The sequence below is a fragment of the Tessaracoccus sp. OS52 genome, assembly GCF_020687685.1.
GTDB lineage: Bacteria > Actinomycetota > Actinomycetes > Propionibacteriales > Propionibacteriaceae > Arachnia.
In genome coordinates this window covers 1-57,671 of the sequence record NZ_JAJEWM010000001.1, presented here as the reverse complement: position 1 = coordinate 57,671, position 57,671 = coordinate 1, and the positions used below count along the sequence as shown (strand labels likewise).

General features: G+C 66.4%; 50 protein-coding genes (1 of these 50 running past the window's edge). 25 read left to right on the top strand and 25 right to left on the bottom strand.

Translation table 11 applies throughout. The features are described 5' to 3' along the window. From LKO27_RS00250 to LKO27_RS00230, 5 genes are all read right to left on the bottom strand, one after another. Positions 1-126 carry the beginning of an alpha/beta hydrolase gene (locus LKO27_RS00250; RefSeq protein WP_227734904.1) on the bottom strand. The gene continues 747 nt to the left of window position 1, outside the view, so the window shows 126 of its 873 coding nt (coding positions 1-126); the start codon lies at positions 124-126; its stop codon lies off the left edge, out of view. 53 nt (positions 127-179) lie between these two features. After that, the gene (locus LKO27_RS00245) at positions 180-1,178 is read right to left on the bottom strand and encodes an ABC transporter permease (protein WP_227734903.1); all 999 of its coding nucleotides are present in this window, start codon (positions 1,176-1,178) and stop codon (positions 180-182) included. Beyond that, the gene (locus tag LKO27_RS00240) at positions 1,168-2,667 is read right to left on the bottom strand and encodes a sugar ABC transporter ATP-binding protein (RefSeq protein ID WP_227734902.1); all 1,500 of its coding nucleotides are present in this window, start codon (positions 2,665-2,667) and stop codon (positions 1,168-1,170) included. The genes LKO27_RS00245 and LKO27_RS00240 overlap by 11 nt, the downstream gene beginning before the upstream one ends. After that, complete coding sequence (locus LKO27_RS00235; protein WP_227734901.1) at positions 2,664-3,776, bottom strand: sugar ABC transporter substrate-binding protein; 1,113 nt, start codon at positions 3,774-3,776, stop codon at positions 2,664-2,666. Before LKO27_RS00235 ends, LKO27_RS00240 begins: the two co-directional genes overlap by 4 nt. A gap of 111 nt (positions 3,777-3,887) precedes the next feature. Further along, on the bottom strand, positions 3,888-4,910 hold the full coding sequence (locus LKO27_RS00230; RefSeq protein WP_227734900.1) for a LacI family DNA-binding transcriptional regulator: 1,023 nt from the start codon (positions 4,908-4,910) through the stop codon (positions 3,888-3,890). Between the two features lie 84 nt (positions 4,911-4,994). Between LKO27_RS00230 and LKO27_RS00225 the strand changes: the two genes are divergently transcribed. After that, positions 4,995-6,203, top strand: coding sequence for a serine hydrolase domain-containing protein (locus tag LKO27_RS00225; RefSeq protein ID WP_227734899.1), 1,209 nt, complete (start codon positions 4,995-4,997; stop codon positions 6,201-6,203). 109 nt (positions 6,204-6,312) lie between these two features. Here LKO27_RS00225 and LKO27_RS00220 read toward each other — a convergent pair whose 3' ends face one another. Both LKO27_RS00220 and LKO27_RS00215 read right to left on the bottom strand, forming a co-directional pair. After that, positions 6,313-7,167, bottom strand: a complete 855-nt coding sequence (locus LKO27_RS00220) for a serine protein kinase RIO (RefSeq protein ID WP_227734898.1) — start codon at positions 7,165-7,167, stop codon at positions 6,313-6,315. Positions 7,168-7,531: 364 nt separating this feature from the next. After that, positions 7,532-8,212 (bottom strand): helix-turn-helix domain-containing protein, encoded by a 681-nt coding sequence (locus tag LKO27_RS00215; protein ID WP_227734897.1) that lies wholly within the window; start codon positions 8,210-8,212, stop codon positions 7,532-7,534. A gap of 61 nt (positions 8,213-8,273) precedes the next feature. Here LKO27_RS00215 and LKO27_RS00210 point away from each other — a divergent pair, with 61 nt between their 5' ends. After that, positions 8,274-9,596: a maleylpyruvate isomerase family mycothiol-dependent enzyme gene (locus tag LKO27_RS00210; RefSeq protein ID WP_227734896.1), complete on the top strand. Its 1,323-nt coding sequence runs from the start codon at positions 8,274-8,276 to the stop codon at positions 9,594-9,596. Between the two features lie 59 nt (positions 9,597-9,655). On the opposite strand, the gene manA is transcribed toward LKO27_RS00210, so the two are convergent. The 6 genes from manA to LKO27_RS00180 all read right to left on the bottom strand — a co-directional run bounded on the left by manA (position 9,656) and on the right by LKO27_RS00180 (position 17,274). After that, positions 9,656-10,774 (bottom strand): mannose-6-phosphate isomerase, class I, encoded by a 1,119-nt coding sequence (gene manA, locus LKO27_RS00205; protein ID WP_227734895.1) that lies wholly within the window; start codon positions 10,772-10,774, stop codon positions 9,656-9,658. Then, positions 10,774-12,909, bottom strand: a complete 2,136-nt coding sequence (locus LKO27_RS00200) for a hypothetical protein (protein WP_227734894.1) — start codon at positions 12,907-12,909, stop codon at positions 10,774-10,776. The genes manA and LKO27_RS00200 overlap by 1 nt, the downstream gene beginning before the upstream one ends. Before the next feature lie 7 nt (positions 12,910-12,916). Continuing rightward, the gene (locus LKO27_RS00195) at positions 12,917-13,729 is read right to left on the bottom strand and encodes a carbohydrate ABC transporter permease (protein WP_227734893.1); all 813 of its coding nucleotides are present in this window, start codon (positions 13,727-13,729) and stop codon (positions 12,917-12,919) included. A gap of 1 nt (position 13,730) precedes the next feature. After that, the gene (locus LKO27_RS00190; protein WP_227734892.1) at positions 13,731-14,642 is read right to left on the bottom strand and encodes a carbohydrate ABC transporter permease; all 912 of its coding nucleotides are present in this window, start codon (positions 14,640-14,642) and stop codon (positions 13,731-13,733) included. A 110-nt stretch (positions 14,643-14,752) separates the two neighbouring features. Next, entirely contained in the window at positions 14,753-16,075 is a 1,323-nt protein-coding gene (locus LKO27_RS00185) for an ABC transporter substrate-binding protein (RefSeq protein ID WP_227734891.1), read from the bottom strand. Between the two features lie 20 nt (positions 16,076-16,095). Then, complete coding sequence (locus tag LKO27_RS00180; protein ID WP_227734890.1) at positions 16,096-17,274, bottom strand: DUF4185 domain-containing protein; 1,179 nt, start codon at positions 17,272-17,274, stop codon at positions 16,096-16,098. Between the two features lie 120 nt (positions 17,275-17,394). Between LKO27_RS00180 and LKO27_RS00175 the strand changes: the two genes are divergently transcribed. The 3 genes from LKO27_RS00175 (at position 17,395) to LKO27_RS00165 (ending at position 21,178) form a co-directional block, all read left to right on the top strand. Next, a complete protein-coding gene (locus tag LKO27_RS00175; RefSeq protein WP_227734889.1) occupies positions 17,395-18,420 on the top strand; it encodes a LacI family DNA-binding transcriptional regulator in 1,026 nt (341 codons plus the stop codon). A 68-nt stretch (positions 18,421-18,488) separates the two neighbouring features. Beyond that, a complete protein-coding gene (locus tag LKO27_RS00170) occupies positions 18,489-20,288 on the top strand; it encodes a class I mannose-6-phosphate isomerase (RefSeq protein WP_227734888.1) in 1,800 nt (599 codons plus the stop codon). Further along, positions 20,288-21,178 carry an ROK family protein gene (locus LKO27_RS00165; RefSeq protein ID WP_227734887.1) on the top strand — a complete coding sequence of 297 codons (891 nt, stop codon included), beginning with the start codon at positions 20,288-20,290 and terminating at the stop codon, positions 21,176-21,178. The genes LKO27_RS00170 and LKO27_RS00165 overlap by 1 nt, the downstream gene beginning before the upstream one ends. 29 nt (positions 21,179-21,207) lie before the next feature. Here the strand turns inward: LKO27_RS00165 and LKO27_RS00160 are convergent, their stop codons facing one another. Continuing rightward, positions 21,208-22,257: a mannonate dehydratase gene (locus LKO27_RS00160; protein WP_227734886.1), complete on the bottom strand. Its 1,050-nt coding sequence runs from the start codon at positions 22,255-22,257 to the stop codon at positions 21,208-21,210. A 45-nt stretch (positions 22,258-22,302) separates the two neighbouring features. Then, a complete protein-coding gene (locus LKO27_RS00155; RefSeq protein WP_227734885.1) occupies positions 22,303-23,112 on the bottom strand; it encodes an SDR family oxidoreductase in 810 nt (269 codons plus the stop codon). A 117-nt stretch (positions 23,113-23,229) separates the two neighbouring features. Between LKO27_RS00155 and LKO27_RS00150 the strand changes: the two genes are divergently transcribed. From LKO27_RS00150 to LKO27_RS00130, 5 genes are read left to right on the top strand one after another with little or no spacing between them, the layout of a single operon-like run. Further along, on the top strand, positions 23,230-24,105 hold the full coding sequence (locus LKO27_RS00150) for an SMP-30/gluconolactonase/LRE family protein (protein ID WP_227734884.1): 876 nt from the start codon (positions 23,230-23,232) through the stop codon (positions 24,103-24,105). Positions 24,106-24,110: 5 nt separating this feature from the next. Continuing rightward, on the top strand, positions 24,111-25,073 hold the full coding sequence (locus LKO27_RS00145) for a DUF4432 family protein (RefSeq protein ID WP_227734883.1): 963 nt from the start codon (positions 24,111-24,113) through the stop codon (positions 25,071-25,073). Between the two features lie 46 nt (positions 25,074-25,119). Further along, positions 25,120-25,968: a fumarylacetoacetate hydrolase family protein gene (locus tag LKO27_RS00140; RefSeq protein ID WP_227734882.1), complete on the top strand. Its 849-nt coding sequence runs from the start codon at positions 25,120-25,122 to the stop codon at positions 25,966-25,968. 3 nt (positions 25,969-25,971) lie between these two features. Continuing rightward, complete coding sequence (locus tag LKO27_RS00135) at positions 25,972-26,721, top strand: SDR family NAD(P)-dependent oxidoreductase (protein WP_227734881.1); 750 nt, start codon at positions 25,972-25,974, stop codon at positions 26,719-26,721. A gap of 4 nt (positions 26,722-26,725) precedes the next feature. Beyond that, positions 26,726-27,904 carry a GDSL-type esterase/lipase family protein gene (locus LKO27_RS00130; RefSeq protein WP_227734880.1) on the top strand — a complete coding sequence of 393 codons (1,179 nt, stop codon included), beginning with the start codon at positions 26,726-26,728 and terminating at the stop codon, positions 27,902-27,904. On the opposite strand, the gene LKO27_RS00125 is transcribed toward LKO27_RS00130, so the two are convergent. After that, on the bottom strand, positions 27,891-28,940 hold the full coding sequence (locus LKO27_RS00125; protein WP_227734879.1) for a DUF4185 domain-containing protein: 1,050 nt from the start codon (positions 28,938-28,940) through the stop codon (positions 27,891-27,893). The genes LKO27_RS00130 and LKO27_RS00125 overlap by 14 nt on opposite strands. Before the next feature lie 175 nt (positions 28,941-29,115). Between LKO27_RS00125 and LKO27_RS00120 the strand changes: the two genes are divergently transcribed. Both LKO27_RS00120 and LKO27_RS00115 read left to right on the top strand, forming a co-directional pair. After that, positions 29,116-30,426 carry a Fic family protein gene (locus LKO27_RS00120; RefSeq protein ID WP_227734878.1) on the top strand — a complete coding sequence of 437 codons (1,311 nt, stop codon included), beginning with the start codon at positions 29,116-29,118 and terminating at the stop codon, positions 30,424-30,426. Positions 30,427-30,716: 290 nt separating this feature from the next. After that, positions 30,717-31,604: a metallophosphoesterase family protein gene (locus tag LKO27_RS00115; protein ID WP_227734877.1), complete on the top strand. Its 888-nt coding sequence runs from the start codon at positions 30,717-30,719 to the stop codon at positions 31,602-31,604. Positions 31,605-31,689: 85 nt separating this feature from the next. Here LKO27_RS00115 and LKO27_RS00110 read toward each other — a convergent pair whose 3' ends face one another. Then, positions 31,690-32,025, bottom strand: coding sequence for a YnfA family protein (locus tag LKO27_RS00110; RefSeq protein WP_227734876.1), 336 nt, complete (start codon positions 32,023-32,025; stop codon positions 31,690-31,692). A 12-nt stretch (positions 32,026-32,037) separates the two neighbouring features. Continuing rightward, positions 32,038-32,460, bottom strand: coding sequence for a hypothetical protein (locus LKO27_RS15440; protein WP_370629971.1), 423 nt, complete (start codon positions 32,458-32,460; stop codon positions 32,038-32,040). Here LKO27_RS15440 and LKO27_RS15435 point away from each other — a divergent pair. The 6 genes from LKO27_RS15435 (at position 32,342) to LKO27_RS00075 (ending at position 40,287) form a co-directional block, all read left to right on the top strand. Beyond that, complete coding sequence (locus LKO27_RS15435) at positions 32,342-32,593, top strand: hypothetical protein (protein ID WP_370629996.1); 252 nt, start codon at positions 32,342-32,344, stop codon at positions 32,591-32,593. The genes LKO27_RS15440 and LKO27_RS15435 overlap by 119 nt on opposite strands. 624 nt (positions 32,594-33,217) lie before the next feature. Beyond that, complete coding sequence (locus tag LKO27_RS00095) at positions 33,218-35,434, top strand: sigma factor-like helix-turn-helix DNA-binding protein (protein ID WP_227734875.1); 2,217 nt, start codon at positions 33,218-33,220, stop codon at positions 35,432-35,434. Next, complete coding sequence (locus tag LKO27_RS00090; RefSeq protein WP_227734874.1) at positions 35,431-37,569, top strand: DEAD/DEAH box helicase family protein; 2,139 nt, start codon at positions 35,431-35,433, stop codon at positions 37,567-37,569. The genes LKO27_RS00095 and LKO27_RS00090 overlap by 4 nt, the downstream gene beginning before the upstream one ends. Positions 37,570-37,598: 29 nt before the next feature. Then, complete coding sequence (locus LKO27_RS00085) at positions 37,599-37,763, top strand: hypothetical protein (RefSeq protein ID WP_227734873.1); 165 nt, start codon at positions 37,599-37,601, stop codon at positions 37,761-37,763. Then, positions 37,760-39,817, top strand: coding sequence for an AAA family ATPase (locus tag LKO27_RS00080; RefSeq protein WP_227734872.1), 2,058 nt, complete (start codon positions 37,760-37,762; stop codon positions 39,815-39,817). The genes LKO27_RS00085 and LKO27_RS00080 overlap by 4 nt, the downstream gene beginning before the upstream one ends. Continuing rightward, the gene (locus LKO27_RS00075; protein ID WP_227734871.1) at positions 39,814-40,287 is read left to right on the top strand and encodes a hypothetical protein; all 474 of its coding nucleotides are present in this window, start codon (positions 39,814-39,816) and stop codon (positions 40,285-40,287) included. Before LKO27_RS00080 ends, LKO27_RS00075 begins: the two co-directional genes overlap by 4 nt. A gap of 90 nt (positions 40,288-40,377) precedes the next feature. Here LKO27_RS00075 and LKO27_RS00070 read toward each other — a convergent pair whose 3' ends face one another. The 5 genes from LKO27_RS00070 to dndB are packed head-to-tail and all read right to left on the bottom strand — an operon-like array spanning position 40,378 to position 46,876. Further along, positions 40,378-41,826 carry a DNA phosphorothioation-associated putative methyltransferase gene (locus tag LKO27_RS00070; protein ID WP_227734870.1) on the bottom strand — a complete coding sequence of 483 codons (1,449 nt, stop codon included), beginning with the start codon at positions 41,824-41,826 and terminating at the stop codon, positions 40,378-40,380. Continuing rightward, positions 41,823-42,215 carry a DNA sulfur modification protein DndE gene (dndE, locus tag LKO27_RS00065; RefSeq protein ID WP_227734869.1) on the bottom strand — a complete coding sequence of 131 codons (393 nt, stop codon included), beginning with the start codon at positions 42,213-42,215 and terminating at the stop codon, positions 41,823-41,825. The genes LKO27_RS00070 and dndE overlap by 4 nt, the downstream gene beginning before the upstream one ends. Then, complete coding sequence (dndD, locus tag LKO27_RS00060) at positions 42,205-44,190, bottom strand: DNA sulfur modification protein DndD (RefSeq protein ID WP_227734868.1); 1,986 nt, start codon at positions 44,188-44,190, stop codon at positions 42,205-42,207. The genes dndE and dndD overlap by 11 nt, the downstream gene beginning before the upstream one ends. Further along, positions 44,187-45,719 carry a DNA phosphorothioation system sulfurtransferase DndC gene (dndC, locus tag LKO27_RS00055; RefSeq protein ID WP_227734867.1) on the bottom strand — a complete coding sequence of 511 codons (1,533 nt, stop codon included), beginning with the start codon at positions 45,717-45,719 and terminating at the stop codon, positions 44,187-44,189. The genes dndD and dndC overlap by 4 nt, the downstream gene beginning before the upstream one ends. Continuing rightward, on the bottom strand, positions 45,716-46,876 hold the full coding sequence (dndB, locus tag LKO27_RS00050; RefSeq protein ID WP_227734866.1) for a DNA sulfur modification protein DndB: 1,161 nt from the start codon (positions 46,874-46,876) through the stop codon (positions 45,716-45,718). Before dndB ends, dndC begins: the two co-directional genes overlap by 4 nt. A 92-nt stretch (positions 46,877-46,968) precedes the next feature. Between dndB and dndA the strand changes: the two genes are divergently transcribed. The 5 genes from dndA to LKO27_RS00030 all read left to right on the top strand — a co-directional run bounded on the left by dndA (position 46,969) and on the right by LKO27_RS00030 (position 53,224). After that, a complete protein-coding gene (gene dndA / locus LKO27_RS00045) occupies positions 46,969-48,162 on the top strand; it encodes a cysteine desulfurase DndA (RefSeq protein WP_227734865.1) in 1,194 nt (397 codons plus the stop codon). Between the two features lie 24 nt (positions 48,163-48,186). After that, complete coding sequence (locus tag LKO27_RS00040) at positions 48,187-48,609, top strand: Lsr2 family protein (protein WP_227734864.1); 423 nt, start codon at positions 48,187-48,189, stop codon at positions 48,607-48,609. Positions 48,610-48,689: 80 nt separating this feature from the next. Continuing rightward, on the top strand, positions 48,690-48,821 hold the full coding sequence (locus LKO27_RS15065; protein ID WP_255621645.1) for a hypothetical protein: 132 nt from the start codon (positions 48,690-48,692) through the stop codon (positions 48,819-48,821). A gap of 952 nt (positions 48,822-49,773) precedes the next feature. Next, positions 49,774-50,700: a hypothetical protein gene (locus LKO27_RS00035; protein WP_227734863.1), complete on the top strand. Its 927-nt coding sequence runs from the start codon at positions 49,774-49,776 to the stop codon at positions 50,698-50,700. Next, positions 50,654-53,224 carry a phosphodiester glycosidase family protein gene (locus tag LKO27_RS00030; RefSeq protein ID WP_227734862.1) on the top strand — a complete coding sequence of 857 codons (2,571 nt, stop codon included), beginning with the start codon at positions 50,654-50,656 and terminating at the stop codon, positions 53,222-53,224. Before LKO27_RS00035 ends, LKO27_RS00030 begins: the two co-directional genes overlap by 47 nt. Before the next feature lie 73 nt (positions 53,225-53,297). Here the strand turns inward: LKO27_RS00030 and LKO27_RS00025 are convergent, their stop codons facing one another. Both LKO27_RS00025 and LKO27_RS00020 read right to left on the bottom strand, forming a co-directional pair. Then, on the bottom strand, positions 53,298-54,143 hold the full coding sequence (locus tag LKO27_RS00025; RefSeq protein ID WP_227734861.1) for an inositol monophosphatase family protein: 846 nt from the start codon (positions 54,141-54,143) through the stop codon (positions 53,298-53,300). A gap of 5 nt (positions 54,144-54,148) precedes the next feature. Then, entirely contained in the window at positions 54,149-55,165 is a 1,017-nt protein-coding gene (locus LKO27_RS00020) for a LacI family DNA-binding transcriptional regulator (protein WP_227734860.1), read from the bottom strand. 166 nt (positions 55,166-55,331) lie between these two features. On the opposite strand from LKO27_RS00020, the gene LKO27_RS00015 reads away from it, so the two are divergent. Beyond that, positions 55,332-56,612, top strand: coding sequence for an ABC transporter substrate-binding protein (locus LKO27_RS00015; RefSeq protein ID WP_304650881.1), 1,281 nt, complete (start codon positions 55,332-55,334; stop codon positions 56,610-56,612). After that, positions 56,609-57,553 carry a carbohydrate ABC transporter permease gene (locus LKO27_RS00005; RefSeq protein ID WP_227734859.1) on the top strand — a complete coding sequence of 315 codons (945 nt, stop codon included), beginning with the start codon at positions 56,609-56,611 and terminating at the stop codon, positions 57,551-57,553. The genes LKO27_RS00015 and LKO27_RS00005 overlap by 4 nt, the downstream gene beginning before the upstream one ends. The last annotated feature ends 118 nt before the right edge of the window (positions 57,554-57,671 follow it).

Here is a 57,671-nt window from a genome sequence, read left to right as displayed (position 1 = left end):
AGAGCGCCTGGTCTCTCGACGTTCCACTCCTGCGATGCCTCGACGCCGCGACCGGTGCATCGCAATCCGGCTCAGCCTCTCATCCTTGATCCAGTTCTCCCGCGGCACCTGATCGGTCTGCTTCATGAAGGCGGCCTGTCTCAGCTCCTCAGCGATGTTGACAGGCTCCAGGTGTCTGATCAACGCTTGGACATCCTCTGGCGAAGAACGTCCAGCGAGACGGCCAGTATCAGCAGAGCACCGGTGGCCACCTGCTGCCACGAGGAGTTGATGTTCATCAGCGTCATACCGTTGCCGAGCAGCGCGACGATCAAGAGCCCGAGCAGGGTGCCTCCCATGGAGCCGACGCCACCCCCGAGGCTGGCCCCCCCGAGGATGACAGCAGTGATGGCGGCCATCTCCAGCCCGGTTCCCGTGGTACCTGAGGTCGAACCCAGCTGTGAGGCGGTGGACAACCCAGCGATGGCCATGCAGGCCCCGGAGATCAGGAACGCAATGAAAAGGTTCCGACGGTTGTTGATCCCGACGAGGCGGGCGGCTGAGCTGTTGGAGCCCACCGCGTAGATCGAGCGGCCATAGACGGTGTTGTTCAACAGGAAGTGAACCCCGATTGCGACAACGGCGAACACCATCACCGGCAGCGGGATGCCCAGGAACGGCCGGATCAGGGCCCAGTCGAACCCGGGGATCCCGATGCTCTGCCCCTGTCCGACCGAGAGGGTGAGGCCGCGAAAGATCGCCATGGAGCCCAACGTGGTGATGAGGGCGTTCACACCGATCCCGGTGACGATGATCCCGTTCAGCGCTCCGACGAGAATGCCCGCGAGCACGCCCAGGATGATCGCCCACGGCAATCCCACGATAGGTGCGGTTACGGCCAGGACAACACCGACCCAAGCCACGCCGCTGCCCACTGAGAGGTCGAACTGTCCCCCGATGAGCAGGATCGTCGCACCTGCGGCCAGGATCCCGGTTACCGACAGCGTGGTGAGGATGTTCACGAAGTTCGTCCAGCTCAGAAAGTACGGGGAGGCGAAGGAGAAGAACATCAACTCAACGAGGAGGAACCCGATCAGCGCCGTCGCCTCGGGCAATCGGAGGCGACGCGACGGCCCGGGCCTGTTCCAGGTCGCCTCCTCCCCAGCGAGGCTCGGCTTCACCAAAGTCCTATTGGCCATTCTTGTTTCCTCCTGCAGCTTCAGTAAGTGACTGGACGTCGATGTCCGCATGCGGCAGTGTCGCCACCACCCTTCCCCGCACCATCACGTGGGCGATGTCGGCCACCGCGACGATGTCCTCGTAGTCCGAGGAAGCGACGACGACGGTGGTACCCGCGTCCGCCAACCCCCTCAACACGGCGTAGATCTCCTGCCGGGCACCGACGTCCACCCCGCGGGTGGGTTCGGTGAGGATGAGGACCCTTGAGTCCGCCTCCAGCCAGCGTCCGAGCAGGACTTTCTGCTGGTTGCCGACGGAGAGGGTGCTGAACCGCTGCGAGGGATGGCCGGTGGACCGGACCGCCAGTTCCGAGTGCCAGCGCCGGTATGCGGCGTCCTCCATTCGGCTCCTCAAGAACGACCCGACGTGAGCGAGCCTCCGCCAGCTTGGCGCCGCCAAGTTCCTGGACACTGACAGGGCGAGGAACGCCCCGTCGCGCGCCCTGTCCGGCGGCAGGAATCCGATGCCATGGGCGATCGCGTCCTGGGGACTGCGAAAGTGAACCGGGCGTCCACCCAAGAGCAGTCTTCCCCTGGTCAGGTCCCGCGTGCCGAAGAGAGCCTCGGACAGTTCCACCACTCCGGAACCGAGTTTCCCGTAGATGCCGGTGATGTGGCCCGGGTGCATGTCGATTGAGATGTCGCTGAATCCTCGTCCACTGGCTCCCTCCACCGAGATCGACGGGGCTCCCTCGGGGTGCTCCTTGTGGCGGCCGCGGGTCTGCTCGACCTTGCGACCGACCATCGCCTCCACCACCTGCGCAGGCGAGGTGTCAGCCACCTTCCCGCGGAGAGAGACCACACCGTCACGCAGGACACAAACCTCGTCGGCTATCGCGAAAACCTCGTCCATCCGGTGGGTGATGTAGAGCACCGCTATCCCGGAGGCGGTGAGTTGCGCGATCACCGCATAGAGATTCCTGGCCTCGGCGTCAGAAAGGGATGCGGTCGGTTCGTCGAATATGAGCAACCTGCTCTGGCCTCGGAGTGCCCGAGCGATCTCGACGAGCTGCCGTTCACCGAGCCGGAGGGTGCTCTGCCTGGCGTCGAGGTCCAGGTCGGCGCCCACCCTGGCAAGAGCGGCCCCGGCCTCGTGCCTGATGGCTCGCCGGTCCACGGAGACGCCCTTCCTGGGCCAGTCTCCGAGGACGACGTTCTCCGCAACGCTCAAGGTGGGCGCGTCGCTGATCTCCTGTGAGATCAGCCGGATGCCCTCCCGGCGGGCACCCTCGACGGTGTAGGCCCGCGGAGAGCCATCGATTGACACTGCCCCTGAGTCGGGACGGTGGTCGCCGGCGATGATGCGGACGAGGGTGGACTTGCCGGCCCCGTTCTCCCCCAGCAGCGCGGTGACGCTGCCGGGAGAGAGATCGAGGTCGATGCCGTGCAGCACCTTCACCGGCCCGAAGGACTTCGTGATGCCCCGGATCTGGATGCTCGTCTCTGTCATGAGCAGGCGTACTCCGGGTAGAAGTCCTTGATCTGCTCAGGGCCGATGAACTCGTGCGGCACGAGGATCTGCTCAGGGATCTGCTCCCCCTTGATCGCCTTCACCAGGTTCGGCAGGATCAGGAGCGGGTACTTCTCAGGGAAGTAGGCGACGCTGCCGATCCAGTTGGGGGCGGTCAGGATGCTGCAGTTTTCGGGGTCGAGGTTCTGGACGCCCAGGAACAGGTCGTTCACACGGTCCTGCTGACGCGCTGCGGCGAGTGCGCCAACGATCACGTCCTCGTTGATCCCGACTACGATGATCCTTTCAGCGCCGGGGAGCGCGGTCAGGGTGTCGGTCACCAGACGCTGCGCCTCGGTGGTCTGGCCACCCGCGCCAGTGTCCAGCGTCCGGTCATCGTGGATGGGTCCGCATACGCTCTCGAAACCCTTTCTGGTCCCGTCCATCCGCCAGGCGTTGACCTGGCCGACGGCGGTGGACTCGAGCGAGAGGTAGGCGTCGTACTCGCAGTCGAAGTTCGCGGCCATGTAGAGCCCGGTGTGATAGCCGACGAGTTCTCCCGCGTACTCGTTGGCCGCGCCGACGAACGCCGTCTGGCACGGGCCTTGGTCGATGTCGATCGCGATCACCGGGACATCCGGCCCGGCGTCGCAGATCGAAGGGGCCGCGGCCGCGTCTCCTTGGAACGTGATCTGGCCATCAACCTTTTGGGTGGCCATCTGCCGTGCGCAGTCCAGAGCCGTTGGAGTGTCAAACTTCGAATCGCACGTGATGAGCTCAATCCCTGCCTCCTCAGCGGCCTCTTGCATGCCGGACTGGAGGGCCGAGGGGAATGGCGAAGCAAGGTTGAGCTGGATGAAGCCGATCTTCAGGCCCTCGCCGATCCCCGGGGTGATCTCCTCGAACGGGAACACCTCACCGGGCGGGGTGGGCGGTTCAACATCTGTGCCCTTGGCGGCACCGTCCTGATCCTGCGACGGGCTCTCGGTGACCACCTCAACGGGCTCGGGAGTCACCGACTCCGCCTCCCCTGCGCATCCTGCGGCCAGAGCAGAGACGGTGATGAGTGCGGCAATGGTGAGCGTCCGGGTGTGAATGAATCTGGACATGAGGACCTCCTCGTCCTAGGTCTGAAAGGTTTCATTGTAACGTTGCAACGCCGATGCTACGGTCGTCGAGCATGCCTGTCAATAGGGCCGCAGGTGAGGTTCGCCGCCGGGTTAGGACCGAACGGTGCTCTCCCGGATCACCAGTTCAGGGGTGAAGACAGTGCGCTCGTGGACATGGCTGTCGTCGTCGTCCTCCAATTCGGCGACCATCAGCGCCGCGGCTCGGAGGCCAACCCCCGTTGCGGGCTGCCGCACCGTGGTTAGTGGGACCCTCCCCATAGTGGCCATGGCGACGTCGTCGTATCCCACCACGGCCATCTCGTCCGGGACGCTGATCCCTCGATCTACAACGGCAGACAGGGCGCCAAGCGCCATGGAGTCGTTGACCGCGAAGACCGCATCTGGACGGGCCCCCGCTTTCCGGCTGGCCAGAATGGTGCCGGCCTCCACTCCGCCCTCGACGAAATAGGACGAGGCCTGGAGCACCTCGAGCTCGATGCCGCACTCGGCAGCGGCCGCCTGGGCGCCTGCAACTCTCTCGGTGATCTGTGGCAGTTCCGCGCTTCCTCGGATCACCGCGACCCGCCGCTTGCCGATCCCATGAAGGTGCCTGATGACCAAGGATGCGCCCACAATGTTGTCCACTGAGACCGAACAGCCCTGGGAGTCCTCGACGGCGTGATCCAGATACACCAACGGCAGCCCGCGGTCGGCCACCATACTCCGGACCGAACTGCTGGCTGCTGCCGGGGCGCAGATCAAACCCTGTACTCGCTGGGACTCGAAGAGCCGGATCAGCCTGTCCTCGATCTCCTGATCCTGGAGACTGTCGCCGAGCAGCATGGCGTAACCATCCGCGGCCAGTGCGCGGCCGATCGCCTGCGACATCTGCGAGAAGAACGGGCTGGAGACCTCGCTGACCACGAGTCCGACCACCCGGCTGAGCCCGAGCCGCAGCACCCGGGCCGCTTCGTTCCGGATGTACCCAAGTTCTTTGATGGCCTGCGTGACCCGGAGCCGGGTCTGGGGGGCGACGCTCTCAGGCCTGTTCAGGACGTTGGAGACCGTGCTGACCGCCACGCCCGCACGCTGCGCCACATCGCGGAGCGTCACTCCCGGGTTTCTCGGCTGCATGCCCCCATCCTGCCACCTATCCATTGACTATTCGACAGCCCCTGATCTAGGCTCCGTTGTAACGTTGCAACTGTAGAGGCAGGCATGGAACTACTGGAAGCGCACGTCATCGACTCAGCCGTGCACGGCTGGGCACGTCCCGATCTGGAGCCGTTGGTCCAACTCTTCCTGGACGGAGTTCCCCCAGGGACCGGAGCAGCCCTGTCTGTCTGGCACCGGGGCCAAGAAGCCCTGTCTCTGTGGACCGGAATGGCCAACCCTGCCATCGGCGAGCCATGGAACGAGAACACCACGAGCGTCTACTTCTCCAGCTCGAAGGGCCTTGCGGTAGTTGGCTTGATGCAGCTGTTATCAGACGGGCTGCTGGACCTGGAGCAGCCCATCGGTTCGGTGTGGCCGGAGTTCTCCTCACACGGCAAGGGAGGCCTGAGCATCGGCGACGTCCTGGCCCATCGGGCTGGGGTATCGGCACCGATCGAGGACCTCGACAAGAAGACGGTCCTGGACAGCAAGAAGTGGGCAACACTCATCGCCGCTCAGGAGCCCCTGTGGGAACCCGGCACCACGCACGCCTACCACGCACTCACGTTCGGGCCCATCGTCGAAGAACTCGTACGCCGCATGGCTCACACTGACCTGCGGACCCTGCTCGCGGAACGCGTCTTCTCGCCTCTGAAGGCAGACGTCGTGCTTGGGCCTTCGCCAACTGACCTGCACCGAAGGGCCCACCTCAGTGCAACGTCGGCGTGGCGACGTCAGCGCACGTCGGGCTCGGAGCACGCAGACGCGTGGATCGCCCGATCCCTGAGTGCGGGCAACTGCCTGCCCCGGCAGCTGGTACTTGGGGACGACGACGGCCTCAACGATCCCGACGTCCTCACCGCTGGCCTTGGCGCGGTCGGCTGCGTCGGCACCGCCTCCGCACTTGCCCGGACCTGGTCGGCCACTGTCACAGAGACCCTTGGCGTACGTCTTCTCGACGAGGACCAGGTGGCGGCGATCTCCGCTCCGCGTAGCGCGGGCGCGTGGTTCTTCGACCCCGGGCCGCCCTACCAGCGCTTCGGAGCAGGGGTGCAGCTGGCATCCGACGTGACGCCCTGGCTCAGTCCCCGGTCGTTCGGCCACGACGGCGCCGGCGGCCAGTGCGGTTTCGCCGATCCCGAGTACCAGGTCGGCTTCGGGTTCATCCGCAACGAGATGGACATCTCTGACCCTGCGGGCGATCTGGTCGCTGCGCTCAAGGACCTTCTCGACCGAGAAGCTCGCGCTGGAACTTCACCGCAGGTGTCATAGCCCGACGCCGCGTACTGAGGCTGTGGGAGCCCGCTGCAGCGAGTACGCCTCCGACGCCGCCCAGCCCCGGCGCTGGGCGGCGGCGGGCTCATCCAAGGCTGGCGGACCCTCAGCAGGCGTGCGCCAGCACCTCCCCGAGGAGTTCCTCCGCGTCGACGGCGTGGCCCGCGGCGCTGAACCACGTCGCCATGTTGACGCAGTCCCGGTGCAGCAGGTCGAAGGCGTTCGGGTTGGATGCAAGGTCCACCAGCTGCGGCACGTCGATGATCACCAGCCGCGGCTCGCCTTCCTCGATTCCCGTGACCAACGTGTTGTACGGGCTGAGGTCGCCGTGGACGAGGCCCAGACGTGCCATCGTCTGCATCGCATCCAGCAGCTGGGAGAACAGGGACCCCAGCTGCCATCCCGACGGACTGGTCTGGTGGAGCCGCGGGGCCGCGGCGTCGCCGTCGGCGATGAACTCCATGAGGATCTCAGTCCCGTCGATCTGCACGGGATAAGGCACCGGAACCCCGGCCGCGTACAGGGTGGTGAGCGCGTTCCACTCCGCGCGCGCCCAGAGGCCGGATTCGACGGCCCGCCCGTAGGCCGACCGGCGCGCGACGGCCCTGTTGTCACGGCTGTTGCGGACGCGCCGGCCCTCGGTGTAGCTGGTGTCGCGGTGGAAGAGCTTGCGGTCGCTGGAGCGGTAGCGTTTGGCGGCCATGACGCAGCCTCGCGCCGGGTCGTCGGGCACGGCCCGCTCGACGAGGGAGACGTCGGCCTCCTTGCCGGACTTGAGGAGGCCGAGGTCGGTGTCGATGGCGGCGGCCGCCGTCACCACCCAGTCCGGCCAGGGTTCGGGTCCGCGGCAGAGCCGCTCGATGGTGTCCCAGGTGGACCAGCGTTGGTTGTCGGCGAGGTCGTCAACATAGGCGGTGTTCGGAGCGTCGCTCCAACTGAACGACGAAAGAAGGCTTGGCAAGGGTGTTCTCCTAAAGGAGGCACCCGGCGACGAATGTCAGGCGGCGGGAGCCTCAAATGACTGGGGGTTCGAGTTTGGGCACACGGCAATTGGTGACATCTCTCTCACTCCCTTCACGAGGCTCCTGGAGCGCGCGGTTCGCGCCCGATCAGGCTAACAAACTGCGCCCGCCGCCGCCAGACCCAAAATCCGCCCGCCGTCGCCGCCCGGCCGGGTCGGCACCGCGGCCAGATCCGGAGCACGGTCTGCCGGTAGGACTCGACCGCCGGGATCCTTGGGGATGGCGCAGCACGCCGTCGCGCGAGGCGTCGGAACTGGTGGGCGGGACAGGGATGCTGATCTGGTCAGCGTAGGGCTCGGGGCCTCAGCCCTCCTGGAGCCGCGTGGCCCGCCAGAGTTGCTCGACCACGTCGGCCTCTCCGGAAACCGCGACCGCTCCCTGCTCCCACGGTGGGATGCCCCCGATGATGCAGGACTTCCAGTCCCGCGTGGTGGCCGAGACCCCGGCGTCGGCCGCGTCCGGCTCAGCCGCCCTGACGACGGTGGTCTCGCGCGCGGACATCCGTGCCAGGTAGGTGACGGGGTCGGCGTCGTCCCGCCTGGAGTCAGTGAGGCTCAGCAGAACCGATCGCTCCGCCCGGTAGGCCGCGACGGGCCGGGCGTGGGCGCGCATGGCCAGGACGATGGTGTCTGGGCTCATGTCAGCTTCAAGGGGAAGCGCCGGCGACGAGACCGCCCACATCGACAGCGCCGTGTTCACCGCTTCCAGCCGCTGCCCCCAGTCGGTCAGCTCGTAGACGTCGGGGCGTCCGGGGACGGGCAGCTGCCGACGGCGCAGGACGCCGTTGGCCTCGAGGTCGTGCAACCGCTGCGTCAGGACCGCGGGCCCGATGCCAAGCACGTCGCGCTGGATGTCGGAGAACCGCTTGGGACCGAGCAGCAGTTCCCGCACGACGATCATCGTCCACCGGTCCCCCACCAGGTCCAGCGCGTGGGCCGCGGCGCAGCCGTCGTTGTAGGAGCCGTAAGTCCTTCTCGAAACCATTGACCCAGACTACATCTACAGTAGTGCCAACTTCTGTATCAGTCGCACCAAGGAGATTCTCATGAAGATGTCAGCTGCCGAGGTCTGGCGCGTGGTCCACGAGGAGCGACGGCGGCTCGCCTCGGACCTGGCCGAAGTGGCTCCAGAGCGGTGGCGGACGCCGTCGTTGTGTCCGGGCTGGGACGTGCACGACGTCGTGGCGCACCTGGTCGACACCGCGAAGACGGGAAGGGTCGGGTTCCTGCGCTCCATGGTCGCCGCACGGGGGGACTTCGACCGCGCGAACGAGCACGGGATCGCACGGGAGAAGGCGCCGGATGCCTACTCCACGTTGCAGGCACTCGATGAGGTCACGGATCTAAGGCTGACGCCTCCGGCGAACCTCGCGACCCGCCTCGTCGAGGCAATCGTGCACGGCGAGGACATCCGCCGGCCGCTGGGAATCGAGAGCAGCTATCCCGACGACGCCGTCGCCGAGGCGCTCGACTACCAGTTGCGGACGCCGGTCGGGTTCGGTGGCCCCCGGGAGCGCGCATCGGGCCTCCGCCTGGTGGATACGGAATCGGGACGATCCTGGGGAGCGGGAACCGAGGTGCAGGGCAGGGCCATCGATCTCCTGTTGGCCGTCTCGGGCCGCCCGGTCGAAGCCTCCCGCTTGGCTGGCCCAGGATCTATCCACCCATCCGCGTCCCTGCACCACAGCGCGCGGCGAAGGATCCGTCCGCGAGTCGAAGGACCCACCCCGACCCCGAGCCCAGACAAGTTCTGGGCCCTCGTCCACGCCGAACGTGCCGCACTGGCCGACGACCTCGAGCAACTCACCGAAACCCAGTGGCACCACCCGACCCTGTGCGGCGAATGGGACGTCGAGGACGTCGTCGCACACCTGATCGCGGCCGCGAGCCTGGGCCGCTGGCAGTGGCTGCGCAGCATGCTCGCCGTAGGCTTCCGGCCCGACGTCCATAACCAGCGCCGGCTGGCCGAGCACCGCGGGAGCACGCCAGCCGAAACCCTGGGCCGGTTCCGGGCCGTCGTCGGAAACACCGTGGCACCCACTGCGGACATCGCCGCGTTCCTGGGCGAGGTGGTCGTCCACGCCCAGGACATCCGGCGGCCGCTGGGGCTGGATCGCACCCCCAGCCTCGCGGCGACGACCGCCGTCGCCGACTTCTTCGTCCGCCGCGACTTCGCCGTCAACAGCCGCACCCTCGCCCGCGGCCTCCTGCTGCGCGCCGACGACGGACCGTTCGAGTCGGGCGCGGGCCCTGTCGTCGCCGGCTCGACTCTGGCCCTGGTCATGGCGATGGCCGGCAGACCGACGTACATCGACGACCTGGACGGGCCTGGGCGCGAGATCCTCCAGGAGCGCATCTCCGGGCCCTAGTGGAACTCCCCCGCCATCACCCAGCCCAAGGACGCGGCCCGCGCAAGGAAGTCGGCCGCCTACCCCTGCGGCACGTGGACGACCAGCGCGCGCCCCAACTCCAGGTCCAGTTCCTCCCCGTCCGCGACGAAGGCCGCCTCGCCCCGCTTGAGTGGCATCCCGTTCAAGACGGTGGGGTCCTCGAGCGCCAGCAGGATGCTCGGCCCCCAGAGGTGCAGGGAATCGCCAGGGAGGTACTCCGCAACGGAGAACTCCCCGACTCCCGGGTCAAGCCCGTCGCGGGTCAACTGCCGGAGCTGGGGCGTCTGTGGCCGCGCCGTCATCGTTTCGAACAGCGCCTCCTTGTCCACCTTCTTGGGTGTCAGACCAGCACGAATCACGTTGTCGGAAGCAGCCATGACCTCCACGCCGAACCCTTGGACGTGGGCGTGGAGCTGGCCGGTCGGCACGAACAGGGCCTCCCCCGTCCCGTACCCGACGACGTTGAGCATCAGCGAGGCGGCCACTCCAGGGTCGCCGGGGTAGTGCTGGTGTAGCTGGCCCACCATCCGGTACGCGGAGTCGCGTTCCGCTAGTTCGGCACTGCGAGCCAGGACCTCGCCACCGAACGTGGCCCACTCGCCGGGATCGAGGAGCGCACGGAAGGCCGGGCCCAGGTCACCGTTCACCAGCAGGGTCGAGATCCTGTCCGCCCAAGGCAGGTCCAGGTCCGACAGCAGCCGCCGCACCTCCGCCACCGGGCGGAAACCGGCGAGGGTCTGCGTCGGCGCCAGGGCGAGCATCACCTCAGGTTTGTGGAAGGGGTCGCGGAACGAGCGCTCGGCGGCCGGCACGCCGTCGGCCTCCTCGCGCCGGAAGCCGGCCGACGCCCCTTCCTCGTCGGGGTGCACCTGTAGCGACAGGGGTCGGGCCGCGGCGAGCAGCTTCACCAGGAACGGAAGCCGTGGCCCGTGCTGGGCCAGCACCCGGTCCCCCACCAGGTAGGGCCTGGACCTGATCGCCTGGTCCAGCGGGACGTCGGAGCCGCCGAGCCCGAGCACTTTGGAGGGCGCCTTCGGGTGCGCCCCGAACCAGACCTCGGCGATCGGCGCTTCCCCGGCCGGCTTCCCGAGGAACTCGGGGATCGCGGTGGGCGACCCCCAGGCGTAGTGCATTGGCTCGCCTGACAGCTTCCACATCAGGAGGCGTCTCCGTTCCCGCTGGGGTGCACTCCATTCGCATCGACGTCGTAGGTCACGCCCGCGATCCGCAAGCCCTTGAGCCTGGCGTCCGGATCGAAGTGCTCCAGCGCCGAGCGCACGGAGACGGAGCCATTGGCTTCCGCACGCACCCCGAAGATGGACTCGACGACCAACTCACACCACGCGCCGGCCGACGAACAGGACCAGTCGATCAGGTACGGGAACTGGGGCGGCGCCTTGCGGGCGCCACCGTCGATGTGAGGAACTGCCTCCTCCACCATGTGGGCCTGCCCGGGCGGGCCCTGGTTGGTGGAGCGCGCAAGGCCCGGCAACCAGTCCGCGACGATCCCCGCGCCACCCAACTGGATGGCAGCCCGGGCCGAGTCCGCCGGCCAAGCCGGGTAGGCACCGTTCCACTGGTGGTCAGGCCTCACGGAGAAGCCTGCGTTGGGGTCCGACGCGGAAAGGGCCCGCATCCAGGTGGGGGTACGGAGGTGGTCCGCGAAGAACCGGACCATCTCGCTGCGCACCTCCGCCGGCAGGTCCTCGGGGATGGTGGTCCCCACCGTCGAGAAGTCATAGCAGTGCTGCACCGGCACCAGCGACCCGTCGGGGTGGCGGGCGTTGAAGTAGCCCTGCCCGCTCCGGTAGAGCGCCATGATCTCGGGGACCAGGTCGGACGCCTGCCGCTCCAGGTCGGCGCCCTCCTCCTCCAGACCCTGCAACCTGGACAGGGCGGCGGCGGTCCGCATGCACCAGACGTTGGCCGCGTTCAGGGAAGCCACCTCGTGCACGTAGGTGGAGACGCACTCCAGCAGGTTGTCGATCTCGCCGTAGTCCGCGAGGGCGGAGCCGACGCGCTTGTCGCGCCACTCCAGCGCCCACTGCCTGACGTGGTCCCCGACGCTGCTGGTGTCGCCCGCGATCTCCACCTGCTCGTCCAGGAAGGCCGTGTCGCCAGTCAGGGTCACGTAGTCGTTCACCAGCCGGACCATGGCGTACTGGTTGACCGAGTACCAGTTGCCGGCCGGGCCGCCGGTGAGCCATTCGGTGCCGAAGTGCTCGTTGATGTCCAGACCGATCCAGTGCAGGATCTGCTCGCGCATCTCCTCGGGGTCGGACAGCGCGTGCACCATCGAGGACAGCGAATAGTCCCAGATGAAGGTGGTGGTCTGCCAGTACCTGGGCATCAGCGTGTCGTAGTGGCGGGCCCTGACGCCGGCGGGGTTCTCGCGGCGGAACCAGAGCACCCCCATCGCGCCCCACCAGTAGAGCTGGCGCAGGGCGTCGTTGCTGGTCTCCAGCAGCGGCAGCGACCCGCTCGTGATCTCACCGCCGGGCTCGAAGAGGTCGGCGAGTTCGCGGTTCCAGCTCTCCTCGGAGGCGCTGATGGCACCGTCGACGTCTGCCGCGAGGGCCTGGAAGGCGCCGTCGACGTCGGCCCCCTCGTCCCCGAGGACGAGGATGAAGGCACCCTCCCACGTGGCCCCGGGGCCGAGCGTGGTCCTGGTCCGGATGACATTGGCGTCCTCTGAGACGTCCGTCACGTCGGAGCCGTCGAGGTTCACCAACCCCTGCAGGGTGGTCACGTCCGCCGACGGCTCGAGGGCACCGAAGTAGGCCATGCCCTTGGGCGGCGACGCCGGGTGACCCCGCCGTCGCGCCCCTTCCGGCACCTGCCGGTTGTGACCGCGGGGCGGCACCGCCCGGCGCCACGGGATGGCTTTGACCAGTTGCGAGTCCACCCACACCCCGAGGTCGAGTTCACGCTCCTCCTGCGCCGAGTTGGTGACGCTGATCCGCACGACGACGCCCGGGGAGCCGGGCGGCACCACGGTGACGGTCTCAAGGCGCCAGGCGTCGATCAGCGTGGTCCGCGTAACCCGGTCCGGTCGCCAGACGTGCTCGACCGGCTGCCCGAGGCTCTGCGCCAGCACGCCGTCGAGCAGGAGCCTGCCGGTGACGCAGTCCCCTTGCGACAGGGGAGGCAGGTTCACCGACCGCACGGCCAGGACGTCGTGATCCACCTGGGCGACCACCACATGGTTGGTGAGGCCAGGAGGGTTGATCATGTCGTCGTAACGGTCGACGACGGTGGCGCTGGTGAAGTTGTGGACGGTGGGGATGGACATGCAACTCCTAGTACTGCCCCAGGGCCAGTCCCTGGGTGAAGTAACGCTGGGTGAACAGGAACAACACGATGGTCGGCAGCGAGACCAGCAGGCCTCCTGCCAGCACCACGGGCATGGTGGAGCCGCCGTAGGTGGTCTGCATCGCGGCCAGGGTGGTCATCACCGGGCGCACGTCCTGGTCCTGCGACAGCGACAGGCCCAGCAGCAGGTCGTTCCAGATGAACGTGGCCTGCAGGATGAACACCGCGAACAGCGCCGATTTGGACATGGGCAGGTAGATCCGGAAGAAGGTCTGGAACGCGCTGGCGCCGTCGATGGCCGCCGCCTCGTACACCTGGTGCGCGATGCCCGAGAAGAAATTGCGCATCACGAACGCAGAGAACGGCACCGAGATCACCGTGTAGATGAGGATCATGCCCACGCGGGTGTCGAAGATGCCCGCCTCGACGTAGCCGATGAACAGCGGCATCAGCACCATCTGGATCGGGAACACGGTGGCGCTGAAGATGATGACGAACCACATGAACGCCCGCTTCACCTTGAGCGCGACGATGGCGAAGCCAGCCATGGCGCCGATGATCACGGCCACCATCGGCGACACGATGGAGTAGATGAACGTCGACGTCAGGCCGCGTGCGATGCGGCCGCGGTCGAGGGCGTCGGCGAAGTTCTGGAAGAGGCCGCTGAGGTCGCTCGGGATCCAGACCGTGGCGTTGCCGTAGTTCGACGACAGCTTGGCGGCGTTGATCACCATCAGGTAGATCGGGATCAGCCAGATCAGGCCCAGGACCACCAGGATCAGTTTGCGTGCGAGCTGCATGTCAGAACTCCTTCGCCGGCGCGAGCTGGCGCCGCAGGTAGAGCAGCGACGCGGTGACGGTGACGATGGTGAGGAGCAGGGCAACAGCGGCTCCCAGCCCGTAGTCATTCATCATGAAGCTGGCCTTGTACATGGTGATCGCGAGGGTCTCCGAGGCTCGGCCGGGGCCGCCCTTGGTCATGCCCCACACGATGTCGAAGGTCTTCAGTGAGCCGACGATGCTGAGGCCGACGACCACCGTTGTCATCGGGGCCAGCATCGGCCAGGTCACGTTCTTGAACAACCGCCAGCCGGTGGCTCCGTCCACCTTTGCGGCCTCGAGCGGCTCCTTGGGGATGGACTGCAGGCCGACGCCGAACAGCAGCGCGTTGACGCCGGCGCCCTGCCACGTGGCGGCCATGATCATCACGAAGGTGTTGAGGGGCCAGTCGAGCAGCCAGCGGGAGTCTGCGAAGGGCAGGCCGAACAGTTCGAGCGCCTGCGTGAGCGCGCCGTCGGTCTGCAGGATGAAGGAGAAGATGACGCCGACGGCGATGCCGGAGATCGCGTAGGGCAGGAGGAAGGGCAGCCGGAACCAGAACGACCCCTTCAGCCCGTGCGCCAGAACGGCGATCATCAGTCCCAGCCCGACGGGGAGCACCAGCGTGCCGACCACCCACATCAGGGTGTTGAGCATCGAGCTCAGGATGTTCGGGTCCTGGAACAGCTGGGCGAACTTGTCGAGCCCCACGAACTCGGGATCCCCCAGTCCGTTGTACTCGGTCAGGGACAGGTAGGAGGTGTAGAGGAAGGGTGCGTAGAGCAGGAGCCCGCACAGGAGCAACGCGGGCGCCAGGAAGGCGGTGGCGGTGACACGCTCCTGTTGTGCCCTGGAGAGCCGGTTGCCGGCTCGCGTCTCTGTGGTGGTGCTCATGGCATCCCTCCTCGGGGAAGCGGAAGGTCGGTTCTCATGGCGGCGGGCGCCTCAGCGAGTCGGGTGGTAGCCCGTGGACTCGCTGAGGCGTCCGACCATTTGGGGGTGGATCAGTTCTCGGCCCAGTACTCTTCGGCTGCCGCCTGCAGACGCTCCTGCATACCGCGAGGATCGCTCGGGCTGGTGACGAACGCGCCGAACAGTTCCGTGGAGAGCTGGTAGACGGGCTGCGGGCTGCCCTCGAGGTAACGGGGCAGGATGCGGGCACCGTCGTTGACGGACTCGACCAGGGCGCTCAGTTCGGGATCCTCGATCTCGACGTCCGGGTTGAAGCTCACGTCGCCGCGGCTCGCCGACCATGCCGTCTGGGCATCGGTGGTGAGCCACCACTTGGAGTACGCCAGCGCGACGTCCTCGTTCTCGGACCCGGCACCGACGCACAGCGGGCCGGTCTCGAGGATCATCGGCTGCTCCTCGGTGTCAGGGTTGAGGTTCGGGAACATGAAGATGCCGTAGTCCTCGCCGGAGACCGCGTCGATCGCCGTCAGCTGACCGGTGAAGAACGTGCCGAAGTAGGCCATTGCGACGTCGCCGTTCATGAGCAGGGCCTGCGGGTCGCCCGTGACGCCGGGATCGATGAAGTCGCCGCGCTTGATCATCTCTTCCCACTTGTCGACGGCGACGTTGACGTCCTCGTCGGTGTAGCTCGCGCTACCGTCCAGGATCCCGAGGTAGGTGTCAGGGTTCTGACCGGCCAGCAGGGCCTGGAAGTAGACGAACTCGAAGATGATGTTCATCTGGTGGAAGGGCGTGACCCCCGCGTCGCGGAGGGTCTGCATGACCGTCTCCATCTCCTCCCAGGTGGTGGGAGGCTCAAGGCCGTTGTCCTCGAAGATCTGCTTGTTGTAGTAGACGGCCCAATAGGCGACGTTCAGCGGCACGCAGTACTGCTTGCCGTCGTAGGTGTACTGGTCCTTCAGCCCTTCCGGCACCAGGCCTTCACTCTCGGCCTCGGTCCAGATGTCGCTGGTCTCCGCCACCAGTCCCTGCTCGACGAGCTCACCCAGCTGCCCGCCGGTGTGCCACGTGAACAGGTCCGGCTTCTCGTCGGTGCGGAAGGCCTGCCTGATGTAGGTGTCGTAGGCCACCGGATCCGAGTAGCCGGTGAACTCGAGCTGGATGTCGCCGCTGGCGGCGTTCATCTCCTCGAACGACGGCTCCCAGGCGGCCTTGTCAGTGAAGAAGTTGATCGTGCCCGAGACGGGCGCCTCCTCACCTTCGCTGGTTTGCTCGCCGCTGGGGTCGGCGCTCGTGGTGGCCGCCGGATCGGAGCCATCGGGGGTGGTGGGATCCTCGGCGTCGCCCCCGCATGCCGTGAGGAGCAGGGCGCTCGCCAAGGCGGTGGCTGCGAAAGCCTTTGTGAATCGGATCATGGTTTTCCCTCCTACGGGGGTTAGTTGTTGTTCTCGGAGTCGGCCACGGTGACGGTCCAGAACCGCGGGCGGTAGATGGTGACGTCGTCCCAGACGTGCTCGTTGTCGAAGGTGTTGACGTTGTAGCTGATCAGGAGCTCAGAGTCGGTGCTGAACTCGGGGTGGACGTGGGAGTTGTAGGTGAAGATGTTGGGATCGCCGTAGGAGCCCCAGAGCCCCGTTTCGGGGGTCTGGAACAGGTCGGTCTTGTTTACGAAGGGGCCAGTGGGATCGCACGAGGTGTAGGCCACCACCTTGTTGGAGAAGATCTCCGAGGTGTCGTGGGTGACCAGCAGGTAGCCGTCGCGGAACTTCGTCACGGAGTACTCGTTGGCGACGTGGTCCAGGATCGGCGCGGAGTCGGCGGCGTCGCGGCTCCAGCCGCTGCCGGTCCAGAACTCCCACTTGTCGATCCGCGAGAGGTCGTGTCCGGCGACGCGCGCCACGTGGGCCTGCTTGAGCGCTCCCTGGTCGTCGACGCCGTAGATGTAGGTCTTGCCCTCGGTGCGCTCGTACCAGGAGGTCCACTGGACGTTGGAGTCCAGCTCGACGGGCGCGATCTCGGTCACCTCCCAGGTGCTCGGGTCCACCGTCGCGATGGAGGACTGGTCCCACGTCCAGTCCCAGATGCCCGGGCCGAACTTGTCGTACTTGTTCAGGCCCACCTGCAGCTGGCCGTTGGGAGACACGTAGCCGGCCCCGAGCCAGTACCAAGAGTTCTCGGCCGGCGGCCCGAAGACGGCTTCCGGCGCCTCCTCGGTGCCACCGGTGACGGTCCTGACGAGTTCGCCGTCGCGCTCGAGGATGAAGGAGTTGTTGATGAAACCCCTTGTGTCCACGTCGACGACGCCGTCGGTGACCGTCCCCAGCAGCGTGTCGGAGAACAGCCACGCGATGGTGCCGTCCTTCAGCACTGCCGAGTAGGTCGAGTCCGCCCCCACCCAGTTGCCCGAGGTGTTGCCGTACTCGGCGAAGAGTTCGGTGCGCGCATCCGGCTGCGCGGACGTCACCTGGAGCTGCTCGGAGACCAACGAGCACTCGTTGACATTCTCCGGTGGAGCCGCGGACGCAAGCATGGGGCTGGCGATGGTTGCGCCGCCCATTGCCAGTGCGGCCGTGGACAGCACCGCCGTGGCCTTGATGGATCGATTCCGCTTCATATCCTCGTCACCTCGCTGTGATCTCGTTGGACTGTAGCCCTTGGACTTTGGTAACGATACCACGGGTGTCGCTCCTCGCAAAGGGGCGACGCAACAAGTGCGACGGCCTACTATGAGCGCATGAACCGGGGCACCAGCAGTACCGCGAGGAAGCCCACCCTCAAGGACGTCGCAGAACTTGCGGGCGTCTCCACCATGACAGCGTCGCGAGTGGTCGCCGGGGGCCGGGTCTCCCCCGACCTGGCCAAGCGCGTCCGAAGCGCGGTCAAGAAGCTCGGCTACTCACGCAACGAGGCGGCGCGGCTGATGCGCCCCGGCCAGCAGTCCGGGCTGCTCGGCGTGATCATCACCAACATCGACAACCCCTACTACGCCCAGGTCCTGCTCGGGATCGAGTCGGCCGCCCAGAAGGCCGGGCGGCTCATCATCACGGGCATCTCCCACAACGACCCGGCCCTCGAGGCCCAACTGGTCCAGGACCTTGTGGCGCGGCACATCGACGGTCTCATCGTCGTCCCGGCAATCGCAGACGCCCCCCACCTCGCGGCCGTGGCGGCCAGCGGGGTGCCGCTGGTGCTCGCCTCACGTTCCATCCGGCAGGGCGGGGCGGACACGATCCTCGTCGACGACATCGGCGGCGCGAACCGCGCCGTCGCGGAGTTGCTGCAGGAGGGCCGACACCCGGTGGCGTTCATCGGCGGTCCGGACGCCATCGCGACGGCGGCACGCCGGTACCAGGGGTTCACGCTTGCGCACATCCAGGCCGGCGTCCCGGTGCGGCAGGACCTGGTACTGCGCTTCCCTCCGGACCGGGACCAGGTGGAAGCCGCTACCCGAGCGCTCCTGGAGCTTCCTGAGCCGCCGAAGTCGTTCTTCACCACCAACAACCGATACACCATCGCCGTGCTGCGTGTCCTTCTCAAAGCGCATCGGGCGGCCGGCGACAGGCCGCCACTGGTGGGCTTCGACACCTTCGAGCTCGCGGACATCGTCGACTACCCCCTCCGTCTGATCGAACACGACGCGATGGCGCTGGGCCGGCTTGCCGCGGAGCTGGCCATCCGCCGCATCGAGGGCGCGGACCAGACACCGCCCGTGACCACGACACTCCCCTCGACCGAGGTCGTCACCGGGTCGCCGTCGTAGTGTCCCCCGTGGCCTTTTCGGCCGGTGCTTGGTATCGTTACCATGCAAACGCTCACAAGGGAGTCCGCATGCACCGTCATCAGCCGAACTACGACGTCGACCCTCGCCTCGCCCAGCCCGATGGCACGCGAGTGTTCGTGGGGCCCGACGCCTGGGCGGAACTGGCCGCCGCCGTCGAGGGCAAGAGCCGGCCGCTGGTGGTGGTCGACTGCTACCCGGGAGTCGATGAGGGAGCCGTGCGGGAAGCCCTGTCGGGCCGGTTCGACGAGGTACTGAGCGTCCCCGACGAGGCAGCCAAGCCGATCGATGAGATCGACCGTCTCATCGCCGACAACATCGGCGAAGACCGCGTGTTCGGCTACATCACCCAGTACGAACTGTCCGACTTCTACGACGAGGAGCGGCTGGCCGCGCTGCGCGAACGGGTTGCGGCCCGGACCGGGGCGGTCGTCCTGGTCGGCTGGGGCGCTGCGCTGGCCGCCGACGACGCCGACCTCGTCGTCCTCGCGGACCTGCCCCGCTGGGAGATCCAGTTGCGGATGCGGGCCGGGATGCCCAACTGGCGGTGCAGCAACTTCGACGAGGACATCCTGCGCAAGTACAAGCGCGGGTTCTTCGTGGAGTGGCGAGTCGCGGACCGCCACAAGAAGCGCATGTACGAAACCTTGGACTACTTCCTGGACACCACCACGTCGGTCGACGACGCCAGGCTGATCACCGGCGACGCCTTCCGCGCCGCTCTCGACGGGGCGGTCCGCCGGCCCTTCCGCGTGGTGCCCTACTTCGACCCCGGAGTGTGGGGCGGCCACTGGATCCAGGAGACGCTGGGCGTGAACGGGGACGTCCCCAACTACGCCTGGGCGTTCGACTGCGTCCCCGAGGAGAACTCCCTCGCGCTGGACATCGACGGTGTCCGCGTCGAGATGCCGTCGATGAACCTGGTGCTCCGCAAGCCGATCGAGCTGCTCGGGCCCAGCAACTTCGCCCGCTTCGGGGCCGACTTCCCCATCCGCTTCGACTTCCTGGACACAATGGGCGGCGGGAACCTGTCCCTGCAGGTTCACCCCCTGACCAGCTACATCCAGGAGCAGTTCGGGATGAAGTACACACAGGACGAGAGCTACTACCTGCTCGACGTCGGCGAGGACGGCGGCGTCTACCTCGGGCTCAAGCCCGACGCAGATCCCGACGAGATGTTCGACGAGCTGGAGAAGGCGAACCGGGGCGAGGGCTCGTTCCCCGCGGAGCGGTTCGTCAACCGCTTCCCCTCGAAGAAGCACGACCACGTGCTGATCCCCGCCGGCACCGTCCACTGCTCCACCGCCAACACCATGGTGCTGGAGATCTCCGCCACCTCCTACATCTTCACCTTCAAGATGTGGGACTGGGACCGCGTGGGGCTCGACGGCAAGCCGCGCCCCGTGCACCTGCACCACGCGCGGCCGAACGTGCAGTGGGACCGCGACACCGAGTGGGTGAAGCGCAACCTGATCAACCGCGTCGAGGTCCTGGAGGAGGGCGACGGCTACCGGGTGGAACGCACCGGGCTGCACGAGCTGGAGTTCATCAACACCGTCAGGCACTGGTTCTCGGTGCCAACCCCCCGGGACACCCAGTCGACGGTGCACGTGCTCAACCTGGTCGAGGGCGAGGCGGCCATCGTCGAGAGCCCCGACGGCGCCTTCGAGCCGTTCGAGGTCCACTACGCCGAGACGTTCATCGTCCCCGCGGCCGTGGGTCCGTACGTCGTGAGGCCGGCCGACGGCGTGGCCGAGTGCGTGACCGTCACAGCATTCGTCCGCGGGACGGACCTGCCCCGCGCGATCACCGGCCCCGACCTGCGCTTCACGAACCGGACGCCGGTCTGATGCATGCGGTCCTGGAGGTGGGCGGCACCCACGTCGTCGCGGCGATCGTGGATGCCGATCGTCGTCGGGTGGTGACGTCCCAGCGGGTTGACCTGGACAGCGCCGGCAGCGCCGACGCCATCCTCGAGACGTTCGTGACCGCGGTCGAGGGGCTCGGCTCCGCCCACCGCGGACTCCCGCTGGTGGTGGCGATCCCGGGGCCGTTCGACTACGCCCGCGGCATCGGCGACTTCGACGGCGTCGCGAAGTTCGGCGCGCTGCGGGGCGTGGACCTGCGCGCATTCCTCTCTGATCGCCTGGGCACGGCTGTGTTCTTCGTCAACGACGTGACGGCGTTCGGGATCGGCCAGTACGAGTTGCTGGGCCGACCTTCGAGAGTGATCGCCCTGACGCTTGGGACGGGGGTGGGTTCCTGCTTCCTCGACGAGGGCAGACCCGTCGAGGACGGCCCCTGCGTGCCTCCCCACGGCTGGGTCTACCTGCTGGAGCATGACGGCCGCCCGATCGAGGAGACCTTCTCCCGCCGAGCCATCGTCTCGGCCTACGAGACGCCCAGTGGGCAGCGTCTCGACGTCCGCGAGATCGCGGGCCTCGCCCGGCGCGGGGATGAGCCCGCCTGTCGGGTGCTGGAGCGCAGCTTCACCGCGCTTGCGGACACCCTTGCCCCATGGGTCGTCTCGTTCCGGGCCGACCTCGTGGTGATCGGGGGCTCGATCGTCGGGTCCTGGGACCTGCTGGAGCGCTGGTTCACCCCGCGTCTGGCTGCACGGCTACCTGCCGGGCACCCACCTGTCCCCGTCGAGCGGGAATCCGGCAACCAGGACGCCGCACTCATCGGCGCCGCGCACCGCTTCCGGGATCCCCAAGCCCTCCAGGATGAGCCGGTGTGACCAGCTCACCGGCCCCGGGCGCGCGCAGGTCACCTGGTCGAGGGGTGACCGTAGGTCGCGTGCTCCAGGCCTCGGATGTAACCGATCGCGAAGAGCCGACCGAGCATCGCGTAGCCCGGACGGTCGTTGAGTTCCCCCTCCAGGGTGGGCACGTGGTCGGGACGGATGGGACCGTCGAACCCGACGTCGCGGTAGGCCCGCAGGCACTCCGCCATGTCGGTCTGGCCGTCATCGTGGAAGGTCTCGTTGAACTGTTCGACCGTCCCCCGCACGTCCCGGAAGTGGACGAAGGGGATCTTCGCGCGGCCGAACTCGCGGATGAGATCGGGGAGGGTCACCTCACCGTCGATGACCTCAGGCATCAGGGCGAAGTTGCCCTGGCAGAAAGTCATGCCGTTGTGGTCGGAGGGGTAGAGCTCGACGAGGCGACGGTAGGCCGCGACGGAACTCATGATGCGGGGCACGCCGCGGTCGACAGGCTGGGGCGGATCGTCGGGGTGCAGGGCCAGCCGCACGCCCGCCTGCTCCGCCTCGGGGACCACTGCCCTGAGGAAGTACTCGAGCGCATCCCACATCTGGTCGGCCGTGTACAGGCCCTCCTCCGCAAGCGGCGGACCCGCCTGCGCCACCGACCGGGTGTACCCGGTGACCAGCGCACCGCCACGGGTCTCGACCTGGAGGTCGGTCCGCCCCCAGCTGCTCACCGCCATCCAGTTGTAAGCCATGGTCGGGATGCCGAGCTCACCGAGGGCGCGGATCTGTTCGATGAACTGCTCGATCTCCTCGTCGCGGCCGTCCAGTCCGAGCCGGATCCTGTCCATCGGAGCGGTGTCCTCGGTGGCGATGAGCTTGAAACCCCACTGCTCGTAGATCTCCATGTTTCGCCTGATGGCGGCGAGGCTCCAAGGCACGTCGCCCCGCACCTCGGCCCTCCAACCGGTGCTCCCGACCGAGGAGAACATGCGCTGGTCCTGTTCGCCACCGTTGAGCACACCGACGACGTTGTCCACCCCAGCCTGGCGCAGCAGCCGCCACGACCGCTCAGGCCGTGGCGGCAGGAACTCGCTGAGTTGCAGCATGATCTCTCCCCTCTGGACCGCCTGGTCTCGGCGGTCGAACCGTGGTCAGTCCTTCTCGGGCAATTGCGCCGAGATGCGGGCGAGCAGTCCACCGTCGACGCGGATCTCGGCTCCGGTGATGAAGGAGGCGTCGTCGCTGGCGAGGAACGCGCACACGTTGCCGATCTCCCTCGGCTTCGCGACGCGGCCCAGCGGGTGCATGAGTCCCCAGTCGGCGACGAGCCGTTCGGTTCCTTCAGGTGTTCCGTCGGACCACTGCCCGGCGGCGGTCCGCAGCATGGGGGTGTCGACCGAGCCCGGCAGCACCGCGTTGACGCGAACTCCGTGGGCCGCCTCGTCGTTCGCCAGTGCGCGGCACATCGCGTTCAGGGCGCCCTTGGTCATGGCGTACCCGAGGACGTTGTTCTGGGCGGCGACCCCCTGAACCGAGGAGATCAGGGTGATGGTCCCGGTGGCCTTCCGGATTTCGGTGATGGCGGCGTGGATGGCGAGGAACACGCCGCGGACGTTCACGTCGAAGACCCGGTCGAAGTCCTCCGGGGTGGTGGTCACGGCGTCGCCGTAGGTCTGGATCCCGGCCGAGGTGACCAGATGGTCGATCCGGCCGTACTCCCGCAGCGCCACCTCGACCACCCGTCGGTGGGTCTCCTCCACGGAGACCTCACCCGCCACGCCGACGGCGGTGCCGCCCGCGGCGGTGACCGCCGCAACTGCCTCGGAGACCCCCGCGTCGTCCAGGCCGTGGACCACGACCGAGGCACCCTGCTCCGCGAACGCCTCCACCGCGCCCCGACCGATCCCGGCGGATCCCCCCGTGACGACCACGACACGACCGGCGTAGCGTCCAATACTCACTGCGATCTCCCGTTCATTGCTGGATCCGGTGGGCTGCGGATGCCCGCTGCTCCACGTCGTCGAGGCATGCCGGCTCTTGCTCCGTCGAGATTACCCGTCAACTGCAGGAGGGAAGCCATGCTCGATAACGTGACCATCGCCGTGTCCCGGCGCGCGCTGTGCGGGGAGGGTCCCGTCTGGCACGCCCCGTCCAACAGCGTTTACTGGGTGGACATCGTCGGCGGCGAGATCCTTCGCTCCGAACTCGACCGGGACCTCCGGCAGCTCGGCACCAAGGTGCTGCGTTACCCGGAGATGGTGGGCGCCGTCAGCCCACGCTCCGGCGGCGGCCTGGTGGCCGCCGTCGCCTCCGGCTTTGTCGGTCTGGCCGACGACGGCAGCCAGACCCACCGCGTGGACTGCCTGCCCGAGGGAGTCCGCATGAATGACGCCAAGGTGGACCCGGCGGGCCGGTACTGGTCCGGGAGTTGTGCGTACGACTTCACCGCCGGGGCCGGTGGCCTGTGGGTTCTCGACGAGAACTGGGAAGCCACCCTGGTGCTCGACGGCCTGACCCTGCCCAACGGGTTGGGCTGGAGCCCCGACGGCAGGACGTTCTACCTGGTCGAGACCCAGGCCAGGCAGCTCCTGGCCTTCCCCTTCGACCCGGCAACCTCGAAGCTCACCCCCACCCCCACCGTTCTGGTGGACGCGCAGGCCTTCGACGGCTTGCCCGACGGCCTCGCCGTCGACTCCCGCGGGCATCTGTGGGTGGCCGAGTACTCCGGCTCGGCGCTGCAGGAGTTCACGCCGGACGGCGACCAGGTCCGCAGGATCGCCATCCCCACCCCGCAGCCCACGAGCTGCGCCTTCATCGGACCGGACCTGGACCACCTGTGGGTCACCTCGGCCGCAGCGGACCTCGACGAGGGCACGTGGCCCGAGGCCGGATCCATCTTCCAGGTCACGGGGCACGGCGCGGCTGGCCTTCCGATCCCCCCGTTCGGGGGTTGAGGCATATGGCCATCACGCTCCGTTCCGCGGACCTGGAACTACAGCTGACGCCCGAACGCGGTGCTGACATCGTGCGGCTGACAGACCTGGCCACCGGCGTGCAGACCCTTGCCGTCTCCCCCACCGGCGACGTCACCGCCGCCCCGTTCGCGGCAGGCGGCTCCATCGTGCAGTGGCTCAGTGGGTATCCGGGCGGGTGGCAGCTGCTGGCCCCCAACGCCGGCCCGGAGCGAACGCACGACGGCGTCACGCAGGGCTACCACGGCGAGGCCTCGCTGGCGCGCTGGGCCGTCGAGGCACACGACGAGAGTTCCGCAACGCTCAGCACCGCGCTGCTGACCGCGCCCCTGCGGATCTTGCGCACCGTCGAGGTCGAGGGGCGGCGGGTGATCGTGACGGACGTGGTGACGAACCTGTCCCCCGAGCCGTGCAGCTTCAGGCTTGCCCAGCATCCCGCCTTCGGCTCCCCGTTCCTGGACCACCACAGCTTCGTCGTGACCACTGCCCGGACCCTGGTCACCGACGCCGAGGCCCCCGGCACGCTCACCGCCGCCGACGCCGTCGGGCGCCCCAGCGAGCTGCTCCCCTCCGGCCCAATCCCGGACAGCATCGCCCTGCCGGGACCGGGATCCGGCTCGTCGCTGTTCGGGGCGCTGACCGACCTCACGCCGGAGCGCGGTGAGGAGGGCCTGACTAGCGCAACCTTCCACAGCCCGACGCACGGGTTCGGCCTCAGGCTGACCTGGGATCCGCTGGTGTACCCGCACGCCTGGTTCTGGATCGAGGCCAACTCCGGCTCCGGCTGGCCCTGGTTCAAGCGGCTGTACGCCGCTGCGGTGGAACCCTGCAACGTGCTCCCCGGTGAGGGGAGCACCTCCGACGGCCGCCCCCGCGGCGGGCCCGGCACCACCCTGGCCGCCGGGGCGAGGCTGACGTCCGTCGTCGTCATCGAACGCGTCACCACCTGATGCCCACCCCACCCGCTGACCCGAAACCCAATCCCAGGAGAACACCATGCGCTTTCGTCGGCTAGGCCCGATCGGTGCCGAGATCCCCGTCGTCGAGCTCGACGGCACCACCCGCGACCTGCGTCCCATCACCCCCGACATCGACGGCGCCTTCCTGGGCGGGGACCCCGTCGGCGCCGTGCGGGCGGCGCTGGAGTCCCTCCCCGTGCTGGAGGAGCCGGGAGCGATACGGGTGGGCTCACCGATCGCGCGCCCGGGCGCGGTCTACTGCATCGGCATGAACTACGCGGCGCACGCGCGGGAGAGTGGCTCGGCGCCGCCCGAGCGGATCGTGGTCTTCATGAAGCCACCGCACACCCTGGCCGGGCCCTACGACGACTTCGTCGCGCCCGCCGGGATGCCGAAGCTCGACTGGGAGGTGGAGCTGGCCGTCGTGATCGGAAAACGGGCCTGGCAGCTGAGCGATTCGGAGGACCCCATCGACCACGTCGCCGGGTACGCCGTCGCCAACGACCTGTCCGAGCGGTACTGGCAGCTGGAGGTCTCGGGTGGCCAGTGGTCAAAGGGCAAGAGCGGCCCCGGTTTCCTCCCCCTCGGACCGGACCTGGTGCCCGCCTCGGAGCTCGACCCGGGCGACCTCCGCCTGCAGAGCCGCGTCAACGGTGAGCACCGGCAGGATTCACGCACCTCGGACCTGATCTTCGGCGTGGCGACGATCGTGCGCGACCTGAGCCAGTTCACGGTCCTGGAACCCGGCGACGTCGTCCTGACCGGCACCCCCGAGGGGGTCGGCCTTTCCGGGAGGTTCCCGTACCTGTCGCCGGGCGACGTTATGGAGCTGGAGATCGAACATCTCGGGCTCCAGCGCCAGCGCGTGGTCAAGGCGGGTGAGTAGGCCATGAAGAGTTTCGAGGGCCGGGTCGCGGTGGTCACGGGTGGGGCGTCGGGGATCGGCCGCGCCACCGTCGAGCGGCTGCTGGCTGAGGGTGCCAACGTCACGGCGGTGGACCGGGAGGAACAACCGCCGGGCGACGACGGGGTGCTGGGTGCCGTGGCGGACATCACCGACCAGCAGGCAGTCGACGACGCGGTCGCCGCGACGATCGAGCGCTGGGGCCGGATCGACGTGCTGGTCAACGCTGCTGGCATCGGCGCGGTCGGCACGGTGCTGGACAACGAAGACACCGAGTGGCTCCGCGTCATGGACGTCAACGTCCTGGGCACCGTGAGGGTGATCCGCTCCGTCCTGCCGCACATGATCGCGGCCGGCTCAGGCGCCGTCGTCAACGTGGTCTCGGCGGTGGCCGTGACGGGATTCCCCAACCGGGCGCTCTACACCGCGTCGAAGGGCGCCGTCGCTTCCCTGACGCGCGCGATGGCGGCGGACCACCTGGCCGACGGCGTCCGGTTCAACGCGGTCTGTCCCGGCACGACGGCGACGCCGTGGGTTGAGCGGCTCCTCGCAGCCGCCGAGGATCCCGCCCAGGAGAGGCACAACCTGGAGGCGCGCCAGCCGCACGGCCGTCTGGTCACGGCTGAGGAGGTGGCCGACGCAATCGCCTACCTCGCGAGCCCGCTCGCCGGCTCAACCACTGGCGTCACCCTGTCCGTGGACGCCGGCATCCACTCCCTCTACACGGGGCGCTGAGACGTTGATCGAGGTTGATCTGGACCGGGACGTCGAGATCCGCGGCGCCGTTCGGGTGGAGCGCACGCCGCGCGGGCTGTTGCCCCGGCGACTCACAGAGGAGGGTTTCAGGCGGCTGCCGGACCGGTTCATGCGCGCCTCCGTCGGACAGTCCGCGGGGATCCGGCTCGCCCTGCGCACCGACGCCACCCGCCTGCGGCTGCGCGTCAACGCGATGAAGATGGTCGAGGACGAGACGGCGCCGCTGCCGCGAGCCTGGTACGACGTCACCGTCGACGGCGAGGTCGTCGCCTCGGCCGCCTCGGAGGTCGGGGCGCGGTTCCTGTTCTCCTTCGACCGGCCCGTCGAGGGCGTCGTGCCCGGCCCGGACGACGAGCTCGAGTTCCGCCTTCCCGACGCCGGCGAGCGCGAGCTGGAGCTCTGGTTGCCCTACAGCGACGAGGTCGAGCTCCTCGGCCTGTGGGCCGACCGCCCCGTGCGGGCACCGGCCCCCAGCACCAGGCTGCGCTGGCTGCACCACGGCAGCTCCATCAGCCACGGCTACGCGGCCTCCCGGACCACGACGACGTGGCCCGTTGTGGCCGCGAACCTTCTCGGACTGGACCTGACGTCGCTCGGGTTCTCGGGGAACGCGCTGCTTGACCAGCTCACCGCCCGCACCATCCGCGACACCCCGGCCGATCTCATCAGCGTGAAGCTCGGGATCAACGTCGTCAACGGCGACCACATGCGACGCCGGGTGTTCCACTCCGCTGTGCACGGCTTCCTCGACACAATTCGCGACGGCCACCCCACCACTGCCCTGCTCGTGATCTCCCCCGTGTGCTGCCCGCCTGTGGAGTCGCTGCCCGGGCCGACTGTCTTCGAGGAGGGCCGCGAGCCGCCGTGGGTCACCACCGCCGGCCGCCACGATGAGCTCGCCGCCGGCAAGCTCAGCCTTGGCGTCATCCGGGAGGAGCTGGCGGCCATCGTCGCCGCCCGCCAGGGGGAGGATCCGCACCTGGGCTACCTGGACGGCTCGAGCCTGTACGCGCCCGACGACGCCGCCCGGCTCCCCATGCCAGACAACCTGCATCCCGACGACGCCGTCTCCGCCTTGATCGCCTCACGGTTCGCGGAGCTGGTGCGCTGGCCCGACGGCGGCGGCGACTTGGCCGATCGTCGTCCAGCTACGCGAACGTGATCTCGATGAGGTGCGGGACGTAGACCTCGGAGTCGATGAAGGTCATGTAGGTGACCTTGCCGCCTTCCCGCGCGAACTCGGGGTGCTCCTTGCCTGCGTTGAACAGCGACTTCTCGTTGGTCTTCTCCGGCCGGTGGACCACCTCCGGCTCACTCCACGGCCCCCACATCTGGGGCGCGGTGCGGATGACCAGGATGTTGTCGCGCCGGTAGGTGGTCAGCGAGACGTAGCACCCGAGGTAGTCGTTCCAGGCCGCCGACATCTCGTTGGGCACGTCGTCGAACAGGCACGCCGTGGGCGCCCAGGTCTTCGACCACTCCGGCGCGACGTCGGGGCGCTCGGTGGTCGGGGCCGCGACGAGGTACTCGTAGGCCTCCAGTCGTTCGAGATCGGCGGGCCGCACGCGCGCCAGGTACATCTCACCGCTCGACTTCTCCTCCGGCTGCACGGAGCCCCACAGGTAGAGCCAGCCGTCGACCTCCTGGACGAAGACCCCGAAGCCGGGCTCGTCGCCCTTCCAGAACTCGTGTGTGCCGTCAGGTGCGACGAGGCGCTCGAAGTTGAAGTCCTCGTCGGCCTTGGCGATGCCCATGCCGTCGAGCTGGAAGGTCTCGAAGACGTCCAGCTTCTGGTCCATCGTGATGCGGTGGTAGTAGAGGTAGAGGTGCCCGCCCTTGTGGGTGCCGTGGATGGCCCACAGGCGCTGGGTCGACTTGTGCTCGGGCGGCTCGAATCCGATGAGCTGGCGGGCCCGCTTGCCGCCGGGTTCGGTGAGGTAGGTGAAGCGCTTGATTCCGTTGGAGATGTCCTGCTTGGGCACTATCGCGCCCGTGTTGGACAGGACCTCCGTCAGCGACAGGTAGCGAACGGTCTCGAACGGACCCTCGAGGGTGTCGCCGAAGATCCAGAAGGTCTGGTCGTCAGGCAGTTCGATGGACGAGACCGCGTCCTGCCCGGAGATGTTGACTTCGTTGTCAAGGAACTGGACGCCAAGGTCGCGCGCGTTCGCGACCAACGGGCTGTCTGAGAGAGCCATGCCTCAACGTATCAAGGAGCGGCAGACAATATCAGCGTCTTCAACGAGACTCATCACCTACCGACGCGCACCTGCACGTTGCTGCGCCGCCCCTTTCCTTGCATCCTTGGACGCGCGATTGAAGTTTAGACTACGATCCTTTGATAGAGTCATCGTTCGTGAAAGGAAACCGGTGATGGCAACTTGGGAGGAGGCACTGTGGGAGGCCACGGTCCATTCCGGCCTTCCCAGGAGTGACCAGCTGTCGGGCCGGTACCAGCGGTACATACCGGATTACCTCGATGGCGTTGCGCTGGCGGTCAACGGCGTTCTCTCCCGGCAGGTCACGCTCGCCGAGCGGGGCGTCCGAGCACTCGACGGACCCGAGGCTGACGGACTCGCGGGAATCGCTCGGTTCCTCCTGAGATCGGAGGCCATCGCGAGCTCGCGAATAGAAGGGATCGCCCCCTCCGCGCAGGAGGTTGCACTCGCAGAACTCGGACAGTCGGAGACGATCAGAGGCATTGGCGCCCAAGCCAGGATGGTCGCGAACAACATGACGATCGTGCGTGACGCCACGACCGAGTTGGTTGATGCCGATTCACTCACTGTCGAACACGTCGTCGGACTTCACCGGGCTCTGTTGCCCGAGGAACCTCGCCACCACGGACTCCGGAAAGTCCAGAACTGGATCGGAACCTCGGCCTGGACCCCTATCGGTGCGGTGTTCATTCCGCCGGCTCCTGAGCGGGTGCCAGAACTCATGGCCGACCTTGTCGACTACCTGAACGGGGCCGCGCATGCCCCCCTCATCCAGGCCGCCGTGATCCACGCGCAGTTCGAGACCATCCACCCCTTCACCGACGGCAATGGTCGGGTCGGTCGGGCACTGATCCATACGGTGCTCGCGCGCCGTGGGCTGACCAGCCGAGCGGTGGTCCCGATCAGCCTGGTTCTCGCCACTCTGCGAGACCGCTACATCGCGGGACTGACGACCTTCCGTCACACTGCGCCAGCCGGAAGCGCGCAGGCGAGCGCCGCCGTCAACGAATGGCTGGAGACATTCGTCGAGGCAGCCCACATCGCCGTGCAGCAATCCGAGAGGCTCGTCCAGCAGATCGCGGAGCTGCGCCAGAGCTGGCAGGAGCGGCTCACCGCCCATCGCGCCTCCGTCGGCCTACGTCCGACACCCCGGGCGGGCTCTGCGGTGGCGAGGTTGCTGCGCCAACTGCCTGAGGCGCCAGTGACCACAGCGACGACGCTCGCACGCATCCTCGGCACGTCATTCCCCGCGGCCAGTTCCGCTCTCGACGAGTTGCGCCAGGCCGGGATCCTGACCACGAGCTCCATCGAGCGCGGAGCCAAGGCCTACGTCGCCCGAGAGGTCCTCGACCTCGTCACGTTGTCCGAGTGTTCCCTGGCGAGCACGCAGTTCGATACTCGCGTCGCAGCGCCCAACCGTGGCGTGCCAGCACTCCCCCAGCAACCTTCATCTGGGAAGTACTGAGTCAATGGAGGGGCCAGATCTGCGAGCAGGTCGAGAATCTCCTCCTCGTACCGTTCGAACAGATCCTCCACCAACCGCCACGCCTCCGTGGCTTCGCCGGGGTGGAGCGAGCGGCGCCGGAGCGTCGCAAGGCCAAGGACTCGCACACGACGTGCGGCCGCCGGTAAGCCCATAGGACCCCCAACTGAAGGTCGGTGGTCGCTGAGTCGCCTGGCTCGCCGACGACCACGGCACCACAGACCTATGATCGAAGAACCCAACGAAGACTGGCGGTGATTCCTGTGAAGACGATGACACGCCTGACGGAGGCCTACAGAGACGCCCGCGTCGAGGTGATCGACGACACCTCACGGTTCGTGATCATGAGCGACTGCCATCGCGGTGACGGTTCCAAGTCCGACGAGTTCCTGAAGAACAAGAACACGTTCACGGCAGCGATGGACCACTACTGGAGAAACGGCTTCACCTACGTGGAGGCCGGCGACGGCGACGAACTCTGGGAACACGACTACAAGCACATCATCAGAGCCAACCGCGCCGTGTGGGAGCAACTGCTCCAGTTCCACCACGCGGGCCGGCTGATCCGGATGTGGGGCAACCACGACCTTGCGCTGAGGGCCCCAGGCTACGTCCGGGAGCGCCTGTGGACCGCGAAGAACGTGGCCACCGGAGAGGACGAGCCATTCTTCACCGGGCTGGAGCCGGTGGAGGCGGTCGTGTTCCGGCACCGCGAGACGGGTCAGGACATCCTGGTGGTGCACGGACACCAGGGCGACTTCCCCAACGACCAGGCGTGGCGGTTCAGCAGGTTCATGATGCGCGCGTTCTGGAGGTATGCCCACGCGTTCGGGTTCCACAGCCCCACCAGCCCCGTGGCCAACTCCGACAAACGTCACAAGGTGGAGCGCAACTACGTGAAGTGGATCCGCCAGAACCGAATGGCCCTGATCTGCGGCCACACCCACCGCGAGCGGTTCCCACGCGAGAACGCGATGCCCTACTTCAACTCGGGAAGCTGCGTCTACCCGTCGCACATCACCGCCCTCGAGATCGCCGACGGGACCATCGCTCTCGTCCGGTGGCGCGTCGACCCGAACGAGGACGCGATCCTGCAGGTGACCCGACGGGTGGTGGCCGGTCCCGAGCCGCTGTCGAAGTTCGATCTCCGCCGTCCATGAGTGGCGCGGTGGGCTTGGGCCGCGCGAACCTGAAGGCGGTCGCCCCTCGTCGTTGGCCATAAGACGGGACCTCGGGCGGGTGCTGTCAGGCGGCCCTCGGGGCGTACATGATGATTGCCACACCCACTAGACAGACCACCGCCCCGACGACGTCGTACCGGTCCGGCCGGAAGCCGTCGACCAGCATCCCCCAGGCCAGCGAGCCCGCGACGAAGACCCCGCCGTAGGCGGCGAGAATGCGGCCGAAGTGCGCCTCGGGCTGCAGCGTCGCGACGAACCCGTAGAGGCCCAGCGCGATCACGCCCGCACCAATCCAAGCCCACCCCTTGTGCTCCCGGACCCCCTGCCAGACCAGCCAGGCGCCACCGATCTCGGCGACGGCGGCGAGGACGAACAGCAACACGGACTTCAAGGTGGTCATGCACCGATGCTGTCATGCACCGCGCCACCACACCGCTTGGTCTTGGAGGACGGGGGAGGTGCCGCGCACGGACCCTCCGGTTCCGTCCTCCAGCAACAACTTGCGCGGCGGGAACCACAAGTCACACTGCGCCGCATCACCCGGAGCCCAGGACAACCGGTCAGCCGGGTCGACCCTGCCCTGGTCGCCGCGGATCCGGTCCACGGTGTCACGGAACCACCGGATCGAACCCGTCCACCCGACCCGGTCCGCCACTACCGTCGCCGGCATCTCGGGAGTCTCAGCCAATAAGCCCCGAACCTGAGCCTCGAACGGTGTGAACGAGGTCACCTCCGCCGGTCTTCGTTCATACTTCGGCGGCGAATCAGAGGCGATCGCCCGCAAAACCGTCGTCCTCGACGCGCCCAACCTCTTCGCGATCCGCGTCTTCGGCACACCCTCGGCCGCCAACCTGCGGATCAACGCCCAATCCTCCGTAGTGATCACTCCTCAATCGTTGATGAGTGTCCACTGCTCGAGCGCCGAAACTGTCTACTTTCCGAGCGCCGTCGACACGGTGCGCTCATGACAGGTGCGAGGGATGACGTGGACCAGCTCTACCGACTGCTCGGCATGCTCTCGATTCGGCTGGGGGGACCCGTCAGCTGAGCCAGAGCTACGGTCGGATGGGCTGGCCGCAGCGCGGGATGTACTTCTTCTTCGAACCCGGCGAGACGAGGCTCGATGGCTCACCGCGTGTGGTCCGGGTCGGCGCAAAGGCTGCACGCGAACAGCAGGACCACTCTTTGGCAGCGGCTGCGCCAGCACCGTGGCAACCTGGGCGGCAGGACCCCTGGCGGCGGCAACCACCGAGCATCAATCTTCCGCCAGCACGTCGACGCAGGCCTGCGTACGACCGCTGATACCGAGGCACCGCGAACGGGTAGCGTTCGCTGATCACCTCTGCGACGATCACGATATTTACGTCGATAGACGCAGCGCCGTACAGCATTGACACCCTTGGCTGGTCGAGGTCTCTGAGACTGGCGAAATCCACTGGAGGCGCGGGGAGATCTGGACCCTCGACCAGCGCGATCCACCGCCACTTGCAGTGGTTCGATCGAACCGCCGCGTATATCGTTTCACTCGTGCAGAATGCAGTGTCAGAGGTCTCGGATAGAAGTTGCTTTGGCCTCAACGGGAGAGAGATACGGTGACCGACGACTTCGACTTCGCATTCGACTACATGCAGCCCCGGACCTGGGGTGACGCGTTCCCCTGGCTATCTGGTGCCGCCGGGTTTGCGGGTGTCGCGTGGTGGCTGCAATCCATTGACAACACGAGCTTCACCAGCCGGCGAACCTACTTGGCTCAGATCTCCGAGCTCGCGATGGAGCGGTTGACGCGGTGGACAATCGGACAGATCTTTCCCGGAATCACCCCCGAGCTCGATCTGAGCCGCCTGCAACTGCCTGCCCGGGCGGCCAACGCGCTCGCGCACAACGAGTGCGCTGTCGCGGGCGACCTAATGTCGTTGACGCTCGACTCGGTACTTGAATGGCGTCAGGTCGGGGTCGGCACCGTAGACGCGATCTTGCAGGCGCTCGCGGATGCCTCCACCTCACTGGCAACTCCTACGATCACGACACCCGTGTACCGGCCTCCGAGCGACGCAGCGCTGAGCTTCGATGCCGTGCGGTTACCCGACTGGATGTCTTCGCTCGTGGATGATCTGAAGCTCATCGCCATCTGGTACGGCACGGTCGGCTTGCGAGGACAGCCCCTCCTCGGCGGCGATGTACCGCCGGGAATACCCGACGAGGTGATCAAAGCCCGGCAGAGGTTGGAGGCCTTGGCCCCAAGTGATGTCCTGACCGAGGACGAGCTGGAACTCGATGCCGCCGGATGGTTCGATGACGCCCTCGCCCTCCTGGACCCGCGCGCGGCGCAGATCCTTGGAGAGCGCCTATTCGCTGATGAGCCGATGACGCTCGACCAGCTCGGTCAGATGCACAACGTCACCCGGGAACGAATTCGACAGATCGAAGGCAAGGCGCGGGGCGCGATGCTTAGCTTCATCTCGGAGGAGGGTACCTTGGCGACCGTGGCAGCGAGTGCGCGAGAACTGATCGGCACGGTCCGACCGCTCGATGACCTCCTTGAACTCATCCCAGCGCTTGGGCGAACGGTTGAGCGCGTTGGTCAGCCAGCATGGCGCGTGCTCGACCGGCTGGACGACGCGTACGAGATTCAGGACGGCTGGTGCGTCGTACCGACCATGACCGAAGCTGAGCAAGTTACCCAGAAGCTCCTCGAGGAACGCGCCAACCAGTACGGGGTGATTCGACTGGACGAGGTCGTCCTCGTCCAGTCAAGCCAGCGTGAGCGAGTGTCCGCGCTGACGGCCTCCTGGCTGCGCCATTGCGGCTACATCGTCCAGGGCGACTTCGCACTGACTCGCACCTCGTCAATGGGCGACTACGCCGCTGCGATTCTCTCCATCGAAGGCTCTGCCCTCAGTTCACAAGAGATCGTCGATCGATTCGCGTTCGAGCGCAGCGCGGGCTCGTTGAAGAACGCAATGAGTCAGGATGACCGATTCGAACGGGTCGACCGGGATCGGTGGGCACTGGCCGAATGGGGTATGGATGCGTACGCCGGTATTCGGTCGGTGATCCGGGAGGCGGTTGCTCGTAGTGGTGGTGGGGCCAAGATGAACGAGCTCGTTGAGCACATCACGGGCCGCTACACGGTCACCGCCAGCAGTGTGGTGGCGTACGCGACCACACCTCCGTTCGAGGTCCGTGACGGGGTTGTGCGGCTGGCCTCCGGCGAGCGTGAGATCCGCAAGCGGCCAGAACGGACCCGTCGACTCTTCAGGCGGGCCGACTCTTGGGCGTATCGCGTGCGGATCACAACTGATCACCTACGCGGAAGCGGGTCCGTGGCGCCTGTCGCCATCGCCAGTATCCTGAACCTCCAGGTCGGCGAGTCGCGTCAGCTCGCGTCACCGCTCGAGCCACAGTTGATTGCCTGGACTGGGATTCAACCGTCCTTCGGCACGCTCCGTCGCTTCCTGATGGCAGAGGATGTTGCTGCCGGCACGGAGGCGTTTCTCGTGATCAATGACGACGAGTCCTTCCGGTTTGAGAGGGCGCGAGAGCTCGTGAACAACCCATCGCTGGACGCGCTCACCCTGGTCGGTGCAAAGCCGACCTTTGATCGGTCTGCCGCCCGTATCGCCCTGGCGCGCGCGATCAAGGTCCCTGACGAGTCACCGATCTCAAGCCTCATCGGCAGCTATCGCGAACGCGGAGACGACGACGTCGCGGACCTGATCCTGGCGGCACGAGACTACTTCGAGACAGGCGAGGTGCACGCCGAGCGGAGCACCAGTGCTGAGGTCGACGAGATCATGGATTTGCTGTGAGCAAAGGCAAAGCCATCTTGGGACTGCGCAGCCTCCCCCTCGATTCCCGATACAGAAGCAACCGAGGCGACGTCGTCCAAGGGTTCTACCTGCCAGCATTCCGCGTTGCTACCAGCTATAGCCGCGCGGTCGGATACTTCACCTCGACGAGCCTCGCGCTGTACGCGCGAGGGATCGAGACATTCGCTGAGCGGGGCGGGACAATGAGGCTCATCGCCTCACCTCATCTCAACGAAGACGACGTCCTGGACATCGAGCGCGGCTACGACGTACGCGCAGTGATCGCTCGGGCCACGGAGCGTGTACTGGAAGCAGAGGAACGACCCACCGTGCTGGACGGCCTCGGGCTCCTGGGGCGCCTCATCGCGGAGGGCAAGCTCGACATCAAACTGGCTTTCGTGCAGCTGGAAGGCCGGATCGGCATCTACCACGAGAAGCTGGGTGTGTTCCGGGACCCCTTGGGCGACTTGGTGGCCTTCACCGGAAGCAGCAATGAGACGCACGGCGGGCTGGCGGCGAACTTCGAGTCGATCGAGGTCTACCGCGGCTGGGTGGCCGGCGATGGCGTTCGCGCGCTCAATCTGGAGCAGGACTTCGAGGAGCTGTGGGCGAATAAAACGTCATCGTTGAGCGTGGAGCCATTCCCCGACGTCGCCCGAGAGCGCCTTGTCCAACTGGGTCAGGAGCGCGCAGCTGCCCTGCTAACTGGGGATGACGCCCCCGCGCCGCTGCTGACGGCAGTCAACGAGCCGGCGCGACTCGAGTTGCCCGGCTGGCTTGGTGTCAGGGACTACCAGCGCGAAGCTGTCGAGTCGTGGCTGCGCAATCGGGGCCGGGGAATCCTGAAAATGGCCACTGGCACGGGCAAGACGAAGACGTCGATGATCGCTGCCACCAAACTGGCTGGCGTGCTCCAGCAGCGCGAAGAGCCATTAGTCCTCTTGGTGCTAGCTCCCTTGCAACACTTGGTCGACCAGTGGATTGCCGAGGTCGAAGGGTTCGGCATCCGACCGATTGCGGTCTATGAGTCAAGTCAGAAGTGGCTGCCCTTGGTAGAGGAGCAGCTGGCCCAAGCCCGACTCGGACAACGTCCGATCGTGGCGATCGTCGCCACGAACGCGTCGTTCTCCGGCGCGAAGTTCCAGTCCGTCCTGACCCGCATCACACAGCCAATGCTGCTGATCGCGGACGAGGCCCACAACCTCGGCTCGTCCACGTACCGTTCATCCCTCCCCGCGAACGCTACCTACCGACTCGCCCTGTCGGCGACGCCGGAGCGGTGGTTCGACGACGAAGGTACGGATGCACTCATCGACTACTTCGGTCCCATCGTTTATGAGTTGGGGCTAGGTGATGCGATCGGCATGGGTGCGCTGTGTCGGTATATCTACCGACCACGCCTGGTCGATCTCAATGACGCCGAGACACAGCTATACGTCGATCTCTCTGCCCAGATTGCGGCGTGTATAGCCGCGGGTGACGAACTCAAGGACGCTGATCCCAACTCGCCCCTGGGGCAATTACTGAGGAAGCGTTCCGGTGTGCTAGGACACGCGGCGGGCAAGCTGGGAGTCCTGCGCGAGGACTTGACTGCTCGCTCTGACTCCTGGTTCCAACTCGTCTACTGCGCGGAAGGGTCGCGTCCGGCCCCGGTTGGGGAAGCAGCTGGACCGAACCAGATGCGCGACGTCATAAACCTGGTCGGCAACGACCTACGCCTCGCCGCGCATTCCTACATCTCGGAGACACCGCGTCCGGAACGCAAGGTGCTCCTGCGCCGTTTTGGTACGGGTGACGACCTGCGCGTACTCGTCGCTATGCGTTGTCTCGATGAGGGAGTTGACATTCCAGACGCTCGAACTGGCTACCTCTTGGCGAGCAGTAGCAACCCGCGGCAGTTCATCCAGCGTCGTGGCCGACTCCTGCGCCGCGCCGAGGGCAAGGATCGCGCTGAGATCCTCGACTACTTGGCCGTGCCTCCTGATGGTGCCCCGATCAACTTCGAAATCGAGCGCAGGTTGCTGACCCGAGAACTCGAAAGGGCAAACGAGTTCGCCAAGTTATCGGAGAATTATGAAGAGACCCTCGAAAAGCTGCGGCCCCTGAAGGACCGCTACCAGCTCATGCACCTCTAGGCGCTGAACCAATGGAAGGACGACATACAGTGAGTAACACCGATCGCACCGAGGAGCAGGCCGTGGAGGAGCTGACACCGGAAGAGCGCATGCTCCTGAAGCGGGTCCTCGAGATCGAGCGGGCAAAGCTTCACGTGAGCGCCTACGAGGCGACCGACGACCTGCTGGCGGCCGTGAAGGAGATAATGCCGTGAAGCTGCACTCCATCACCCTCACGAACTTCCGTCAGTTCAAAGGCGAGCAGCGCTTCGACCTCCGCTCGGACACGCTCAAGCCGGTGACGCTGCTCTTCGGGGCGAACGGCGCTGGTAAGACGACGTTCCTCAATGCATTTACGTGGGCGCTCTACGGGACCCTCTCAGTTGACGTGGAACAGCAGGTACGCCTGGTAACCGACAGTGTGTGGCGCAGAACCCCCACGGGCGGTTCTGCCGAGGTCAGCGTCGAGATCGACTTTGATCACGAGGGTGAAGACTATAGGGTTCTGCGACGCGCTTCTGTTCGAAAGGAAGGCGATCACCAAGGACTGGCCTCGCCCGAGGTACTGCTCTGGACGACCAAGCGCGATGGTTCATCGGAGACTGTTGGAGCCCCTCAGGAACGAATCCTCTCGATCCTTCCCAAGAGCATCAGCCGCTTCTTCTTCTTCAACGGCGAGCGCATCGAGAAGCTCGTGGAGAAGAGCTCCTACAGCGAGGTGCAGCAGGACATCAAGGTGTTGCTCGACCTGGAGCAGGTCGAGCGTGCGCTCGCGCATCTTCCGAAGGTCGACCGGAGGCTCAGCGCTGACATTCGCAGGCACGGCGGTGACAAGGCGAGCGAGATCCAAACTGCCATCGATGAGCTCCGTGAGCAAGAGGCGGCACTACAAGTCGACCAGAAGATTCTTGAGGGCGATCTCGCAACTCTGAGTGAGGAGCGAGACCATGTGACTGAGCTGCTCCGGCAGCATGATGCAGCTGCACCCATCCAGCATCAGCGCGACAACGTGACGAACCAGCTGTCGGAGACAAGGATGAGCCTCGACGCTGCGATCCGGGAAGGCGCCAACCTCATTGCGACCCGCGGCTTTCTGGCATTCACGGAGGACCTCGGAGAATCGACGAGTGCGATGGCAGAGTCCCTCTACCAGCGCGGTGCGCTGCCCGCACCCCTCAAGCGCGAGTTCGTCGACCAGCTTCTCGACGATGGCACCTGCATCTGCGGGACCGCCCTCGCTGAGCACAGCGAGCCCTGGAAGCACGTGACAGAGTGGCGTCAGCGCGCTGGACTCCAAGCTGTTGAGACGGCGTGGCAGAAGCTGAGCGCGCAGATCGAGTCCATGGCCGCTGCACGGACTGACCTGCACGATGGACTCGGGCAGATCATGAAGCGGATCGGCGACCTGCGCGACAGGATCGCCCAGCTTGAGGAGTCGAAGTCCGAACTGGACGGTAAGTTGCGTGACAGCCGGCTCGAAGACGTCCAGGCCCTGGAGTCCAAGCGAATCGACCTGGAACACCGACACGGCACTAAGCAGCGGCGCATCGGCGCCGTTGTGAGCGATCTTCAACGAGGTGCGAGAGACATCGAACAGAAGGTGAAGGAGCGCAAGAATGCGATAGTGACCGACGACTTGGCTGCGAAAGCGCGCGCTCGGTCCGACATGGTCCAGAACGTCAACGGGGCACTCGAGGAGATCCTCAAGATCCGCTCGGAACGCATGCGCCAGCGCCTCGACGCAGAGTTGAAGTCCGTCTACAAGAGCATCACCTACAAGAACTATGTCCCTGCCCTTAGCGAGTCCTTCGAACTCGCCCTGTACACCAATGTCGATGGCGTGCAATTGCCCGTAGGAAAGTCAACGGGTGAGAACCAGATCCTCAGTCTGAGCTTCGTCGCGGCGGTATCGAAGTTGGCACGCGAGATCCGCAAGGAGCGTCGTACAAAAGGAGAGGCCGCAGACGATGCAGGGACGTATCCGATCGTGATGGACGCCGCCTTCGGCTCGCTTGATGAGAACTATCAGGAGGCCGTCGCCCGGGCGCTCGCACAGATGGCACCCCAGCTGGTGGTCCTGGTCAGTAAGAGCCAAGGCTTGGGCAAGGTGGTCACGGAACTCAATCCGTATGTGAGTCACTTGGGCGTGGTCGAAGCCCACAGCAGCCTCGCGGGAGCTACCGACGAAGACATCGAGCTTCGCGGAAGTACTTACCCGTATATCCGCCACGCCGACACAGACTACGCACTCCTCAAGGAGATCAAGTGAACAATCCGCCTGCCGACGTCCGAGTGCGTCGCCCGCAGCAGCACGAGCGGCTGATGAAGGAACTACAAGATGAGGGCGGGTTCAGCACCTTCCGAGACATCCTGCTGCTGGCCGCCGCAGTCGGTTACCGGTTCAGTCGGCGGGTGACCTACACGGAGACCGCCGGCGATCCCATCCGCTACGAAACTCTCACTGGACCCGCGTTTAGCGAGGCTCTGATCAACATGATCGCCGCCAACGTCGTGAAGGACGACCCCGAGGTCATGGATAGCGTTCGAATCGAGGAGCGGGTGCGGATATTCGAGGAGTACGCGAATGGGGGCCTCGACTACATCCAGGAACAGGTCAATGTCCGCCACAAGCCGGCGGCATTAGTCGTGGGCGACCTCGTGTACGAGGCGCTCAGCGGCGGCGGCGGGGCAACTCCTGCATCAGTTGAGGAACTGCTCGGTGGCGTGACGTGGGGTTAAGTCAGCTGGGCACACCTCGGGAGCTGCCTCGTCGCAGGCAGTTAGAAGTCGGCTGCTGCAATCACGACCGCAGTTCGCCCCGCCGACGGATTACAGCTTTCTCAGTTGGTGTCCGCGCAGTGTGAAGCCGGCGTCAGCGAGCGTCGCCTGCCACCCGTTGAGCGTGCCGATTCGCTCTGGATGGGCGTACAGCCCCGCCCGCACTTCCGAGCGAGTCAGTCGCTCATTGAGGGCGCGGCTCGGATGATCTCTGCCGACGAACTCCTCCTTGCGATGCAGCAGGGGTGGGTTCTCCGAGCGGCTGTAGTCGCGCCATTCTATGGAGAGGGTGCGCAGGTTAACCGTGATGGCAGAGCGCAGCACCGGGTGGGGATCCCGGTCGAAGGTTGGGTACGTCAGGTACGACACCTGCGGATCCGTCACTGACAGCTTGATCATGTTGGCGCTCGGGATAGTGCCCACGAGTACTCGGGCGCACCCCTCGTAGACCTGGAGAACTGGCGCAAGGTCAGTCATCGCTGAGCGGTGCACATAGAGCGCGCTCGGCGTCTGCTTGCCGATCTTCGAAGTTCGGGCGCTCACGAAGAGCATCGCCTGATCGCCGCAAGCAAGCAGGAGCCGGTCTGCTTGGAGGCATGCCTGCCGGTACGTTCCGAACAGGGTACGAAGATCCGTCGCTAGCGTACGGTCGAGTTGCGATAACCGCGGGCGCCGACCGAACCGGGACAGTGCCACATAGGTCAAGAGCTCAGCCCGCCGCTCAATAGTGACTTGGTCCCAGTAGGCATCCTCCGTCACTCGACGGATGAGACGTTGTGCACGTCCGAGACTCCCGAGAGCTTCCTCGATCTGAGCCCTATGCCCTTCTGCAAGTTCACCTTCCTTCGGCGGGCGGGCATGGGCCTGCATGAATGCGAGAAGGGGCGCCAGCAGCTGCTCGTTCGACTCATACTGAACCTGCGGGTCGATGGTCACGCGCGGGCGGAAAGAGTAGACGCGCGAGGCGACGAAGCGCTGGGCCGCGGCCTCGTCCCGGAAGAGGTAGAACACGCCGGGGGCGGCTGCGTGTGGTTTGACTCCAAGGATCAGCTCGATCCAGCTCGAGAGCTCAGTGTGCTCGTAGAACTTCTGGAAGGTGCCTTTGCGCGTCAACAAGCCGTCGCCCATCGGACGTCCAGCGAGGTCTCTTGCGTCCCAAGTCATACGAGCGGAGACCACCAGCAGCTCCCGCGCCAGTGACCAGGCCGAGCGCAGAGTCTCGGCGCGCTCCTCCGGCTTCTCGATGACGTTCAGGACATAGCCGAGGTTGACGATCTCCGCGGGCTTGCGCTCGGTCTCAGGGCGGTGGGCGGGATCCCATCCCTCGCAGGCGTAGCCGAGCGATCGAAGATGGCGAAGGTCGTCTCCCCGGCCGCACCCGTAGTCGAAGATCGTTGCCCCGTTCGGCACCAGACCATCGGTTATGGCAACAGCAATCGGGCGGGAGAGTGCCGACCGGGTTAGTGCGGTCTTGTGACGAGCAACACCCTCTAGAGTCATGCCGCCGGTAGCTCGCTCAAGCCAACGCTTGCCAGACCGGCCACATCCTTCACCCTGGGGTCACCGACCAAGTACCCGATCCCCCGATGCAGGTGGAGACGGAACTGCTGTACCAGCGTCTCGTCGTCGAGTGGCAGGCCATCATTGTGGACACGGAGCCGCAAGAGTCCCCATAGGACATCCCCGAGATCCCCGCCGAACGTACGCCAGTTCATTTCGACGTTGCTGTCGAGCGTCAGCTTGATCGCGGTAGGTGGCGCGGGTTCGGCCAGTGAACGGCAGAACGCCCAACGGCATAGGACGTTCCAGTGCTGAACCCCGGTACGCCTCTTCAGAGTGATGAGCTGGTCGCGGGCCTGCTGGCTCAGTCGGATGTGTTCAATCGCCATGGTCACTCCAGAAATACCCATCTTTCACGTACGTTGCGTTGGACTCGGGGTCAAATACCAGGTGGTAGCTCCGACCGATCCGGGCCGAGATTCGCTTGAACGCATCCTCATCGATCTCGGTGTCTGTTGAGAGGAGCACAACCTGATGGCTGGCGTTCGGGAAGTACCGGTCGAGGAGGTGCTCGCGATGGGAACCATCGAGCCGTCCGAGTGGCGTGTCGATGACCACCGGCAGAGGCTGCCCCGCGGCGCGTGCGAGCCCCCATAGCATTGCCACCGCGAGGAGTTGCCTTTCCCCGGCGGACAGGTTGTTGGCGGGGAGCGCGTGACCATTGACTCCGGTGAGAGAAACAGTGTTCGTCTCTGGGTGGATCCTGACGTCGGTGATTAGGCGCTGCTTCCGCAACAGCATGCCCAGTGCTTCGAGGATGAGCTGCGATATCCGCTCCAATTGTCGTTTGGTCGCGGCCACGCGAAGACCCTCGAGGGTGGTGCGGACACGGTCCACGTGCTCTACGAGGCGACGGTCATCGTCAGCCGCCAAGTTTGCCAGTGCCGCCTTGTCCAATGCCGCATCATAGGCGGCTATCGCCTTCGCATGCTCGGCACGTGCGGATGAAAGTGTCTCTGTCGCCACCGCATTGATAGCTTGCGCCCGCAGTAGAGCATCTCGAGCATCCTCGCGAGCACGCTGCAGGGGCGCTAGCGCTTCTGGCTCCGGGATGGCAGCAAGCAGTCGCTCCGCCTGCTCGAGCTCACCCTTCAGAGCTGCCCGGCGTTCAACGGCTGCCTGAAGGCGCTTCCGCGTCTCAGCCAGTCCCAATCCGAGTATCCCCTCGAGTACCATGGGGTCAGAGAGGCCGATGATCTGCTCCGTCTGCGCGGACATGCGACGAGCTTGTCGGTCACCGTCGAGAAACGCTTGGATCGCCGCAATGGTGGGGGCCTTCACCTGGGCAGCGTGCAGCTTTTCCACCAAGACGTCGTCACGCGCTAAGAATGCTTCCACGAGCAGGGTGTCGCGCCTCGCCATACCCTCCAGGCGAATCTGCTCGCCAAGCTGCTCAAGCAGCGCACCCACCTGGAGGATCGGGGCCGATTCCGCGAGCTCGTTTCTAATGTTGTCTTCGCATCGTGCGAACTCCGAGCGCCACATGACCGCCTTGGCCTCGGCGCCCTCGCGCTGTTCGAGGAGGTCGCCGCCCGCTGCCCGGTAGGCCTCGGTCGCCTCATGGAAGAGTCTCTTGCATCGGTCAAGTTCGCTAGCGCGCGCGGCCGCCGCCGCGGTCGCCTCTTCCTCTGCTTGTCGGCGAGCCGTTACGACCTGCTTCTTTTCCTCGATGCTCTGTCGCAAGGTCAAGGGAACCTGCTCGCCGCGGTGGCGGCGCTTGAGCACCGTCAGATCCGTCGACAGGCGCTCCACAAGGTCCAGGCCAAGTAACGCCGCGAGGGCGGACCCGAGAACTTGACGAGAGCGCTCGAGATCCGCGAGTGCTTCGATCTGCTCACCATCGAAGAAGAAGAGCCCGGCTATGCCCCGCGGCAGGAACGTCTCGACGTGCTCATTCCAAGTCGACGTGAGCGACTGATTGTGCCGGCCATCAACTGACACGAGCAGCAGTTCCCGAATCGATGCCCCGGTGCCCTTCCAACTGCGGCGAATCCAGTACAGGTGCTCGCGGCCCTCCTGGTGAGCCGTGAACGTGAGTTCGATAGCCGCGCCCTCGCTTGCCGAGACTCCGCGGTGGATCAGACCACGCAGATAATCTTCATGCCTGCCGGTTCGGCGACCAGAATGGTGAGAGAGCGAGCCATAGAGAGCAAGCTGGATTGATTCGAGGATGGTCGTCTTGCCGGCGCCGTTGAGTCCCCCGATGAGGATGATCGGTCGCTGGCTCGACGGTGGGGTCAGGTCAATGGTGTGGCGCCCCGAGAAGGTGCCCACGTTGTGAAGGACGAGTTCGTTCAGGATCACGACGAGCGCTCCGTGACTGCGCGTACGTACCCGTCGGCCACATCGAGCGGGTCAGGTTCACCGTCAGGCCCTTGCGGGACCCGCTCGAGCGCCGCCTTGCGTTGCTGGGCTCGCTCGGTGGCATCCTCCACATCATCGTAGAAGCCACGACGCATGGCCTTCTCGAGGGAGTCGAACAGTCCAGCTCGTCGTACCTGAGCCCGATGGCGCTGCTCGATGTCTAGGAGCTCCCGCACCAACTCAAAGTGCAGTCGGTCATCGCCTGCCACCTCCTGCAATGACTTGATCATGTCGGCACCAAGCGGAAGGTGCTCGTCTAGGGGCCCACCCGGGTAAGACTCTCCCATGGCTGCCTCGTAGATGCGCGGGAGAGAGTCTTCAAACTCATGCTTGTCTACGACCCAGATTCGACGAATCTCTTCGAGCTCCGCGAGCGTTACGAGCTCCAGCGACGACACGTACTCGGGACCGTTCTCTCGGATCCACGTTTGCGCTGCCAACAATCGTTTGAGCCAGTCCTCACGTGCGGACTGCTTGTACGGTCCGTGGATAGGCCGGTCGTGAAACAGCTGTACCGAGCCATTCATGCGCCGGAAGTCACGGAGATGCCGGTCATCGGAAACGTCCAATGCGTTGCGCAGTTCCAGGAGAGGAAGCATCCACTCCTTCTCCTCGTCGTTCTGTATCATCGCCGACATCGACTTGTCCTTCTCGACGAGGGTGCACGTCCAGCACCCGAATCGACTGTCACCACAGCTCGGCGTGCTGGAATCCACGACTAGCGGGCATTCCCCGTCGGCTGATGCACCTTGGTACATGGTGAGCAGCTCTTTATTGGAGTAACCCCAAGGGTTTGGCGACTGCATGAGGAAGGTCCACACGTCATCGTTCGACCAGTTCTCCACCGGCGAGTAGACGAGCGCGTTGGGCAGCGAGTCGTTGGGACTGAGCAGGTCACGCACACGGCGGGACTCCAGCGCCGCCATGCGCGCGTGGCGACCAGAGCTCTCCGCCTTGCGCGTGCCAAGCACCAGGATGGCTTCGCCGTGCGAGCGAACCATCTCGCGGATGAATGAGTTTGAGGGCTTGATCTTCAAGCGCTCGGTGCACCACCGAAACTTCGGTCGTGGCGCAGGGTACCCCCGACCGATCAGGTTGACCCAGAATGTGTCGGTGACCGCTGGCGTCAACCGATGCGGCGTCAGCGGCAACCCTTGGGACTCCGCCGCTGCCCCCAGGACGTCCAGGGAGTGCGTCACCCAAGCCGCAACGACCGGGTTCTCAACAAGGGTGTCGGTGCTGATGACATGGACCGGCTTGGTGCGCTGGCCAAGCTCGAGTCCGGCCAGCGCCATCCACACCAACTGCAGCGTCGCGGTCGAGTCCTTGCCACCCGAGTAACCTACGACCCATGGCACTGGATCCGCGAGGTACAGGTCTTGGGTCTGTGCGACGAGCGCGTCGACAGTGCCGGCGAACCCTAGGTCGTCGAACGCTGAGCGGGGACGGATGGGCAGGTTGATCGTCACTTAATCTCTCCTCGGGCAAACGCATGGTCTGCCCTCTGTTCTTCGGGGGGTAGTGGTAAGCCGAGGACCCCTCGGATGTACGCGGTCGTAAGCAGTACGTTTGAGGCGCCCTTGCTCACCTTGCCGCCAATGGTGGCTCGGCCTTCCCAGACGGCGGAATTGCTGCGGTGCCAGTCGATGTCAGAAAGCTTCCTGAGGGCCCGCTCCCACCACGCCGGCGACCGACTCGATCGCAGTAGTGCGTTCCCGACCTTGCCGAGGGCGTGAAGGACGATTCCGTGGCTGTGGATGAAGTCCTTGCGAACCTCGCCAGCGCTGACCTTGCCCTCGTGGACCTGACCCCAGCTGGGGAACTGCTTGGCAACCCGCTCCCAGTAAGAGGTCGCTAGATCGATGCTCTCACCCAGGCCATCCACCTTGACGTCGTCGAGAAGTGCACGATCGGCCGTGTAGAACGCGGACAGCGTGAAGAGCTTCCGGGACCGAGCGGCAAGGTTGCTGGTCTCCATCTCTGTGAGGTCTCGGTAGAAGGCGGACCGCAACACAGCTTGCTTGGCGATCTCAGACATCGGGTCTCGGTGGTCGTAGAGCACGCCGATGGACCTTGATGGCCGGATGGCATGCCTGTTGAGGTCGGCGAACATCTGCTGCGACCGGCTTAGACCGACATCGATAAAGAGAACGATCGCGATGGTCTCGTCGCCCAGATCTGGATTGTCCTCTAGCGCGCGGGCGATCGCCGCGCGCCTGTGCTGGCCATCATTGATCACGAAGCGAGCATCCATCGGAACCGTCAGCTTGCCAACGCGGTCCGCCGCGCCGCCCTCGCTGACGAAGGGCTCGAACCGCACCTCCGCATTCGCGCTGGCAGTCAGGGCCGAGAAGATGTAGCTCTCCGGATTCTCGACGATGTACCTAGCCATCTCTGGGACACGCGCCTTGTTAAGGGTGCGCTGTGCCCGCATCTCCGGGGGAAGCTCCTCGGAGTCGAAAAGGAACAGCTTCGGGATGAGCCGCAGAGGCCACATGGTTACGTAGTACGGGCGCCCGGCCTGCACGCCGCGGATGGCAGGGAAGACATACTCATACTCGCCTGGTCTCGAAACGGCTGCAGAGTCGTCGCTAGCTGCCACTGTCACCACCCTCCTCCTCACCACGCCACCCACCATAGCTGGTGTTCGGATCAAGATCCGAACAACGCGCCAAGTAGATCCGTACCGTCTCGGTTCGGACGCCTATGATTACGAACATGACTGTACCTAGCACCTCCGACAGGAGCGCCAACACACCTCCGTTGGCACAGGCGCGTCCCGTCTACCTCGACTTCAACGCGACGGCGCCGGTCGATCCACGGGTCGCAGACGAGGTGTTGCGGTTCATGACCTTGGAGTTCGGCAACGCGGGGAGCCGGACGCACAGTTACGGCCAGGTTGCAAAGGAACGTGTGAATCGGGCTCGGCACGAGGTTGCCGCCGTTGTGGCTGCTAAGCCTGACGAGGTGATCTTCACCAGCGGCGCGACCGAGAGCGACAATTTGGCGATCCTTGGCTTGGCTTCGCATGGCGAGGCGACGGGCAAGAAGCACATCATCTCCACCGCGATCGAGCACAAGGCTGTGCTTGAACCCTTGGAGTTCCTGGCGATGCGAGGCTTCGAGATCGAGCTCCTGCCGCCGACCCGCGGAGGATGGATCGCGCCGGAAGCGGTCGAGTCGAGGCTGCGTCCCGACACGTTGCTCGTGTCCGTCATGGCAGTGAACAACGAGACCGGCGTGATCCAGCCAATAGACAGGATCTCCAGCGTGCTCGGCCAGCACGACGCTTACTTCCACGTCGACGCCGCCCAGGCCTTCGGCAAAGTCATCGCTCCCCTGCAGGATCTGCGTATCGACCTCCTGGCTATCTCAGGCCACAAAGTCGGGGGGCCGAAGGGCGTGGGCGCCCTCATCGCCAGGCGTCGTGGGTACAGACGCCCACCGCTTACGCCGCTCATGTTCGGCGGAGGCCAGGAGCGAGGACTGCGTCCCGGAACCCATCCGGTTCCACTGATCGCCGGGCTCGGACTGGCATCAGCGATTGCGCTCACGGAGGCGGAGAAGAACGCCGAGCAGGCGCTCGCGATCAAGGAGCGATTGCTCACCGCTTTCCGGTCCCTCGGCGCGGAGCCCAATGGCGACCTCGATCGCACGATCCCCACGACCCTCAACGTCTCGATTCCCGGCCTTGATTCAGAAGCAGCGATCGTGGCGCTCAAGGATGTTGTGGCTGTGTCTAACGGCTCCGCCTGCACTAGCCAGAGCTACGGCCCGAGTCACGTCCTGGTGGCGGCAGGGCTTCCACGTCAACGCATTGAGGGGGCCCTTCGGTTGTCTTGGGGCCCTATGGCTGGGAAAATTCCGATCGAGACCATCGTCGAGCGCTTGCAGCGGCTCGTTCAGCGTTGACGAGCGAAACTCGAAGCGAACCACATGGAAGGGGAAGTCAACATGGCGCGGCGAACAGTCATTGCCTATTACTCAGACCTGAGCGGGGTCGAGATCTCGGGTAGTACCGAGGTGAGCGTTCAATTCAGCCTGGACGGGACGGATTATGAGATAGATCTGGCACCCGACGAGCAGTCTGCACTGCGCGAAGCGCTCGCCCCGTTCGTCTCCTCCGCCCAGAAGGAGGTCGGCGCAGCACCTCAACGCCGTCGCGCTGCCGAAGGCAATCAAGCTGACAACGAGCCCTCATCCCGACTCCTGCGAGACTGGGCGAGGGAGAACGGCTTCGATGTCCCCTCGCGTGGTCGGGTTCCGGAGCTCGTTCGCGACGCATACAAGGCTGCGCTCTCGCATGGCGAGGTGAGAAGTATCAAGCGCCTCCTGGAGCCGGTCTCCAATCGCACCTGACGCGTCGAAAGCCGGGCGAACGAACAACCAGTCTGATCTCCACAGGCTGTGCTGGAAGCCGCGCGGCGACGTGGTGGGCGTTGCAGCAGTTGGTCCTCGACCACACCCGGATCAGCGCAGTCGCCGCCGTGTTGCAGACCGCGCGGGACACCGCCCACGACGCCGTGGCCGAGCTCGGCCAGCAGGTCTTGATCGACCACCCGCCTGGATAGCGTGCAGTGATCGCTGTCGATGAGCGCTGTTGGCGCCACACCCGCCATCGCGACAAGTTCGTCACCGTGGTCATCGACCTCACCCAGTCGGATACGGGACCGGCCTTTCCGCCTAATGGACATGGTCGAGTCCTCTCGAAGCAGGCGATCAAGACTTGGCTCGACGCCCAAAGTGGAGAGTTCAATGCGCGGGTGGAGACCGTCGCCACTAATGGGGTTCACAGGCATCAAGACCGCCACCACCGAGGCCGTCCCCGAAGCCACGGCGGTGATGGACCCCTGCCACGTCCTCGCCCTAGCCGGTGACAAGCCGAACCAGACCGACAACCCATCCATTGCTAACTCACCTGCGGCCGAGGTCGTCGCAACGATCCGCTCGGGTATCTGCCCTTGGATGGTCCGGACCTCCATCTGCTGCTCGCCCAAGGTTACTCGAGCGACGTCTCGCCGCCGGATGTTGCACAGCAATCGCCTCCCTCTCACAACCGATCGGAGCCCGACGGCGACAGCGTCTGCGATCGCCGCCACGCCGATCCTCGTCTTGCCGGCGCCAGTGACCACCTGGATGCCCCCTCCGTGCAGCACGTTGCCATGTCCGAGCGCCTCCCGCTGCTACTCGTAGAGATCGACTCCGAGCGAGGGGCTCTCGCGCCTTTCCTCGAAGGACACGCCCGTGTGCATCACCGCTGGCCCCCTTGCGAAGCCTTGACGAGTTGACATTTCGGAACCTATCGGGCCCTACTGACATTCGGTGAGCGGATCCAGCGCTCCAAACCCCACCGCCCTCCGCGTCACCAAGAGTTCATCCCCCGTATACGTCGCGTTATGGCAGTCGTCGCGTTACCGACCCCGGGCGAGGGTTGACTGCCAACATGCGCACATAGAAAACCGATTCACAAGGACAAAGAGTCCCCGGCGCCGCGCTGGCGCCGCGGTGCTCATCGTGGGGGCCATGCTTGCCGGCGGGCTGGTCACCCCGACGGGTGCAGTCGAACCGACGCCACAGACCACCTGGATGCCGCAGCAGCTGGACGCCTGGGCGACGATCACTGACCGCACCACCACCAAGCCCGTTCCCGTCACCAACGGGGTCTCGGCGTTCAGCGAGACCATCGACTCCGTCGAGGGGCGCGTGCCGATCCACGTCGTCACCGCCGACATGGGCGACCCCAACGTGCGCGTCCGCACCGTCGTCTCCAACGATTCCGTCATCGACCCGGGCAACGAGACCCTCACCTCGATGGCCCACCGCACCGGCGCCGTCGCGGGCATCAACGGCGGCTACTTCCACATGCACGCCTCCGGGCAGGCCATCGACGGCGAGATCGTCGACGGCGAGATCTGGAAGAGCCCGACGGCCAACCTCGAGGCCACCATCGCCATCCTCGACGACGGCTCGGTGGCCTACGGCCCCCAGAAGTTCACCGGCTCGGTCGCCGCCGGCGCCGCCACGCGCCCGCTGACCTCCATCAACACCCTCGCCGACGCCAAGGCCGACGGCATCACGATGATCACCCCGCGCCTCGGTGCGGTGGCCACGACCTGGTTCGGCGGCCAGCACGTCGTCGCGCTCGGCACCTCCGACGACGGCGGCAAGACCATCCAGGTCACCGGCGTCTCCACCGAGACCTCGCTCACCGACGACCACTACGGCCTCGTCGGCGGCACCCCCGACAGCGCCAGTGGCCGCTGGATCCTGGACAACGTCGCCGTCGGCACCACGCTGACCACGACGCACCAGATCAGCCCCAACAACAACATCGAGCAGCTCATCCAGGGCTCGGGCCTCATGCTCAAGAACGGCGAGGTCCACGACGACCCCAACCGAGAAGATGCCCTCGGGCCTCCACCCGGAGACCGCCGTCGGCAGCACCGCTGACGGTCGCCTCGTCATGGTGGTCATGGACGGCCAGCGCAACGCCGACACCGCGCTCGGCGTCAACTGGGTACACGTCGCCTCCTACCTGAAGTCCCTGGGCGTGACCGACGCCATCCTCGTCGACGGCGGCGGCTCCACCGAGATGGTGGTCCGGCAGCCCGGCGACACCCAGGCCTCGATCGTCAACAGCCCCTCCGACCTGGCCGAGCGCCCTGTCACCAACGGCCTGTTCGTCTACTCGACGGCGGAAGCCCCCTCAGCGGCCACCAACGTGGTCATCAACGACGGCGCCAAGCTCTCGACCGCCGTCGGCGCGGCCTCCAAGGTCCCGGCCTACGCCACCGACGCGGCCGGCAACCCCAGCGCCGACCCCGTCCAGGTGAGCGTCAACCCCAGCCGCCTGGGCACCTGGGACAACGGCGTCTTCACGCCGAAGAACAAGGGTGCGGGCACGCTGATCGCGCGCGCGGGCTCCGCGCAGACCGTCATCTCCGTCAAGGTCGCAGAGCAGTTCAGCGACCTCACCATCAGCCCCGACAAGCTCGGCGTCAAGAACGGCGAGTCGCAGGAGTTCGTCGTGCAGGGCTCCAACGGCGACGAGGCGCCCGTGACGGTCGAGCCGTCGGCGGTCGCCTGGGGACTCGACAACACCGACCTCGGCAACCTAGACGCCTCCACGGGCGTGTTCAAGGCCGCGGCATCGGGCAACGGCGGCGTCCAGCTGAGCGCCACCGTCGGCGGCGTGGGCGCGACGGCCGACGTCCGCGTCGGCGTCGTCCTGAAGTCGCTCGTGGTGGCAGACAGCCCGGCTGACTGGGAGATGACCGTCACCGGCCCGGGCGCGACCACCGTCCAGCAGGGCCACCCCGGTGAGACCACCGACGTCCCGGCGGACTCCACGCAGGAAAAGGCGCTGAAGGTGGACTTCTCCTTCGCCAACACCACCGAGCAGAACCGGATCCGCCTGAGCCCGAACAACGGGGCCGGCGTCCTGGCCGACAAGAACGAACTGGGCCAGGTGCCCGAGAACCTGTTCTTCAAGTTCAAGATCGACAGCCCTGCCCCGCCGCAGTCGTGGATCGTGTTCAACGTCCGCGACGCCGCCGGCCACTACATGGGCCTGTGGACCGCACTCGACCCGAAGCAGCACTACGGCAAGTGGGTGGAGCTGAGCAAGAGCATCAAGCGCGGCGTGTTCACCGACTACCCGCTGACCATCCAGGACATCAGCTTCGTCGGGCAGTACGCCACCAACGCCTCCACCGGCACGTTCTCGCTGGCCGAGCTGCGCGTCGACTACCCCGCCGGCACCCCCGCCGACGAAACCCCCTACGAGGCGATCAGCTCCAACAACCCCGAATGGCTGATCCACGAACAGGACTCCGCCAACTTCAAGCCCGGCGGTGAGACCTTCATCATGGGCTCCGACGCCCACCTGCGCGCCAACATCCCCGACTCCACCAGCGCGGTGACCGTCGAGAACATGACCAGGCGAATCAAGGGCGAGTCCTACACCACCACCGAGGGACAGACCGTGGCACCGCTCCCGGAGGTGGCGCGCCCGGAGGTGACGGTGAGCCTCGGCGACACCTCCGACACCGGCATCCTCACCGACCTCGCCTACGGCAAGGCCATGTGGGAGGGCTTCGGCGCCCCGCTGTACAACGTCGTGGGCAACCACGAGATCAGCAACGGGCCCGAGCCGGCCGACGGCAACTTCTACTCCGTCTTCCAGCAGGACACCCACTTCTCGTTCACGCGACCGGGCGTGACGTTCATCGGGGTGGACAACTCCACCGGCTCCATCCAGGGATCCGACTCCCAGCAGGTGCCCGCGGAGGAGCAGTTCCCGTGGTTCGTCGAGCAGCTCGACGCGGCGGAGACACCCGTGGTGTTCGTCGGCATCCACATGCCCATCCACGACCCCTCGCCGAGCAAGACCAGCCAGGCGTCGAACCGCTGGGAGGCCGAGCAGTTCCTGGAGATCATCCAGAACTACCGTGAAGCCAATCCCGACAAGCGCGTCGTGGTCCTGCACGGCCACTCCCGCGGGTTCGCCAACCTGGTGCTCGACCCGCAGGGCAAGCCCACCGACGCGGGGATCCCGCAGCTGACCATCGCCGACGTCGGCACCCCGCCGTACTACGCGGCCGACCAGGGTGGCTTCTTCCACTTCGGCCTGCTCCACGTCAACCCCGACGGCACGGTGCAGTTCGCTGTCGAGCCGCTGCTCAAGTCGGTGGCCATCGACCAGGGCGCCGACGACGCGCTGGCCGTGGGCGAGACCAAGCAGTACACGGCCACGGCCGTGAACACCAACGGCGCGAACATCGCCAACCCGCCGGTCATCCCGGTGGCGACCCCGATGTCGCACGTGTGGACCAGCTCGAACACCGCCGTGGCCACCGTCGACGCCGTGACCGGCGAGGTCACCGCGACCGGCGCCGGATCCACCACGATCTCGGTGCGCACCGGCGGCATCACTGCCAGCCTGGCGCTCACCGTCGGCGCTGGCACCAACTAGCAAACCCCGGGTCCTGATGGGACCCACGAGCGAGGGCCGGCCCGCGTGGGCCGGCCCTCTTGCGTTGCGTCAATCAGTCGGCGGGCAGGTGCCGGCTGGTGAGCTGGGCCAGTTCCTCGCAGATCTCCGTCCGGCCCGCCACCGTCAACCGGCCGGAGGGGTGCTGGGTGCCGAGCCCGCGGACGCAGAGCCCCGACTCCGACGCCACCAGCCAACCAGCCGCGAAGTCCCACGGGTTCAGCCCGGTCTCGTAGTAGGCGTCGACCCGCCCGAGCGCGACGGCGCACAGGTCCAGCGACGCGCACCCAGAGCGTCGGATGTCGCGGACCCTCGGTAGGAGTTCCGCCACGGCACGGCCCTGCCACGCCCGCTGGGACGCGTCGTAACCGAACCCGGTGGCCACCAGCGAGTGCTCAAGCGCCAACGCGGGCCGGGGCTCCAGCCGGGTCCGGCCCCTGGGGGAGTCCAGCTGCGCTCCCCTGCCGAGCTGCGCGGAGAACATCTCGTCCAGCACCGGGTTGAAGACGGCGCCGGCCACCGGCCGCCAGCCACCCTCCACCCGCGGGTCACCGATCACGGCGGCAACGGAGACCGCGTAGCCGGGGACGTCGTAGAGGTAGTTGACGGTGGCGTCGATGGGGTCGATCACCCACGTCAGGCCGCTGGAGCCCGAGCGGTCCAGGCCTTCCTCCCCCAGCAGCCCGTCCTCGCACCGGGCGCCTGCGAGGATGTCCCTGGCCAGTGACTCACTCCTGCGGTCCATGACGGTCACCACGTCCACCGTCGAGGACTTGGTGCCGGCCACCTCCACCAGGCTGGGGCGTTCGTCGACGATCAGGCGGCCGCAGCTGTGCGCCACCCCGACCGCCACGTCGCCCAGTTCAGCGAGGAGCTCGGGGCCCGGGTACAACCATTCCATGTGCTTCATCCTTGCGTGGTGACGTGCAGGTTCGCCGTCCGGCCGGCGACGACCCTCCCGGAGACCTCCACCTGCAGGGGGCCGGTGGGTGCGGCGTCGGACATCAGCTCCAACAGCAGCCTCACGCTCTCCCGGGCCATCTCCTCGATCGGGAGACGGTAGCTGGCCAGGCCGAGGTACGGGTGCGCGTAGGCGCCGATGCCGTCGAAACCCACGACGCCGACCTGGCTGGGCACGGACAGGCCGCGCTCTTCGAGGCGGACGAGGAGCGTGAGCGCCAGCGGGTCCGACGCGCACAGCACCAGCGACGCCCCGGCGTCGACCACCGCGTCCAGCTCACGGGACGTCGGTGGAGAGCTCACCGTCTGTCGGCTGACCCGCAGCCCGAGCGACTCCGCGTACTCCGTCGTCGCGATGTTGCGCTCGTACTGCGTGGGTGAGGAGACCTGCTCGTGGTGAAGCAGCCCGATGTGGGAGTGCCCGCCCGCGGCCGCGGCGTCGACGAGCTCCCGGGACGCCGCCCGCGCCAGCGCCACGGAGGCCACGGAGTTGTCGTCGAGGTGTCCGCGCCCCACGACGACGGTGGGGATCTGCTTGCTGACCGCGGCGATCCGCTCGGGAGCGACGACGGAACTGGAAACTATCAGGCCGTCGAGCTGCAGCTGTATGAGGTGGCGCAGCGCGGAGTCGAACCCGCCGTCGCCCGGGCCGTGGCTCACCGAGATCACGCGGTAGCTCGCCGAATCGGCCCGGGTGTGGATCTCCCGGGCGAGTTCGGCGTAGTAGGCGGAGCTGGGGTCCCGAAGCACCAGACCGAGCGTGGCGGTGCGGGCACCGACGAGCGCCTGGGCCGACGGGTTGGGCTGGTAGTGCATGCTCTTGGCCACCTCGCGGATGGTCTCGGCCGTCTCGGCCCTGACCCCCGGCTGCCCGAGCAGGGCCCTAGACACCACGGACTTGGAGAAGCCGCTCCTCCTGGCCACGTCCATGAGGGTGGCCGGGCGAACCCTTTCCTGCTCCATCAGACGTCCTCTCGTTAATCAGCTGTTCATCTTCACGTCGTCGGCTGGTCACATCTCGTGGTTACAGTCCGTCGGGAACGTTCCCAACGCTACCGTACGTCGCACTAAGGGAACGTTCCCGAACGCCAGATCCGACGCCCCGCGTGTCCGTCCCCAAGGAGTACCCATGCCAGTTGTCTCACGTCGCCGCCTCTTCTCGCTCGCAGCCGCAGCCGGAGCGGCCAGCGCCCTTGCCGCCTGCTCACCCGAAGCCTCCAAAGCCCCCGACGCTGCCAGCGCCGCCCTCATCGTGCAGATTTGGGACGCCGTGCAGAAGGGCGGCGTGCAGGCGGCCATCGACGGGTTCGCGAAGAACTCCAGCTCCACGGTCCGGCTGGACGTCCTGCCCGAGGACCAGTACTACCAATCGCTCGACGCCTCCCTCGGCGCGGGCAAGGGCCCCGACGTCATGTGGCAGTCGTCGAAGGCCATCGAGTACGTCCAGGGCGGGGCCATCGAGCCGCTCGACGAGCGCATCGCCGAGGCCGGGATCGACCTGTCCCAGTACGCGCCCCAGATCACCTCCCTGTACAACTTCGACGGCAAGCAGTACGGCATCCCCAAGGACATGGACGCCTGGGTGATGGTCTACAACCCCGCCATCCTCGACAAGCACGGCGTCAGCGCGCCGTCGCCGGAGTGGACCTGGCAGGACATGCTGGCCATCGGCCAGGAGCTGCTCGACGCCTCCGGCAACCGGGGCAACATCATCGGCTACGACACCAACCTGGCCTTCGGCTGCAGCGACGCCGTCCACCACTCCGGCGGCCGCTTCGTCTCGGAGGACGGCACCAAGGCCGTCATCGACTCCGACGAGGCCGTGGACGGCTTCAACCGGATCCTCGAACTCATGGACCTCGGCCTCGCCCCCAACCCAGCCGAGCGCGCGGACTTCGACGCCCTGTCCGCCCTCACCTCCGGCAACCTGGCGATCGCCATGATCCCCAGCTGGCAGATCTCGGCGCTCGGCGAGGCCGTCACCGACGACCTGCCGCTGACCGCCGTCCGACTCCCCTCGTCCAACGGGAACTTCGCCTGCAACACCAACGGCCTCAGCTACATGCTCAACGCCAACTCCGCCGCCAAGGACCAGGCGTTCTCGCTCATGGCCTGGATGACCTCGCTCGACGGCGCCCGTCTGCACGCGGCAAACGGTGCCGGCCTGCCGGCCCTCCCCGCAGCCCAGGACGCCTGGTTCGAGGCCAACTCCGCCATCAAGGACATCGACGCCGTCCGCGTCGCCAGTGAGAACGTCTACCTGCGCCCGTCCACCGCCTTCCCGAAGGCCCGCCCGGGCCTGACCGAGGCCTCCACCAACGTCCTGCCGCAGCTGTGGGCGAAGGCGGTCACCGTTCCCGAGGCCCTCGCCCAGATGAACGACGTCATCCAGCGGTCGCTGGACTCATGACCCTAACCACAGCGACCTCCACCGGGGGCGACAGCATCCGCCGCCTCCGGTGGAGCCGGCAACGGCGACACACCGCCCTCGTCGGAGCCGCATTCCTGGCTCCGCTGCTGCTCGGGCTGCTGGTGTTCCGTGCGTTCGGCTTCGGCTACAACGTCTACCTGTCCTTCACCCGCACCGGGGCCTTCGGGCCCTCGCAGTGGGTGGGCCTGGAGAACTTCGAGCGCCTCGCCGGCGACGCACTGTTCCTCCAGGCCGTCGGCAACACGGTGAAGTTTGTGGCCCTGGGCGTGCCGGCCATCGTCGTCGTCTCGCTGTTCAGCGCCGTCCTGCTCCACCGAGTCTCCCGGGGCTCGACGCTCCTGCGCACGGTGCTGTTCCTGCCCGCGGTCACCATGCCGGTGTCCATCCTGCTCGTGTTCCAGTGGCTGTTCAACACCGACTACGGCCTCATCAACGCCGCGATCACCGGCGCCGGCGGGGATCGGGTGAACTGGTTCGGGACCGATTTCGGCGTGACGCTCGTGTTCGTCGTCGCGATGACCTACATGAGTTCGGCCATCCCCATGCTCATCGTCCTGTCCAACCTGCAGGCCATCCCGACGATGTACCGGGAGGCGGCGATGCTCGACGGCGCCACCCACCTGCGCCTGTTCCGCCACATCACGCTGCCGCTGCTGACGCCGTCGCTGTTCTACGTCACCACCACCAACATCATCTCGATGTTCCAGATGTTCAGCCTGCCCTACGTGCTGCTGCCCGAGGGCGCGCAGGGGCTGCGGTTCGGCCAGACGCTCGTGCACTACTACTTCAACGCCGCGTTCTCGTTCTCCGGCCAGCGCGGGTACGCCGCCGCCATCTCGATCGCGCTGCTGGGCCTGATCCTCGTGGTCACGCTCGTCAACTTCGGGCTGCAGAAGAAATGGGTGAACTATGACCACTAAGCCTCGATCCACCGATCGACTGTGTCCGGTGGGCGGCGTGGGAGAGTGAGAATGCCCTCCTGACCTGGGAAAATGCGACTTGTCTAAGGTCCGCATAACCCGCTCAAGAAGGGCATCT

Excerpts from the sequence above, each read along its gene's own strand:
- LKO27_RS00245 (WP_227734903.1), bottom strand. The coding sequence starts at position 1,178 with ATGGCCAATAGGACTTTGGTGAAGCCGAGCCTCGCTGGGGAGGAGGCG.
- LKO27_RS00240 (WP_227734902.1), bottom strand. The coding sequence starts at position 2,667 with ATGACAGAGACGAGCATCCAGATCCGGGGCATCACGAAGTCCTTCGGG.
- LKO27_RS00235 (WP_227734901.1), bottom strand. The coding sequence starts at position 3,776 with ATGTCCAGATTCATTCACACCCGGACGCTCACCATTGCCGCACTCATC.
- LKO27_RS00230 (WP_227734900.1), bottom strand. The coding sequence starts at position 4,910 with ATGCAGCCGAGAAACCCGGGAGTGACGCTCCGCGATGTGGCGCAGCGT.
- LKO27_RS00225 (WP_227734899.1), top strand. The coding sequence starts at position 4,995 with ATGGAACTACTGGAAGCGCACGTCATCGACTCAGCCGTGCACGGCTGG.
- LKO27_RS00215 (WP_227734897.1), bottom strand. The coding sequence starts at position 8,212 with ATGGTTTCGAGAAGGACTTACGGCTCCTACAACGACGGCTGCGCCGCG.
- LKO27_RS00210 (WP_227734896.1), top strand. The coding sequence starts at position 8,274 with ATGAAGATGTCAGCTGCCGAGGTCTGGCGCGTGGTCCACGAGGAGCGA.
- manA (WP_227734895.1), bottom strand. The coding sequence starts at position 10,774 with ATGTGGAAGCTGTCAGGCGAGCCAATGCACTACGCCTGGGGGTCGCCC.
- LKO27_RS00200 (WP_227734894.1), bottom strand. The coding sequence starts at position 12,909 with ATGTCCATCCCCACCGTCCACAACTTCACCAGCGCCACCGTCGTCGAC.
- LKO27_RS00195 (WP_227734893.1), bottom strand. The coding sequence starts at position 13,729 with ATGCAGCTCGCACGCAAACTGATCCTGGTGGTCCTGGGCCTGATCTGG.
- LKO27_RS00190 (WP_227734892.1), bottom strand. The coding sequence starts at position 14,642 with ATGAGCACCACCACAGAGACGCGAGCCGGCAACCGGCTCTCCAGGGCA.
- LKO27_RS00185 (WP_227734891.1), bottom strand. The coding sequence starts at position 16,075 with ATGATCCGATTCACAAAGGCTTTCGCAGCCACCGCCTTGGCGAGCGCC.
- LKO27_RS00180 (WP_227734890.1), bottom strand. The coding sequence starts at position 17,274 with ATGAAGCGGAATCGATCCATCAAGGCCACGGCGGTGCTGTCCACGGCC.
- LKO27_RS00175 (WP_227734889.1), top strand. The coding sequence starts at position 17,395 with ATGAACCGGGGCACCAGCAGTACCGCGAGGAAGCCCACCCTCAAGGAC.
- LKO27_RS00170 (WP_227734888.1), top strand. The coding sequence starts at position 18,489 with ATGCACCGTCATCAGCCGAACTACGACGTCGACCCTCGCCTCGCCCAG.
- LKO27_RS00165 (WP_227734887.1), top strand. The coding sequence starts at position 20,288 with ATGCATGCGGTCCTGGAGGTGGGCGGCACCCACGTCGTCGCGGCGATC.
- LKO27_RS00160 (WP_227734886.1), bottom strand. The coding sequence starts at position 22,257 with ATGCTGCAACTCAGCGAGTTCCTGCCGCCACGGCCTGAGCGGTCGTGG.
- LKO27_RS00150 (WP_227734884.1), top strand. The coding sequence starts at position 23,230 with ATGCTCGATAACGTGACCATCGCCGTGTCCCGGCGCGCGCTGTGCGGG.
- LKO27_RS00145 (WP_227734883.1), top strand. The coding sequence starts at position 24,111 with ATGGCCATCACGCTCCGTTCCGCGGACCTGGAACTACAGCTGACGCCC.
- LKO27_RS00140 (WP_227734882.1), top strand. The coding sequence starts at position 25,120 with ATGCGCTTTCGTCGGCTAGGCCCGATCGGTGCCGAGATCCCCGTCGTC.
- LKO27_RS00135 (WP_227734881.1), top strand. The coding sequence starts at position 25,972 with ATGAAGAGTTTCGAGGGCCGGGTCGCGGTGGTCACGGGTGGGGCGTCG.
- LKO27_RS00125 (WP_227734879.1), bottom strand. The coding sequence starts at position 28,940 with ATGGCTCTCTCAGACAGCCCGTTGGTCGCGAACGCGCGCGACCTTGGC.
- LKO27_RS00120 (WP_227734878.1), top strand. The coding sequence starts at position 29,116 with ATGGCAACTTGGGAGGAGGCACTGTGGGAGGCCACGGTCCATTCCGGC.
- LKO27_RS00115 (WP_227734877.1), top strand. The coding sequence starts at position 30,717 with ATGACACGCCTGACGGAGGCCTACAGAGACGCCCGCGTCGAGGTGATC.
- LKO27_RS00110 (WP_227734876.1), bottom strand. The coding sequence starts at position 32,025 with ATGACCACCTTGAAGTCCGTGTTGCTGTTCGTCCTCGCCGCCGTCGCC.
- LKO27_RS00070 (WP_227734870.1), bottom strand. The coding sequence starts at position 41,826 with ATGACTCTAGAGGGTGTTGCTCGTCACAAGACCGCACTAACCCGGTCG.
- dndE (WP_227734869.1), bottom strand. The coding sequence starts at position 42,215 with ATGGCGATTGAACACATCCGACTGAGCCAGCAGGCCCGCGACCAGCTC.
- dndA (WP_227734865.1), top strand. The coding sequence starts at position 46,969 with ATGACTGTACCTAGCACCTCCGACAGGAGCGCCAACACACCTCCGTTG.
- LKO27_RS00040 (WP_227734864.1), top strand. The coding sequence starts at position 48,187 with ATGGAAGGGGAAGTCAACATGGCGCGGCGAACAGTCATTGCCTATTAC.
- LKO27_RS00035 (WP_227734863.1), top strand. The coding sequence starts at position 49,774 with ATGCTTGCCGGCGGGCTGGTCACCCCGACGGGTGCAGTCGAACCGACG.
- LKO27_RS00030 (WP_227734862.1), top strand. The coding sequence starts at position 50,654 with ATGCCCTCGGGCCTCCACCCGGAGACCGCCGTCGGCAGCACCGCTGAC.
- LKO27_RS00025 (WP_227734861.1), bottom strand. The coding sequence starts at position 54,143 with ATGGAATGGTTGTACCCGGGCCCCGAGCTCCTCGCTGAACTGGGCGAC.
- LKO27_RS00020 (WP_227734860.1), bottom strand. The coding sequence starts at position 55,165 with ATGGAGCAGGAAAGGGTTCGCCCGGCCACCCTCATGGACGTGGCCAGG.
- LKO27_RS00015 (WP_304650881.1), top strand. The coding sequence starts at position 55,332 with ATGCCAGTTGTCTCACGTCGCCGCCTCTTCTCGCTCGCAGCCGCAGCC.
- LKO27_RS00005 (WP_227734859.1), top strand. The coding sequence starts at position 56,609 with ATGACCCTAACCACAGCGACCTCCACCGGGGGCGACAGCATCCGCCGC.